Origin of the sequence: Klebsiella sp. KE9456 (genome assembly GCF_043832615.1) — a bacterium.
GTDB classification, from domain to species: domain Bacteria; phylum Pseudomonadota; class Gammaproteobacteria; order Enterobacterales; family Enterobacteriaceae; genus Klebsiella; species Klebsiella indica.
Map to the genome: position 1 here is coordinate 56871 of NZ_JBDYQK010000001.1, position 57671 is coordinate 114541.

At 54.7% G+C, this 57671-nt stretch carries 50 protein-coding genes and 1 other RNA gene (2 of these 51 cut by a window edge); 31 read left to right on the plus strand and 20 right to left on the minus strand.

Going from position 1 to position 57671, the window contains the following annotated elements:
• The 3 genes from yqgB to speB form a co-directional block, all read left to right on the plus strand.
• A protein-coding gene (gene yqgB / locus ABK821_RS00295) for an acid stress response protein YqgB (protein ID WP_138360842.1) crosses the window boundary here: on the plus strand, nt 1-105 show its 3' portion. It extends 27 nt beyond the left edge of the window; 105 of the gene's 132 nt are visible here — the last part of the coding sequence; the start codon falls outside the window, past its left edge; it ends in the stop codon at nt 103-105.
• An 8-nt stretch (nt 106-113) separates the two neighbouring features.
• On the plus strand, nt 114-2090 hold the full coding sequence (speA, locus tag ABK821_RS00300) for a biosynthetic arginine decarboxylase (protein WP_138360804.1): 1977 nt from the start codon (nt 114-116) through the stop codon (nt 2088-2090).
• Between the two features lie 230 nt (nt 2091-2320).
• Nucleotides 2321-3241 (plus strand): agmatinase, encoded by a 921-nt coding sequence (speB, locus tag ABK821_RS00305; RefSeq protein WP_138360803.1) that lies wholly within the window; start codon nt 2321-2323, stop codon nt 3239-3241.
• A gap of 111 nt (nt 3242-3352) precedes the next feature.
• Here speB and ABK821_RS00310 read toward each other — a convergent pair whose 3' ends face one another.
• Nucleotides 3353-4111 carry a M48 family metallopeptidase gene (locus ABK821_RS00310; RefSeq protein WP_138360802.1) on the minus strand — a complete coding sequence of 253 codons (759 nt, stop codon included), beginning with the start codon at nt 4109-4111 and terminating at the stop codon, nt 3353-3355.
• 277 nt (nt 4112-4388) lie between these two features.
• On the opposite strand from ABK821_RS00310, the gene tkt reads away from it, so the two are divergent.
• The 7 genes from tkt to ABK821_RS00345 all read left to right on the plus strand — a co-directional run bounded on the left by tkt (nt 4389) and on the right by ABK821_RS00345 (nt 12848).
• Nucleotides 4389-6380: a transketolase gene (tkt, locus tag ABK821_RS00315; protein ID WP_138360801.1), complete on the plus strand. Its 1992-nt coding sequence runs from the start codon at nt 4389-4391 to the stop codon at nt 6378-6380.
• Between the two features lie 326 nt (nt 6381-6706).
• Nucleotides 6707-7726 (plus strand): erythrose-4-phosphate dehydrogenase, encoded by a 1020-nt coding sequence (gene epd, locus ABK821_RS00320; protein WP_138360800.1) that lies wholly within the window; start codon nt 6707-6709, stop codon nt 7724-7726.
• A 51-nt stretch (nt 7727-7777) separates the two neighbouring features.
• Nucleotides 7778-8941 (plus strand): phosphoglycerate kinase, encoded by a 1164-nt coding sequence (pgk, locus tag ABK821_RS00325; RefSeq protein ID WP_138360799.1) that lies wholly within the window; start codon nt 7778-7780, stop codon nt 8939-8941.
• Nucleotides 8942-9038: 97 nt separating this feature from the next.
• The gene (fbaA, locus tag ABK821_RS00330) at nt 9039-10118 is read left to right on the plus strand and encodes a class II fructose-bisphosphate aldolase (protein ID WP_009654956.1); all 1080 of its coding nucleotides are present in this window, start codon (nt 9039-9041) and stop codon (nt 10116-10118) included.
• Nucleotides 10119-10306: 188 nt separating this feature from the next.
• The gene (gene mscS / locus ABK821_RS00335) at nt 10307-11164 is read left to right on the plus strand and encodes a small-conductance mechanosensitive channel MscS (protein ID WP_138360798.1); all 858 of its coding nucleotides are present in this window, start codon (nt 10307-10309) and stop codon (nt 11162-11164) included.
• A 189-nt stretch (nt 11165-11353) separates the two neighbouring features.
• Nucleotides 11354-11989 carry an arginine exporter ArgO gene (gene argO / locus ABK821_RS00340; RefSeq protein WP_138360797.1) on the plus strand — a complete coding sequence of 212 codons (636 nt, stop codon included), beginning with the start codon at nt 11354-11356 and terminating at the stop codon, nt 11987-11989.
• Between the two features lie 91 nt (nt 11990-12080).
• Entirely contained in the window at nt 12081-12848 is a 768-nt protein-coding gene (locus ABK821_RS00345) for an oxidative stress defense protein (protein ID WP_138360796.1), read from the plus strand.
• 187 nt (nt 12849-13035) lie between these two features.
• Here ABK821_RS00345 and argP read toward each other — a convergent pair whose 3' ends face one another.
• Complete coding sequence (gene argP, locus ABK821_RS00350) at nt 13036-13929, minus strand: DNA-binding transcriptional regulator ArgP (RefSeq protein WP_138360795.1); 894 nt, start codon at nt 13927-13929, stop codon at nt 13036-13038.
• A gap of 169 nt (nt 13930-14098) precedes the next feature.
• On the opposite strand from argP, the gene rpiA reads away from it, so the two are divergent.
• Nucleotides 14099-14758 carry a ribose-5-phosphate isomerase RpiA gene (gene rpiA, locus ABK821_RS00355; protein ID WP_138360794.1) on the plus strand — a complete coding sequence of 220 codons (660 nt, stop codon included), beginning with the start codon at nt 14099-14101 and terminating at the stop codon, nt 14756-14758.
• A 268-nt stretch (nt 14759-15026) separates the two neighbouring features.
• Complete coding sequence (serA, locus tag ABK821_RS00360) at nt 15027-16259, plus strand: phosphoglycerate dehydrogenase (protein WP_138360792.1); 1233 nt, start codon at nt 15027-15029, stop codon at nt 16257-16259.
• Nucleotides 16260-16372: 113 nt separating this feature from the next.
• On the opposite strand, the gene ABK821_RS00365 is transcribed toward serA, so the two are convergent.
• From ABK821_RS00365 to zapA, 3 genes are all read right to left on the minus strand, one after another.
• Nucleotides 16373-16969, minus strand: coding sequence for a 5-formyltetrahydrofolate cyclo-ligase (locus ABK821_RS00365; RefSeq protein WP_343178125.1), 597 nt, complete (start codon nt 16967-16969; stop codon nt 16373-16375).
• A gap of 113 nt (nt 16970-17082) precedes the next feature.
• Nucleotides 17083-17266: non-coding RNA, 6S RNA (gene ssrS, locus ABK821_RS00370), on the minus strand.
• Nucleotides 17267-17307: 41 nt separating this feature from the next.
• Nucleotides 17308-17637, minus strand: a complete 330-nt coding sequence (gene zapA / locus ABK821_RS00375; protein WP_004105598.1) for a cell division protein ZapA — start codon at nt 17635-17637, stop codon at nt 17308-17310.
• Between the two features lie 164 nt (nt 17638-17801).
• Here zapA and ABK821_RS00380 point away from each other — a divergent pair, with 164 nt between their 5' ends.
• The 8 genes from ABK821_RS00380 (at nt 17802) to ABK821_RS00415 (ending at nt 27939) form a co-directional block, all read left to right on the plus strand.
• Nucleotides 17802-18380: a YecA family protein gene (locus ABK821_RS00380; RefSeq protein WP_142502658.1), complete on the plus strand. Its 579-nt coding sequence runs from the start codon at nt 17802-17804 to the stop codon at nt 18378-18380.
• A 28-nt stretch (nt 18381-18408) separates the two neighbouring features.
• Nucleotides 18409-19725: a Xaa-Pro aminopeptidase gene (gene pepP / locus ABK821_RS00385; RefSeq protein ID WP_308560639.1), complete on the plus strand. Its 1317-nt coding sequence runs from the start codon at nt 18409-18411 to the stop codon at nt 19723-19725.
• Nucleotides 19722-20900, plus strand: coding sequence for a 2-octaprenyl-6-methoxyphenyl hydroxylase (ubiH, locus tag ABK821_RS00390; protein WP_343178124.1), 1179 nt, complete (start codon nt 19722-19724; stop codon nt 20898-20900). Before pepP ends, ubiH begins: the two co-directional genes overlap by 4 nt.
• 10 nt (nt 20901-20910) lie before the next feature.
• Entirely contained in the window at nt 20911-22113 is a 1203-nt protein-coding gene (gene ubiI, locus ABK821_RS00395; protein WP_343178123.1) for an FAD-dependent 2-octaprenylphenol hydroxylase, read from the plus strand.
• Nucleotides 22114-22533: 420 nt separating this feature from the next.
• On the plus strand, nt 22534-23628 hold the full coding sequence (gene gcvT / locus ABK821_RS00400) for a glycine cleavage system aminomethyltransferase GcvT (protein WP_308560642.1): 1095 nt from the start codon (nt 22534-22536) through the stop codon (nt 23626-23628).
• 23 nt (nt 23629-23651) lie between these two features.
• The gene (gene gcvH, locus ABK821_RS00405) at nt 23652-24041 is read left to right on the plus strand and encodes a glycine cleavage system protein GcvH (RefSeq protein WP_138360785.1); all 390 of its coding nucleotides are present in this window, start codon (nt 23652-23654) and stop codon (nt 24039-24041) included.
• Nucleotides 24042-24261: 220 nt separating this feature from the next.
• Nucleotides 24262-27135 (plus strand): aminomethyl-transferring glycine dehydrogenase, encoded by a 2874-nt coding sequence (gene gcvP, locus ABK821_RS00410; protein ID WP_142502654.1) that lies wholly within the window; start codon nt 24262-24264, stop codon nt 27133-27135.
• Nucleotides 27136-27195: 60 nt separating this feature from the next.
• A complete protein-coding gene (locus ABK821_RS00415) occupies nt 27196-27939 on the plus strand; it encodes an SDR family oxidoreductase (protein ID WP_138360783.1) in 744 nt (247 codons plus the stop codon).
• Nucleotides 27940-28019: 80 nt separating this feature from the next.
• Here the strand turns inward: ABK821_RS00415 and ABK821_RS00420 are convergent, their stop codons facing one another.
• Entirely contained in the window at nt 28020-29453 is a 1434-nt protein-coding gene (locus tag ABK821_RS00420) for a 6-phospho-beta-glucosidase (protein ID WP_142502653.1), read from the minus strand.
• Between the two features lie 120 nt (nt 29454-29573).
• Nucleotides 29574-30302 (minus strand): MurR/RpiR family transcriptional regulator, encoded by a 729-nt coding sequence (locus ABK821_RS00425; protein WP_138360841.1) that lies wholly within the window; start codon nt 30300-30302, stop codon nt 29574-29576.
• Nucleotides 30303-30351: 49 nt separating this feature from the next.
• On the opposite strand from ABK821_RS00425, the gene yqfB reads away from it, so the two are divergent.
• Together yqfB and ABK821_RS00435 are read left to right on the plus strand one after the other, a co-directional pair.
• Nucleotides 30352-30663, plus strand: coding sequence for a N(4)-acetylcytidine aminohydrolase (gene yqfB / locus ABK821_RS00430; protein ID WP_138360781.1), 312 nt, complete (start codon nt 30352-30354; stop codon nt 30661-30663).
• A gap of 161 nt (nt 30664-30824) precedes the next feature.
• The gene (locus ABK821_RS00435) at nt 30825-31478 is read left to right on the plus strand and encodes a hemolysin III family protein (protein ID WP_138360780.1); all 654 of its coding nucleotides are present in this window, start codon (nt 30825-30827) and stop codon (nt 31476-31478) included.
• A gap of 105 nt (nt 31479-31583) precedes the next feature.
• Here the strand turns inward: ABK821_RS00435 and ygfZ are convergent, their stop codons facing one another.
• Complete coding sequence (ygfZ, locus tag ABK821_RS00440) at nt 31584-32567, minus strand: tRNA-modifying protein YgfZ (protein WP_142502647.1); 984 nt, start codon at nt 32565-32567, stop codon at nt 31584-31586.
• A gap of 302 nt (nt 32568-32869) precedes the next feature.
• Between ygfZ and sdhE the strand changes: the two genes are divergently transcribed.
• Nucleotides 32870-33136, plus strand: a complete 267-nt coding sequence (gene sdhE, locus ABK821_RS00445; protein ID WP_138360778.1) for an FAD assembly factor SdhE — start codon at nt 32870-32872, stop codon at nt 33134-33136.
• Nucleotides 33117-33527 (plus strand): protein YgfX, encoded by a 411-nt coding sequence (locus ABK821_RS00450; RefSeq protein ID WP_138360777.1) that lies wholly within the window; start codon nt 33117-33119, stop codon nt 33525-33527. The genes sdhE and ABK821_RS00450 overlap by 20 nt, the downstream gene beginning before the upstream one ends.
• 210 nt (nt 33528-33737) lie before the next feature.
• Here ABK821_RS00450 and fldB read toward each other — a convergent pair whose 3' ends face one another.
• Nucleotides 33738-34259, minus strand: a complete 522-nt coding sequence (gene fldB, locus ABK821_RS00455; RefSeq protein WP_138360776.1) for a flavodoxin FldB — start codon at nt 34257-34259, stop codon at nt 33738-33740.
• A 120-nt stretch (nt 34260-34379) separates the two neighbouring features.
• Between fldB and xerD the strand changes: the two genes are divergently transcribed.
• The 5 genes from xerD to lysS all read left to right on the plus strand — a co-directional run bounded on the left by xerD (nt 34380) and on the right by lysS (nt 40461).
• Nucleotides 34380-35276, plus strand: coding sequence for a site-specific tyrosine recombinase XerD (gene xerD / locus ABK821_RS00460; protein ID WP_138360775.1), 897 nt, complete (start codon nt 34380-34382; stop codon nt 35274-35276).
• A 21-nt stretch (nt 35277-35297) separates the two neighbouring features.
• Nucleotides 35298-36011 carry a bifunctional protein-disulfide isomerase/oxidoreductase DsbC gene (dsbC, locus tag ABK821_RS00465; RefSeq protein ID WP_138360774.1) on the plus strand — a complete coding sequence of 238 codons (714 nt, stop codon included), beginning with the start codon at nt 35298-35300 and terminating at the stop codon, nt 36009-36011.
• Nucleotides 36012-36016: 5 nt separating this feature from the next.
• Nucleotides 36017-37750, plus strand: coding sequence for a single-stranded-DNA-specific exonuclease RecJ (recJ, locus tag ABK821_RS00470; protein WP_343178121.1), 1734 nt, complete (start codon nt 36017-36019; stop codon nt 37748-37750).
• A gap of 85 nt (nt 37751-37835) precedes the next feature.
• Nucleotides 37836-38934, plus strand: a protein-coding gene (prfB, locus tag ABK821_RS00475; RefSeq protein ID WP_138360772.1) for a peptide chain release factor 2 whose coding sequence is annotated in 2 segments (ribosomal slippage) — nt 37836-37910 and nt 37912-38934 — 1098 coding nt in all. Because the reading frame shifts where the segments join, the coding sequence is not laid out codon by codon here.
• Between the two features lie 9 nt (nt 38935-38943).
• Nucleotides 38944-40461: a lysine--tRNA ligase gene (gene lysS / locus ABK821_RS00480; RefSeq protein WP_343178120.1), complete on the plus strand. Its 1518-nt coding sequence runs from the start codon at nt 38944-38946 to the stop codon at nt 40459-40461.
• A 42-nt stretch (nt 40462-40503) separates the two neighbouring features.
• Here the strand turns inward: lysS and idi are convergent, their stop codons facing one another.
• The 11 genes from idi to ABK821_RS00535 form a co-directional block, all read right to left on the minus strand.
• Nucleotides 40504-41052 (minus strand): isopentenyl-diphosphate Delta-isomerase, encoded by a 549-nt coding sequence (idi, locus tag ABK821_RS00485; protein ID WP_138360770.1) that lies wholly within the window; start codon nt 41050-41052, stop codon nt 40504-40506.
• 130 nt (nt 41053-41182) lie between these two features.
• Nucleotides 41183-41305 carry a hypothetical protein gene (locus ABK821_RS00490; RefSeq protein WP_241675623.1) on the minus strand — a complete coding sequence of 41 codons (123 nt, stop codon included), beginning with the start codon at nt 41303-41305 and terminating at the stop codon, nt 41183-41185.
• A gap of 1 nt (nt 41306) precedes the next feature.
• Nucleotides 41307-42752 (minus strand): nucleobase:cation symporter-2 family protein, encoded by a 1446-nt coding sequence (locus ABK821_RS00495; RefSeq protein WP_138360769.1) that lies wholly within the window; start codon nt 42750-42752, stop codon nt 41307-41309.
• Nucleotides 42753-42837: 85 nt separating this feature from the next.
• Nucleotides 42838-44205: an NCS2 family permease gene (locus ABK821_RS00500; protein WP_343178119.1), complete on the minus strand. Its 1368-nt coding sequence runs from the start codon at nt 44203-44205 to the stop codon at nt 42838-42840.
• Nucleotides 44206-44237: 32 nt separating this feature from the next.
• The gene (gene guaD, locus ABK821_RS00505; RefSeq protein ID WP_138360767.1) at nt 44238-45554 is read right to left on the minus strand and encodes a guanine deaminase; all 1317 of its coding nucleotides are present in this window, start codon (nt 45552-45554) and stop codon (nt 44238-44240) included.
• A 15-nt stretch (nt 45555-45569) separates the two neighbouring features.
• Nucleotides 45570-46970 carry a nucleobase:cation symporter-2 family protein gene (locus ABK821_RS00510; RefSeq protein WP_142502643.1) on the minus strand — a complete coding sequence of 467 codons (1401 nt, stop codon included), beginning with the start codon at nt 46968-46970 and terminating at the stop codon, nt 45570-45572.
• A gap of 453 nt (nt 46971-47423) precedes the next feature.
• Nucleotides 47424-50294 carry a molybdopterin-dependent oxidoreductase Mo/Fe-S-binding subunit gene (locus ABK821_RS00515; protein ID WP_142502642.1) on the minus strand — a complete coding sequence of 957 codons (2871 nt, stop codon included), beginning with the start codon at nt 50292-50294 and terminating at the stop codon, nt 47424-47426.
• On the minus strand, nt 50291-51070 hold the full coding sequence (gene ygfM, locus ABK821_RS00520; protein ID WP_142502641.1) for a molybdopterin-dependent oxidoreductase FAD-binding subunit: 780 nt from the start codon (nt 51068-51070) through the stop codon (nt 50291-50293). Before ygfM ends, ABK821_RS00515 begins: the two co-directional genes overlap by 4 nt.
• A 45-nt stretch (nt 51071-51115) precedes the next feature.
• Nucleotides 51116-52444: a putative aminohydrolase SsnA gene (ssnA, locus tag ABK821_RS00525; protein WP_138360763.1), complete on the minus strand. Its 1329-nt coding sequence runs from the start codon at nt 52442-52444 to the stop codon at nt 51116-51118.
• Nucleotides 52445-52446: 2 nt separating this feature from the next.
• The gene (gene ygfK / locus ABK821_RS00530; RefSeq protein WP_343178118.1) at nt 52447-55551 is read right to left on the minus strand and encodes a putative selenate reductase subunit YgfK; all 3105 of its coding nucleotides are present in this window, start codon (nt 55549-55551) and stop codon (nt 52447-52449) included.
• Between the two features lie 323 nt (nt 55552-55874).
• On the minus strand, nt 55875-56438 hold the full coding sequence (locus ABK821_RS00535) for an NTP transferase domain-containing protein (protein WP_138360761.1): 564 nt from the start codon (nt 56436-56438) through the stop codon (nt 55875-55877).
• Between the two features lie 26 nt (nt 56439-56464).
• Between ABK821_RS00535 and yqeC the strand changes: the two genes are divergently transcribed.
• Nucleotides 56465-57244, plus strand: coding sequence for a selenium cofactor biosynthesis protein YqeC (gene yqeC / locus ABK821_RS00540; protein ID WP_343178117.1), 780 nt, complete (start codon nt 56465-56467; stop codon nt 57242-57244).
• A gap of 48 nt (nt 57245-57292) precedes the next feature.
• Nucleotides 57293-57671 carry the 5' portion of a selenium-dependent molybdenum cofactor biosynthesis protein YqeB gene (gene yqeB / locus ABK821_RS00545; RefSeq protein WP_142502637.1) on the plus strand. Its footprint extends 1247 nt past the window's final position, so 379 of the gene's 1626 nt are visible here — the first part of the coding sequence; the start codon lies at nt 57293-57295; the stop codon falls past the right edge of the window.

The window sequence follows — 57671 nt, forward strand, 5'->3', positions numbered from 1 at the left end:
CAGGTCCAGCACTATCCGCTGGGATCAGGGACTGTTTATGGGTTGTTATCGCGTCTTCGGATTGCGATAGTAGTCAACTGTTTTACACTTGTTAATAAAATTTGAGGTTCGCTATGTCTGACGACATGCCTTTGTTTTCGCCTTCGTCAGCAGGCGAGCACGGTGTACTACGTTCCATGCAGGAGGTTGCGATGAGCTCCCAGGAAGTCAGCAAGATGCTACGCACTTATAATATTGCCTGGTGGGGTAATAACTACTACGACGTTAACGAACTGGGCCATATCAGCGTCTGCCCTGACCCTGACGTCCCGCAAGCGCGCGTTGACCTCGCTGAGCTGGTAAAAGCGCGTGAAGCGCAGGGCCAGCGCCTGCCTGCGCTATTTTGTTTCCCGCAGATTCTGCAGCACCGCCTGCGCTCCATCAACGCGGCTTTTAAGCGCGCGCGGGAATCCTATGGCTACAACGGCGACTACTTTCTGGTTTATCCGATCAAGGTTAACCAGCATCGTCGGGTTATTGAATCGCTGATCCACTCCGGCGAACCGCTGGGGCTGGAAGCGGGCTCCAAGGCTGAACTGATGGCGGTGCTGGCGCATGCGGGCATGACCCGCAGCGTGATTGTGTGCAACGGTTATAAAGACCGTGAATATATCCGCCTGGCGCTGGTGGGTGAAAAGATGGGCCATAAGGTCTATCTGGTCATCGAAAAAATGTCGGAAATCGCCATCGTGCTGGAGGAGGCCGAGCGCCTGAACGTGGTGCCGCGGCTTGGCGTCCGCGCGCGTCTGGCTTCTCAGGGTTCCGGTAAATGGCAATCCTCCGGCGGCGAAAAATCAAAATTCGGCCTTGCGGCAACGCAGGTTCTGCAGTTGGTTGAGATCCTGCGCTCGGCAGGGCACCTGGAGAGTCTGCAACTGCTGCACTTCCACCTGGGGTCGCAGATGGCCAATATTCGCGATATCGCCACCGGCGTCCGCGAGTCCGCACGCTTTTATGTCGAACTGCATAAGCTGGGCGTCAATATTCAGTGCTTCGATGTTGGCGGCGGTCTTGGCGTTGATTATGAAGGCACCCGTTCGCAGTCTGACTGTTCGGTGAACTACGGTCTGAACGAATATGCCAACAATATTATCTGGGCGATTGGCGATGCCTGTGAAGAGAACGGCCTGCCGCATCCGACGGTGATTACTGAGTCCGGTCGCGCAGTCACCGCGCATCACACGGTGCTGGTCTCCAATATTATCGGCGTTGAGCGTAACGAATATACCGAGGCCACCCCGCCAGCGGAAGATGCCGCCCGTCCGCTGCAAAGTATGTGGGAAACCTGGCAGGAAATGCACGAAACCGGCAATCGCCGCTCGCTGCGGGAATGGCTGCACGATAGCCAGATGGATTTGCACGATATTCATATCGGCTACTCCTCCGGCACCTTTAATCTTCAGGAGCGCGCCTGGGCCGAACAGCTGTATCTGAATATGTGCCATGAAGTACAGAAACAGCTTGATCCGAGCAACCGCGCCCATCGCCCGATCATCGACGAACTGCAGGAACGAATGGCGGATAAAATTTACGTCAACTTCTCCCTGTTCCAGTCGATGCCGGACGCCTGGGGTATCGATCAACTGTTCCCGGTGATGCCGCTGGAAGGGCTGAACAAGGTGCCGGAACGTCGTGCGGTGCTGCTGGATATTACCTGCGATTCCGATGGCGCGATCGACCACTATGTGGATGGTGACGGTATTGCGACCACCATGCCGATGCCGGAATATGATCCAGACAACCCGCCGATGCTGGGCTTCTTTATGGTCGGCGCCTATCAGGAAATTCTCGGCAATATGCATAACCTGTTCGGCGATACGGAAGCCGTGGACGTGTTTGTCTTCCCTGATGGCAGCGTCGAAGTTGAATTGTCTGATGAAGGGGATACCGTGGCGGATATGCTGCAATACGTGCAGCTGGAGCCGAGCACGCTGCTGACTCAGTTCCGCGATCAGGTGAAAAATACCGATCTGGATGCGGATTTACAGCAACAGTTCCTTGAAGAGTTCGAAGCGGGTCTGTACGGGTATACTTACCTGGAAGATGAGTAGCCGTCGGTGCCCGGTGGCGCTGCGTTTACCGGGCCTGTGAATGCAGGCCGGATAAGGCGGCGGCGCCATCCGGCAGAGTGCTATACTCACTTGAACCCGCATGTATTACCGGCGATAATTCGCCCCAATAAGCGATTTACTAATTAATCCCTTCCTCGTCGGGTTTAACGACGCGGAGGGGATTTTTTTTCATCTGTTTTTAATGTATCGACTTTAAAAGAGGTCAGGACATGAGCACCTTAGGTCATCAATATGATAACTCGCTGGTATCTAACGCATTTGGCTTCCTGCGTCTGCCGCTGAATTTCCAGCCGTACGACAGCGATGCCGACTGGGTCATTACCGGCGTTCCGTTTGATATGGCGACTTCCGGGCGTGCGGGCGGCCGTCACGGACCGGCGGCGATCCGCCAGGTTTCGACCAACCTTGCGTGGGAGCACAACCGCTTCCCGTGGAACTTCGACATGCGTGAGCGCCTGAACGTAGTTGACTGCGGCGACCTGGTTTATGCTTTCGGCGATGCGCGTGAAATGAGCGAAAAGCTGCAGGCCCATGCGGAGAAATTGCTGGCGGCCGGGAAGCGTATGCTCTCCTTCGGCGGCGACCATTTCGTGACTCTGCCGTTGTTGCGCGCGCATGCTAAACACTTCGGCAAAATGGCGCTGGTACACTTTGATGCCCACACCGATACCTACGCGAACGGCTGCGAGTTTGACCACGGCACCATGTTTTATACCGCGCCGAACGAAGGTCTGATCGATCCTCATCATTCCGTGCAGATCGGTATCCGTACCGAGTTTGATAAAGATAACGGCTTCACGGTGCTGGACGCGGGCCAGGTCAACGATCGTACCGCGGACGACGTGATCGCGCAGGTGAAACAGATCGTTGGCGATATGCCGGTCTATCTGACGTTTGATATCGACTGTCTCGATCCCGCGTTCGCGCCGGGTACCGGTACGCCGGTGATTGGCGGCCTGACGTCGGATCGTGCGATCAAACTGGTGCGCGGCCTGAAGGATTTGAACATTGTGGGGATGGACGTAGTAGAAGTCGCGCCTGCCTACGATCAATCGGAGATCACCGCGCTGGCGGCAGCGACGCTAGCGCTGGAAATGCTATATATCCAGGCGGCGAAGAAAGGCGAGTAATCGGGTTATTTGGCTTGCCGGTTTGAGCAGGGGCGGCGTTCCGGCTGTAGGTCCGGAACCCATCTGACTTCCCCCATTCCGCCCAATAGCGTTGCGGAATGGGGGGAATCATTACTTAATTCCGTCCGCAGCCATGCGTTCGCGAATATGCTGAGCGCGCGCTTCAGACGCCGGGTGATCGTCAAACATTGAACTTTGGCGACCGGCTTCCAGTTTGGCCAGTTTCTCGAAGCTGGTGGCGAGCCCGGCAGGGCTAATCCCGCGCTTACGCAGCAAATCGTAAGAGTAATCGTCCGCTTCCGACTCCTGACGTTGAGAGAACTGAGAATTCACCAGCTTTTCACCAAGATCGCCTAGCTGGGACTGCGACAGGCTGCCGACAACGCCGCCAGCGGAAGCCGCCGCCGCGCGCAAGGCGTTAGTGCCTAATGCGACCTGCATTCCTTTCTTCACATGCCCAAGCGCGACGTGGCCCATTTCGTGGCCGATCACTGCTTCGACTTCGTTGTCGTTCATTAGATCCATCAGTCCGCTGTATACGCGGATGCAGCCGTTAGCCATGGCGAAGGCGTTAACGTCTTTGGTCTGGTACACCTTGTAGTTCACCGGCTGGCCGTTGATATTGTCCCCCAGCGCGGCGGCGATTTTAGTCAGCCGTTTACTGTATTGGCTCCCCGCAGGCGCGATGGTGGCTTTGGCATCCATCTCCTGACAGGCTTTATCGCTTAACGCTTTCACCTGCTCATCGCTGAGCGACCAGGCCTGATAGGCTCCCGCTCCTGAGCTGAGCAGGGCGCTGGAATCCATGTTCTGGCATCCGGTGAGGGCTGCGGCGATCCCAAGGGCAAAAATAGTTGAGTGAATTTTCATTTTTATCTTCCACAATCTTATGGTTATTTATTCGAAAAATGGCTATGGCTGACCTGCCATATCCTGCGCAAATTATAAATACTCTCTTGAGAGGCGGGCGAGAGGATTACCGCGTAGCACAACCTGTTCCGGAGATTTCTTAAGCGGCAAAAGGATGCTCCATGTACATGCTTTGCCGCTTAGGTTACATTGTTCACACTTTTTTCCGGCGTAGCCCAAAACGCGCGGTCGTCAAGCCGTTGCGGGCACGGCCTTCATTATCCGATCTGGAGTCAAAATGTCCTCACGTAAAGAGCTTGCTAACGCTATTCGTGCGCTGAGCATGGACGCAGTACAGAAAGCCAAATCCGGTCACCCGGGCGCCCCGATGGGGATGGCTGACATTGCCGAAGTCCTGTGGCGTGATTTCCTGAACCATAACCCGAACAATCCGTCCTGGGCCGACCGCGACCGTTTCGTACTGTCCAACGGCCACGGCTCGATGCTGATCTACAGCCTGCTGCACCTCACCGGTTATGACCTGCCGATTGAAGAGCTGAAAAACTTCCGTCAGTTGCACTCGAAAACGCCGGGCCACCCGGAAGTGGGCTACACAGCCGGTGTCGAAACCACCACCGGCCCGCTGGGGCAGGGCATTGCGAACGCGGTCGGGATGGCGATTGCCGAGAAGACCCTGGCGGCGCAGTTCAACCGTCCGGGCCACGATATTGTTGACCACTTCACATACGCGTTCATGGGCGACGGCTGCATGATGGAAGGTATCTCTCACGAGGTATGTTCCCTGGCCGGCACCCTGAAACTGGGCAAACTGGTGGCATTCTACGACGACAATGGTATCTCCATTGATGGTCACGTTGAAGGCTGGTTTACCGATGATACCGCGAAGCGTTTTGAAGCTTACGGCTGGCACGTGGTGCGCGGCGTGGATGGTCACGATGCTGAAGCGATTAAACGTGCGGTGGAAGAAGCGCGCGCGGTTACCGACAAACCGTCCCTGCTGATGTGCAAAACCATCATCGGTTTCGGTTCCCCGAACAAAGCCGGTACCCACGATTCCCACGGCGCGCCGCTGGGCGATGCGGAAATCGCGCTGACCCGTGAACAACTGGGCTGGAAATACGCGCCGTTCGAAATTCCGTCGGACATCTATGCGCAGTGGGATGCGAAAGAGGCCGGTCAGGCGAAAGAGTCTGCGTGGAACGAGAAGTTTGCCGCCTATGCCAAAGCCTTCCCGCAGGAAGCGGCTGAATTTACCCGTCGTATGAAAGGCGATATGCCGGCTGACTTCGACGCGAAAGCGAATGAATTTATCGCGAAGCTGCAGGCGAATCCGGCGAAAATCGCCAGCCGTAAAGCGTCGCAGAATGCCATTGAAGCATTTGGTCCGCTGCTGCCTGAGTTTCTCGGCGGCTCCGCTGACCTGGCGCCGTCTAACCTGACCCTGTGGTCCGGCTCTAAAGCGATCAACGAAGATACCGCCGGTAACTACATCCACTACGGCGTGCGCGAGTTCGGTATGACAGCCATTGCCAACGGCATCGCGCTGCACGGTGGTTTCCTGCCGTACACCTCCACCTTCCTGATGTTCGTGGAATATGCCCGTAACGCGGTGCGTATGGCGGCGCTGATGAAGCAGCGTCAGGTGATGGTCTACACCCACGACTCCATCGGTCTGGGGGAAGACGGCCCGACGCACCAGCCGGTAGAACAGGTGGCCTCCCTGCGCGTCACCCCGAACATGAGCACCTGGCGTCCGTGTGACCAGGTGGAATCTGCGGTGGCGTGGAAATACGGTGTGGAGCGTCAGGACGGCCCGACCGCGCTGATCCTCTCCCGTCAGAACCTGGCGCAGCAGGAGCGTAGCGAAGAGCAGCTGGCGAACATCGCCCGCGGTGGTTACGTACTGAAAGATTGTGCCGGTCAGCCGGAACTGATCTTCATTGCCACCGGTTCCGAAGTGGAGCTGGCGGTTGCGGCATACGAAAAACTGACCGCCGAAGGCGTGAAAGCGCGGGTGGTTTCCATGCCGTCCACCGACGCGTTCGACAAGCAGGATGCGGCCTATCGTGAAGCGGTATTGCCGAAAGCAGTCTCTGCGCGCGTGGCAATCGAAGCGGGTATCGCCGACTACTGGTTCAAATACGTGGGCCTGAACGGCGCGATCGTCGGCATGACCACCTTCGGTGAATCAGCCCCGGCGGAGCAACTGTTCGAAGAGTTCGGTTTTACCGTTGAGAACGTGGTTGCTAAGGCGAAAGCGCTGCTGTAGCAGATGCGTTTCCACACTAAGGCCGCGAGAGAGCGGCCTTTTTTCATTTATCTGGCTGAAAGCAATAAACGGTACCGCAGGAATGATGGTTTCCCAATAAACTATTCCTTTTAAAATGTGACGCAAGTCAGATAAATCGCTTATTGAGCTGGACAATCATTCCTTTTATTCCTTGTTTCGCTTATTCTAGCTGAAGCGTTTCAGTCGGCTAAATGTTCGACAATTAATCAATCAGTCGCAGTTTGCGACAGGTAAGGTTTCCCTCACGGCGTTGCTGGATTACTCTGTCAGCCACTTCAGATCAGGGAAAGCCTTGCAGGAGACCTATGACCATACGCATTGCGATTAATGGCTTCGGTCGCATCGGGCGTAACGTGGTTCGTGCTTTGTATGAATCCGGGCGCCGGGCGGAAATCACCGTAGTGGCAATTAACGAACTGGCGGATGCCGCGGGTATCGCGCATTTGTTGAAGTATGACACCAGCCATGGGCGCTTTGCCTGGGATGTGCGCCAGGAGAGAGAGCAACTGTTTGTTGGCGATGATGCGATTCGCCTGTTGCATGAGTCTTCCATTACGGCGTTACCCTGGCGGGAACTGGCGGTTGATGTCGTGCTTGACTGCACCGGCGTTTACGGTAGCCGTGAACATGGCGAAGCCCACCTTCAGGCCGGGGCAAAGAAGGTGCTCTTTTCACATCCTGGCGGCAACGATCTCGACGCAACGGTGGTTTTTGGCGTAAATCATGATGAGCTACGCGCCGGGCACCGTATCGTCTCCAACGCTTCTTGTACCACCAACTGCATTATTCCGGTCATTAAACTGCTGGATGATGCTTACGGCATTGAGTCAGGCACGGTAACGACGATCCACTCCGCGATGCACGATCAGCAGGTCATTGATGCCTACCATCCGGATCTGCGCCGTACGCGAGCAGCCAGTCAATCGATTATCCCGGTGGATACTAAACTGGCTGCGGGGATCGCGCGTATCTTTCCCCAGTTTAACGACCGTTTTGAGGCGATTGCGGTTCGCGTGCCGACCATTAATGTCACGGCAATTGACCTCAGCGTGACGGTGAAGAAACCAGTAAAAGCGAGTGAAGTCAACCAGTTGTTGCAAAAAGCAGCACAGGGTTCATTTCATGGTATAGTTGACTATACGGAATTACCGTTAGTCTCGATAGATTTTAACCATGACCCGCATAGCGCGATTGTTGATGGCACGCAGACGCGGGTGAGTGGCGCACATTTGATCAAAACGCTGGTCTGGTGTGATAACGAATGGGGCTTTGCTAACCGGATGCTTGACACCACGTTAGCGATGGCCGCACAAGGTTTCAGGTAAGGCGCTCAGGCGCTTGCAAAACTTTATTAAGAATCAACGAGAGGATTCACCATGTCTGTAATTAAGATGACCGATCTGGATCTGGCGGGTAAACGCGTTTTTATCCGCGCGGATCTGAACGTACCCGTTAAAGAAGGGAAAGTAACCAGCGATGCGCGCATCCGCGCCTCTCTGCCGACCATTGAACTGGCCCTGAAACAGGGTGCGAAAGTGATGGTCACTTCTCACCTGGGTCGTCCTACCGAAGGCGAGTACAACGAAGAATTCTCTCTGCTGCCGGTTGTTAACTACCTGAAAGACAAACTCTCCAATCCGGTTCGCCTGGTAAAAGATTACCTGGATGGCGTTGACGTGGCTGCCGGTGAACTGGTGGTGCTGGAAAACGTTCGCTTCAACAAAGGCGAAAAGAAAGACGACGAAGCGCTGTCTAAAAAATATGCTGCTCTGTGCGACGTGTTTGTGATGGACGCATTCGGTACTGCTCACCGCGCCCAGGCTTCTACTCACGGTATCGGTAAATTCGCCGACGTCGCTTGCGCAGGTCCGCTGCTGGCCGCTGAGCTGGACGCGCTGGGTAAAGCGTTGAAAGAACCGGCTCGCCCGATGGTGGCTATCGTTGGTGGTTCTAAAGTGTCTACCAAACTGACCGTTCTGGACTCCTTGTCCAAAATCGCTGACCAGCTGATCGTTGGCGGTGGTATTGCCAATACCTTCGTTGCCGCTCAGGGGCACAATGTGGGCAAATCCCTGTACGAGGCCGACCTGGTTGATGAAGCGAAACGCCTGCTCGGCACCTGCGATATCCCGGTTCCGACTGACGTCCGCGTGGCGACCGAGTTTTCTGAAACAGCAACCGCGACCCTGAAATCGGTTAGCGACATCAAAGATGACGAGCAGATTCTGGACCTCGGCGATGCCTCCGCAGAAAAACTGGCTGCAATCCTGAAAAATGCAAAAACCATTCTGTGGAACGGTCCGGTTGGCGTGTTCGAATTCCCGAACTTCCGTAAAGGTACTGAAATTGTTGCCAACGCGATCGCCGACAGCGAAGCGTTCTCCATCGCTGGCGGCGGTGACACTCTGGCGGCAATCGACCTGTTCGGCATTGCGGACAAAATCTCCTACATCTCCACTGGCGGCGGCGCATTCCTCGAATTCGTGGAAGGCAAAGTTCTGCCTGCAGTAGCTATGCTCGAAGAGCGCGCTAAGCAGTAATTCAGTTCAGGCGGGGAGACCCGCCTGTTTTTCAGCGCGTGTAAAAGCTCGCGAACCTCCTTCAACGGTCGAAGATACAGATACAGGACTACGTAACATGTCTAAAATTTTTGATTTCGTAAAACCGGGCGTCATCACTGGCGACGACGTTCAGAAAGTGTTCCAGGTTGCTAAAGAAAACAACTTTGCTCTGCCAGCGGTAAACTGCGTGGGTACTGATTCCATCAACGCCGTTCTGGAAGCCGCAGCAAAAGTTCGTTCTCCGGTTATCGTTCAGTTCTCTAACGGCGGCGCGGCGTTCATCGCCGGCAAAGGCGTGAAAACTGACGTGCCTCAGGGCGCGGCAATTCTGGGGGCGATCTCTGGCGCGCACCACGTTCATCAGATGGCTGAGCATTACGGTGTTCCGGTTATTCTGCACACCGACCACTGTGCGAAGAAACTGCTGCCGTGGATCGACGGTCTGCTGGATGCGGGTGAAAAACATTTCGCTGCTACCGGCAAACCGCTGTTCTCTTCTCACATGATTGACCTGTCTGAAGAATCGCTGCATGAAAACATTGAGATCTGTTCTAAATACCTGGCGCGTATGGCCAAAATGGACATGACGCTGGAAATCGAACTGGGTTGCACCGGTGGCGAAGAAGACGGCGTGGACAACAGCCACATGGATGCTTCCGCTCTGTACACCCAGCCGGAAGATGTTGATTACGCGTACACCGAGCTGAGCAAAATCAGCCCGCGTTTCACCATCGCTGCTTCCTTTGGTAACGTGCACGGCGTTTACAAACCGGGCAACGTGGTTCTGACCCCGACTATCCTGCGTGATTCTCAGGAATATGTTTCTAAGAAACATAACCTGCCGCACAACAGCCTGAACTTCGTCTTCCACGGCGGTTCCGGTTCTTCTGCTCAGGAAATCAAAGACTCCGTAAGCTACGGCGTTATCAAAATGAACATCGATACCGATACCCAATGGGCAACCTGGGACGGTATCCTGCAGTACTACAAAACGAACGAAGCTTACCTGCAGGGCCAGCTGGGCAACCCGAAAGGCGAAGACCAGCCGAACAAGAAATACTACGATCCGCGCGTATGGCTGCGCGCCGCTCAGACCTCAATGGTGACGCGTCTGGAGCAGGCATTTAAAGAGCTGAACGCGATCGACGTTCTGTAACAAAATTCTTTTTTTAGTCTGGAGCCCGCAGCGATGCGGGCTTTTTTTATTTTTCGGGCAAGGCAGAACGTCGCGAAAAAATGTGATCAATTTGGCAAAACATACGCTTATTGTTTACCCTTAAGCTACCTGCCATTAGCAGGCTTAGTTATTTTATTTCCCGTCCGGGTATCCATAAGGAATGTTAAATGGAAGAGTTGAACGTTGTCGGTAGCATAAATCACGCCGGTTCATGGCTGGTGCGTAATCAGCAACTATTACTGAGTTATGCCGTCAACATCGTCGCGGCCATCGCGATTATTATTGTTGGTCTGATCGTGGCGCGAATTGTGTCTAATACTCTGAATCGTCTGATGCAGGCGCGACACATTGATGCCACCGTCGCCGATTTTCTGTCCGCACTGGCGCGTTATGCGGTTATTGCTTTTACGCTGATTGCCGCACTGGGGCGTGTAGGCGTGCAGACAGCATCGGTTATCGCCGTTCTTGGCGCCGCAGGTCTGGCCGTTGGCCTGGCGCTGCAGGGATCGCTGGCTAACCTCGCGGCTGGCGTGCTGCTGGTTGTTTTCCGTCCGTTCCGCGCGGGGGAGTACGTTGATCTGGGCGGTACCGCGGGAACGGTACTTAACGTCCAGATTTTTTCCACCACGCTGCGTGCCGCGGATGGCAAAATCGTTATTGTGCCGAACAAAAAGGTTATTGACGGTAATATCACCAACTTCTCCCGTGAACCGGTTCGCCGTAATGAGTTTATCATTGGCGTTGGATATGACTCTGATACGGATCTGGTGAAAAAGCTGCTTACCGATATCATTACATCTGATGAGCGTATCCTGAAAGATCGGGAAATGACGGTTCGTCTCCATGAACTGGGGGCGTCATCGGTGAACTACGTGGTGCGCGTATGGAGCAAAAGTAGCGATCTGCAAAGCGTTTACTGGGATATTCTGGAGCGTATTAAGCGTGATTTTGACGCCAACGGAATTAGCTTCCCGTATCCGCAAATGGATGTGAACGTTAAGAAGGTGAAAGAACAGGCGGAATAATATTCGCTTCAGGTTTTAGCGAAAAGGGCTCGCGGTTGATGATCGCGGGCCCTTTTTGTTTGCGACGACAAGCGCCTGTAAAAATCTTTTATTAGCTTTACTTATTAATGATTAAAAATATAAATTTCATCTAATAATCGTGCCGCGCTATAGTCAGTCCGAATTTACGACTCTGGCGGAAAATCCCATATGTTATCTTATTATTTCCAGGGGCTTGCTCTGGGAGCGGCGATGATTTTGCCGCTCGGTCCCCAAAATGCTTTTGTGATGAATCAGGGTATTCGTCGCCAGTATCATCTGATGATTGCTCTGCTTTGCGCGATCAGCGATCTGCTGCTCATTTGTGCCGGCGTGTTTGGCGGCAGCGCGTTGCTGATGCAGTCGCCGTGGCTGTTGGCGATGGTGACCTGGGGCGGCGTCGCCTTTTTATTGTGGTACGGTTTTGGGGCGATGAAAACGGCTTTTAGCCGACATCTGGAACTGGCCAGCGCGGAAGCGATGAAGCAGGGGCGCTGGAGAATTATTGTCACCATGCTGGCGGTGACCTGGCTGAATCCACATGTTTATCTTGATACCTTTGTGGTGCTCGGCAGCCTTGGCGGACAACTGGCAGCAGAGCCAAAGCGCTGGTTTGCCTTAGGTACCATTAGCGCTTCGTTTTTATGGTTCTTTGGTCTGGCCCTGCTGGCCGCCTGGCTGGCACCGCGTTTGCGTACGGCAACGGCGCAAAGAGTCATCAATCTGCTGGTCGGCCTGGTAATGTGGATGATTGCGCTACAGTTAGCGAAAGATGGCCTTGCGCATGTGCAGGCGCTGCTTAACTAAGCCTTCTCTGATGGACTTTCCTCATCTACGCGCTAAGCTGGTTGGCATGCGTCCACCTTATGGACGACTCATGTAAGATGGAGAAACGACAGTGAAGTTAAAAGTCATGGCCCTGGCGGCAGCACTCGGATTTAGCGTAATGGCCACACAGGCAAATGAATTGCCAAATGGCCCACATATTGTCACGTCAGGGACCGCCAGCGTTGCCGCGGTTCCCGATATCGCCACCCTGGCGATTGAAGTTAACGTCTCCGCGAAAGACGCGGCATCGGCAAAGAAACAGGCTGACGAACGTGTTGCCCAGTATCTTTCTTTCCTGGAAAAGAGCGGTATTGGCAGGAAAGATATTAACTCAGCCAATCTGCGTACTCAGCCTGATTATGATTATCAGAATGGTAAAAGCATTCTTAAGGGCTACCGCGCGGTGCGTAGCGTTGAAGTCACGTTACGGCAACTGGATAAGCTCAACGGTCTGTTAGATGGCGCATTAAAAGCGGGTCTGAATGAGATCCGCTCAGTGTCTCTGGGGGTTGCGCAACCGGACGCGTATAAAGATAAAGCGCGCAAAGCGGCGATTGATAATGCTATTCACCAGGCACAGGAACTGGCAGCCGGTTTCCATAGTAAGCTGGGGCCGGTCTATAGCGTTCGTTATCATGTCTCCAATTACCAGCCCAGCCCGATGGTGCGGATGATGAAAGCGGATGCGGCGCCAGTTTCTGCTCAGGAAAGCTATGAACAGGCGACAATTCAGTTTGATGATCAGGTGGATGTGGTGTTTGAACTGCAACCTGCGCAGTCTGCCTCGGCTCCGTCCACGCCAGCAAAAGCTGCTGATGAGTCAAAAGCGGCGCAATAGACTATGTTGCCCGGCCTGCATGCCGGGCTTTTCCGATGGTCATTGCGTCAACATGATATCGGCGACACGCTGAATCGTTTAGCAAAGCCCGCCGTGAACCCTCGCCCAATGTGAACCGATTGCATAAAGTCAGATTACTGTAACTCGTCATTCACTGGCTGGATGGCTCCCACCCTGAAAGCCTGGCCTAATCTTGCCTTAATACTTTGTGCCCATAATTGATCAGCGCATCGGTCACCCGGCGCATCATGCGGCTCTCCGGCGCGAAACGGTGCCAGTAGAGCATCCGGCGCTGGAACAGGCCAGGGGTGAGGTCAATAAGCTCACCGCTGTTCAACTCTTTCTCAATCTGCAGATGCGGGATCATACAGCAGGTGGTTCCCTGACGAGCTAACTGCACAAAGGCTTCAGAAGAGTTCACGATATGGCAGGGGACGCTGCCCGGCGGTAAGTCGAAATTCTGCTGTAAGAAAGCCTGGTGCATATCGTCGAGATGATCGAACGCCACCACCGGCGCTTTGAGCAGCGCCGAACGGGTGACGCCGTTGGGAAAATAGCGTTGCGCAAACTCTTTAGAGGCGACGAACAGATAGTCGAGAGCCCCGAGCTGGTCGACCAGGCAACTGGGCAGTGCCTGCGGCTGAATACTGACTGCCCCGACGACTTCACCGCGGCGCAGACGTTCCTGGGTACGGGTTTCATCTTCCACCTGTAAATTGAGGCGAATAGGGGAGTCGGAGAGTACGCTGGAAAGCGCGGGCAGCAGCCAGGTTGCCAGACTGTCGGCGTTGACCGCCAGCGACAGCAGCAGCGGCGTGGAGCCGGTTTGCTCATCGCCCAGCCACTCCTCTTCCAGCAGCTCGACCTGACGCAGCAGGGCCAGCAATTTTTGCCCTTGCTCGGTAGGACGCGGCGGTACGGTGCGCACCAGCAGCGGTTGGCCAAACATATTTTCCAGTTGTTTAATGCGCTGTGAGACGGCGGACTGGGTGATACAAAGCTTCTGCGCGGCGCGCTCAAATCCTCGTTCCCTGATTACCGCGTCCAGCGCCTGTAGTGTTCTGTAGTCCGGTCGTTTCATTGCTCTGACGTACCCCTAATACTTTTCGTTAACTCGCACTATGACATAAATTTGCTTTTGATGAAGACGAAAAAATTGTCTGCTGCGTTGTGTGATCTTCGTCGCAGGGACAATAACACCCCTGATGTTCTATAATGCGCCACAGGCAATTACATTTCGGACCATAATCATGACGCAAGATGAACTGAAAAAAGCAGTAGGCTGGGCGGCATTGCAGTATGTACAGCCGGGCACCATCGTTGGGGTTGGTACGGGTTCCACGGCGGCACATTTTATTGACGCGCTGGGCACCATGAAAGGGCAGATTGAAGGGGCGGTTTCCAGCTCCGATGCCTCAACCGAAAAACTGAAAAGCCTCGGTATTACTGTTTTTGATCTTAACAGCGTTGATCGTCTGGGCATCTATGTCGACGGTGCTGACGAGATTAACGGCCATATGCAGATGATTAAAGGCGGCGGTGCGGCGCTGACGCGGGAGAAAATTATCGCCTCGGTTGCTGACAAGTTTATCTGTATCGCCGATGCTTCTAAGCAGGTCGATATTCTCGGTACATTTCCGCTGCCGGTTGAAGTGATTCCGATGGCCCGCAGCGCCGTGGCGCGTGCGCTGGTTAAGCTGGGCGGTCGTCCGGAGTATCGTCAGGGCGTGGTGACCGACAACGGTAACGTGATCCTCGACGTATATGGCCTGGAGATTCTTGACGCCGTGGCGCTGGAAAATGCCATCAACGGTATTCCCGGCGTGGTAACCGTCGGCCTGTTTGCGAATCGTGGCGCGGATATCGCGCTGATCGGCACCGCCGATGGAGTAAAAACCATCACGAAATAGTCTGACCGGGGGAGTGAACCTGCTCCCTCGCCAATATTTTTTTATCAGGTTCATTTTGGTGACTTATGTCACATTTATTCTCAAATCATGAGTAACAGTCTGTCTTTCTTTTTCTTTATGGTGTTTTGTTCTGTCATTTCCCGCTGAGTGATATTTCTTCAGGTTGTTGGCGCAAACGTTCATATTGCCGCGATAGTTTTTTTTGATATGTTGCTGAGAAGAACTTTCGTTCCGCACGACATCAGTTAAGACAAAACAGGACGGGGAAATGGCTAAGGTATCACTGGAAAAAGACAAGATTAAATTTCTGCTGGTTGAAGGTGTACATCAAAAAGCGGTGGATAATCTCCGCGCGGCGGGCTACACCAATATCGAGTTTCACAAAGGCGCGCTGGATAGCGAAGCGCTGAAAGCGTCGATCCGTGATGCTCATTTTATTGGCCTGCGTTCCCGTACTCATCTGACTGAAGAGATTTTCGCGGCGGCGGAAAAGCTGGTTGCCGTCGGCTGTTTCTGTATCGGTACCAATCAGGTTGATTTGAATGCGGCGGCAAAACGCGGTATTCCGGTGTTTAACGCGCCGTTCTCAAATACGCGCTCCGTTGCTGAACTGGTTATTGGCGAATTGTTGCTTATGCTGCGCGGCGTGCCGGCGGCAAACGCGAAAGCACATCGCGGCGTGTGGAACAAACTGGCGGTTGGCAGCTTCGAAGCGCGCGGCAAAAAGTTGGGCATTATTGGCTATGGTCATATCGGTACCCAACTGGGTATCCTGGCCGAATCGCTGGGGATGCACGTCTATTTCTATGATATTGAAAGCAAATTACCGTTAGGTAACGCCGTTCAGGTACAGCATCTCTCTGATTTGTTGAATATGAGCGATGTTGTGAGTCTGCATGTGCCGGAAAACATCTCCACTAAAAATATGATTGGCGCGGAAGAACTGGCGCTGATGAAGCCGGGCGCGCTGCTGATTAACGCCTCTCGCGGCACAGTCGTTGATATCCCGGCCCTGTGCGAGGTGCTGGCGAGCAAACATCTGGCGGGCGCGGCGATTGATGTATTTCCAACCGAACCTGCGACCAACAGCGATCCGTTTAACTCCCCGCTCTGCGAATTTGACAACGTTATCCTGACTCCGCACATTGGCGGTTCAACTCAGGAAGCGCAGGAAAATATCGGTCTGGAAGTCTCGGGCAAGCTGGTGAAATACTCTGATAACGGTTCGACGCTTTCTGCGGTTAACTTCCCTGAAGTGTCGTTGCCGCTGCACGGTGGCCGCCGTCTGCTGCACATCCACGAAAACCGTCCGGGCGTGCTGACCTCGATTAACCAGATCTTTGCGGCCCAGGGTATTAACATCGCGGCGCAGTATCTGCAGACCACGCCGCAGATGGGTTACGTGGTTATCGATATCGAAGCGGAAGAAGATGTGGCACAGACCGCATTGCAGGCGATGAAGGCCATTCCGGGCACTATTCGCGCTCGTCTGCTGTTCTAATCCCCTTTGTTGCCAGCGGGCAGGTCAGCAACCTGCCCCTTCTCTCGGCTTCATACCGCAATTCTGACGTTTCTCTCGCTCATACAAACGCGCTGCTGGCGATTAAAGCCGATTTACCAGATCCAGGTTTTTGACGGCGTGATGACCGCTGGCAGCGGGATATCCCACTGCTCTGCCGGTAGCGCTTCGACCTGCTGGCAATCGTGGGCGTAGCCGACCGGCTGAAGATGGTATTGCCGCCAGTTTTGCAGCGTCCGGTCGTAAAATCCGCCACCCATTCCCAGGCGTTGCCCGACGGCATCGAACGCCACCAGCGGGGTAATCAGCACATCCAGTTGGCTGAGGGGCAGCACATCGCGCACATCAAGTCTGGGTTCGTGGATTTTCAAACGATTGACGACCAGGTCACTGTGCGGGTGGTAGTGTAAAAATAACAGATTGCCCGGACTGAAAGGGTGAAGGACGGGGAGATAAACCCGCTTGCCCGCTCGCCAGAGTTGGTCAATGAGCGGCTGCGTATCCAGTTCGCCATCAAACGAAAGAAATACTGCGACCGTATGCGCAAGCAAAACAGGAGGATACACCATCATTCTGTCTGCTGCCTGCAGGGCAAACTGTGTTTGCTGCTCCGGTGTTAACGCGCGTCGGCGCTGGCGGATCTGCTGGCGAATGTGTTGCCTGGTGTACGGGATATCTGACAATAGCGTCATGCCTGAATCTCATTGGTGTACAAACAATGGTGAGCAAACAATACAAACAGGCATAGTGTAATACACGATGGCATAAGCCGGAAATGAAGTCGGGGGATGGAACGATAAAGAAGGGAATCTCCGAGATGCCGCCGCAGGCTGTAACCCTTGAACCCTTGGTTCAAGGTGAATGTGTCGTCACGGTTTTAAGGCTTCTCGGACGAACCGAGCATGCTCACCAACCATGGAGCGCCACATTCTTGTGGTATGAAATATCGGCTCAGGGGACTGGCCCGCTTGCAAACATCTCAGAGAAATTTTGTTCTTGCGATTACTCTAACACAGTTAAATGCAAAGTGTTATTCAAACTTCTGCCCGGGTCTTTCGCTTATGCGACCTTGCTCAAGCAACGCTTGTTCGATGGTCTGCTGAAGCATCCGAATACGCTGCTCCATACTGGCGGCGTAGTCGCGGGTTTTCGCTTTTTCCTGAGTCAACTCATAGCTGATGTTCAACGCGGCGATGAACACCAACTGCTCAGTATTTGTGACTCTAGTGCGTTCTTTTAAATCTTGCAACCGCTGATTCAGGTCATCAGCGGCCTGGTTTAAGGCATCCCTTTGTTCGGGCGGGCAATTCACGCGGAGTGAACGGCCAAAAATCTGGAGATCTACGGGTTGTGCAGACATGCCACCTTCCTGCTGATTAACTGCGCGGCCTTCGCGCCAAGGAGGCTCCGCGAAGGGGCGACACTATAGCTACCCTGGTTCGGAGATACAAGTCCTATTCTGGTTCACCAGGGTCCAAAGTGGTAGCATATCATGAATATTCCTCCCAACGATGACGAATGCGCATGTCTATACAGAACGAAATGCCTGGTTACAGTGATGTAGACCAGTTACTGAACCAACAAGGGGTGGGATTAACGCCTGCCGAAATGCACGGATTAATCTGTGGGATCCTGTGTGGCGGCAACAAGGACAGCAGCTGGCAGCCTCTGGTGCATGACCTGACTAACGAAGGACTGGCTTTTGGCCATGAACTGGCGCAGGCGCTGCGTCACATGCATTCCGCCACCAGTGATTCGCTGGAAGATGACGGCTTTTTGTTCCAGCTTTACTTGCCGGATGGCGAGGCGGTGAGCGTGTTCGATCGTGCCGATGCGCTGGCGGGCTGGGTGAACCATTTTCTGCTTGGGTTAGGCGTGACGCAGCCTAAGCTGGATAAAGTCAAAGACGAAGCGGGCGAAGCGATTGACGATCTGCGCAATATCGCCCAGCTCGGGTACGACGAAGACGAGGATCAGGAAGAGCTCGAAATGTCCCTTGAAGAGATTATCGAGTACGTCCGCGTTGCAGCGCTGTTGTGCCACGATACGTTTTCAATGCAAAAACCTACTGCGCCGGAAGTTCAGAAGCCGACACTACACTAATTATTCACTAAATTGTTCAGGGGGCGTCATGACTCAGCAGGAATTTCTCTCTCGTCGCCAGGCTCTGCTGGCGCAGATGCAGCCAGGCAGCGCGGCGTTGATTTTCGCCGCGCCGGAAGTCACGCGTAGCGCAGATTCGGAATATCCCTACCGGCAGAATAGCGATTTTTGGTATTTCACCGGCTTTAATGAGCCGGAAGCGCTGCTGGTGCTGATTAAAAGCGATGAAACGCACAACCACAGCGTATTGTTTAACCGCGTTCGCGATTTGACCGCTGAAATCTGGTTTGGCCGTCGTCTTGGGCAGGAGGCCGCGCCGGCGAAGCTGGGAGTCGATCGCGCGCTGGCGTTTAGTGAAATTAATCAGCAACTGTTTCAGTTGCTTAATGGCCTTGATGCTATTTATTTTGCCCAGGGCGAATATGCATACGCCGATGAACTGGTGTTTAACGCGCTGGAAAAACTGCGTAAAGGCGTGCGTCAGAATCTGCAGGCACCGAACTCGGTGATTGACTGGCGGCCAGTCGTGCATGAAATGCGCCTGTTTAAGTCGGCGGAAGAGCTGGACGTGATGCGACGCGCCGGTGAAATCTCCGCGCTGGCCCATACTCGCGCCATGGAAAAATGCCGCCCAGGGATGTTCGAATACCAGCTGGAAGGTGAGATCCTCCATGAGTTCAACCGCCACGGCGCGCGCTTCCCTTCTTATAACACCATCGTGGGCGGCGGTGAAAATGGCTGCATTTTGCACTACACCGAGAATGAGAGCGAACTGCGCGACGGTGATCTGGTGCTGATTGATGCCGGCTGTGAATACCGTGGCTATGCGGGCGATATTACCCGTACCTTCCCGGTTAACGGTAAATTCAGCCCGGCGCAGCGCGAGATTTACGATATCGTCCTTGAATCTCTGGAAACCTCGCTGAAGCTTTATCGCCCCGGCACCTCAATTAATGAGGTTAACCAGCAGGTGGTGCGGATTATGATTAGCGGCCTGGTACGTCTGGGAATACTGAAAGGGGATATTGACGAACTGATGGCTAATAACGCCCATCGTCCTTTCTTTATGCATGGTCTGAGCCACTGGCTGGGACTCGACGTACACGATGTGGGGAATTATGACGTCGACCGCTCGCGTATTCTTGAACCGGGAATGGTGCTGACCGTTGAGCCGGGTCTGTATATTGCGACGGATGCTGATGTTCCGGCGCAGTATCGGGGTATCGGCATTCGTATCGAAGATGACATTGTCATCACCGAAGACGGCAACGAGAACCTCACCGCGGGTGTGGTGAAAAACGCGGACGATATTGAGGCGCTGATGGCGGCGGCGCGCCAGCTATGAGCGTACTGATCGTTGGCGGTGGAATGACCGGTGCGACGCTGGCGCTGGCGATTTCTCGCCTGACCGGCGGTAATCTGCCGGTGCATCTGGTTGAAGCATCGGCGCCGGAATCCGCGAAGCATCCGGGCTTTGACGCGCGGGCGATCGCACTGGCGGCCGGAACCTGTCAGCAACTGGCCAGGATCGGTATCTGGCAGGAGATTGCCGACTGCGCGACGGCCATTCAGAGCGTCCACGTCAGCGATCGCGGGCATGCGGGATTTGTGACGCTTGACGCCCGGGATTACGCTCTGGCGGCACTAGGTCAGGTGGTTGAACTACACGATGTCGGCCAGCGCCTGTTTGCGCAACTGCGCAAGGCGCCTGGCATCACGCTGCACTGTCCGGCTAAAGTTGCGGAGGTTAGCCGCAGCGTGGGGGACGTAAGTCTTACTCTGGACAATGGTGAAACTCTTAACGGTAAACTGCTGGTGGCGGCCGATGGTTCGCGCTCCACTCTGGGGGCGCGCTGCGGGATAAGCTGGCAGCAGCAGCCCTATGAACAACTGGCGATTATCGCCAACGTCAGTACCGCTCGGCCGCATAACGGCCAGGCATTCGAACGCTTTACCCGACATGGCCCGCTGGCGATGCTGCCGATGTCGCAGGGGCGCGGTTCGCTGGTGTGGTGTCATCCGCAGTCGCGGCATGAAGAGGTGCTCGGCTGGTCAGATGAACGTTTCTGCGATGAACTGCAGCAGGCATTTGGCTGGCGGCTTGGCCAGATAACTCACGCCGGAAAGCGTAGCGCTTATCCGTTATCGCTGACTGCCGCTACCCGCACGGTTACGCATCGTCTGGCCCTGGTGGGTAATGCGGCGCAGACGCTGCATCCCATTGCCGGACAGGGGTTTAACCTCGGCCTGCGGGATGTGATGAGTCTGGCGGAAATGGTTGCGCAGGCGCATGCCGTTGGTCAGGATCCGGGCGACTATGCGCTTTTGAGCCGTTATCAGGCGCGACGCGCCGACGACAAAGCCGCCACGATTGGCGTGACCGACGGTCTGGTGCATCTGTTTGCCAATCGTTGGGCGCCGCTGGTCGTGGGGCGCAATGTCGGTCTGATGGCGATGGAATTATTTACCCCGGCGCGCGATGCGCTGGCGCAGCGTACCCTCGGTTGGGTCCCCCGTTAAGGAGTGAAACGTGCAAAGTGTAGATGTCGCCATTGTGGGCGGTGGAATGGTGGGGCTGGCGGTTGCCTGCGGATTGCAGGGTAGTGGGCTGCGCGTTGCGGTGCTGGAACAGGCTGAGCCTCAACCGCTGAACGCCGATGCGCCGCCGGCGCTGCGGGTGTCGGCGATTAACGCCGCCAGTGAAACGCTATTGAGCAAACTGGGCGTCTGGCAGGATATCATTGCCCGACGCGCCAGTTGCTATCACGGCATGGAAGTGTGGGATAAAGACAGTTTTGGTCGCATTCGCTTCGATGATCAAAGCATGGGCTTTAGCCACCTGGGGCATATTATTGAAAACGCGGTGATACACCATGCTCTGTGGCAAAAAGCGCAGCGTTGTTCCGACGTCACCTTGCTGGCTCCGGCCCAGTTGCAGCATGTCGCCTGGGGGGAAAATGAAGCCTTTCTTAGCCTGCAGGATGGCAGTATGTTAACCGCCCGGCTGGTGATTGGCGCTGACGGCGCCAATTCGTGGTTGCGCAACAATGCCGACATTCCGCTGACGTACTGGGATTATCAGCATCACGCGCTGGTCGCTACCATTCGCACTGAAGCGCCGCACGAAGCGATTGCTCGCCAGGCGTTCCACGGCGAAGGCATCCTGGCGTTTTTGCCGCTGAGCGATCCGCATCTCTGCTCTATCGTCTGGTCGCTGTCTCCCGAGGCAGCGAAACGGATGCAACAGGCAGAGGCACCCGCTTTCAACCAGGCGCTGAATATTGCTTTTGATAATCGTCTGGGGTTGTGCGCCGTTGAGAGCGAGCGTCTGGTCTTTCCGTTGACCGGCCGCTATGCCCGTCAGTTTGCCGCCCATCGCCTGGCGTTGGTTGGCGATGCCGCTCACACTATTCACCCGCTGGCCGGGCAGGGCGTTAACCTTGGTTTTATGGATGCCGCCGAGCTGATTGATGAACTGAAACGCCTGCATGCGCAGGGTAAGGATATCGGTCAGCATCTGTATCTGCGTCGCTACGAGCGCAGCCGTAAGCATAGCGCAGCGTTGATGCTGGCGGGGATGCAGGGATTTCGCGAGATGTTCTCCGGCAGCCATCCGGCGAAGAAGCTACTGCGCGACATCGGCCTCAAGCTGGCGGATACGTTACCCGGCGTGAAGCCACAGCTTATTCGTCAGGCGATGGGGTTAAACGACCTTCCTGCCTGGTTACGTTAAGTTCGTCACATTTATTTCCCCGGCCTCCGCGCCGGGCTACCCTCGCTCATTTGAAATAATCTAATTTCACCTCTTTTTTCGCATTAGTTTTATTAATGCCGTCTTATTTTCATCACCGATCTTAGGTTTTTAATTCAACATTAAATGTCATAATTTTCTGCTTCATTGGCGATTTTGTTTTATTTTGCGCGGAATAATAGGTGATTTTTTAGTTTAAAGTTCTGTTGGTTGTGCCGTGGATTTTTGTCATAAGCTAATGTGATGTCCTGATTTAGCTTATGGTTTAGTCCGGATTTCGGTGGTAAGTTCAGGCCAAAGAGAACGTTTGCGTCGGTGTTCGTCAGCGATGGCGGCGGCGCGTTTGCGGCGTAAAATCGCTAAAACCAGTGGCTGGTTTCCGTTTTATTCGATGAGGAAAAGATGGCTCAACAGACTCCGTTGTTTGAACAACACACGTTATGCGGCGCGCGCATGGTGGATTTCCATGGCTGGATGATGCCGCTGCATTACGGATCGCAGATCGATGAGCATCACACGGTGCGTCGTGATGCCGGGATGTTTGATGTGTCGCATATGACCATCGTGGACTTTCATGGTAGCCGTATCCGCGAATTTCTGCGCTATTTACTGGCGAATGACGTGGCGAAGCTTACCGTCCCGGGTAAAGCGCTCTATAGCGGAATGCTGACTGCCTCCGGCGGCGTCATTGATGACCTGATTGTTTATTTCCTTTCTGAAGATTATTTCCGCCTTGTTGTTAACTCCGCCACCCGTGAGAAAGATCTCGCCTGGATTGCTCAGCATTCTGAATCCTATGGCCTTGGGGTAACCGTGCGCGACGATCTTTCCCTGATTGCCGTACAGGGGCCGAAGGCGCAGGAGAGAGCGGCCACGCTGTTTACCGAGACCCAGCGCCAGGCCGTTGAAGGCATGAAGCCCTTTTTTGGCGTGCAGTCCGGCGACCTGTTTATCGCCACCACCGGCTATACCGGGGAAGCGGGCTATGAAATCGCGCTGCCGAACGAGCAGGCGGCAGGTTTCTGGCGTGGCCTGCTGGACGCAGGCGTTAAGCCGTGCGGCCTTGGCGCCCGGGATACGCTGCGCCTGGAGGCGGGGATGAATCTTTACGGCCAGGAGATGGATGAAAGCGTCTCTCCGCTGGCGGCGAATATGGGCTGGACCATCACCTGGGAGCCCGCTGATCGTGATTTTATCGGTCGCGAAGCGCTGGAACTGCAGCGTGAAAAAGGCACCGAGAAGCTGGTGGGGCTGGTAATGACTGAGAAAGGCGTCCTGCGCGGTGGCCTGCCGGTCCACTTTAGCGATGCCGATGGTAATCAGAAAGAAGGCATTATCACCAGCGGCACCTTCTCCCCCACACTGGGTTACAGCATTGCCTTAGCGCGTGTGCCGGCAGGCATTGGTGAAACCGCCGTGGTGCAGATCCGCAACCGCGAAATGCCGGTAAAAGTGACGAAACCCGTTTTTGTACGCAACGGCAAAGCCGTGGTGTGATTTCCCCTTTTGGAGATGAATTGATGAGCAACGTACCAGCAGAACTGAAATACAGCAAAGAACACGAATGGCTGCGCAAAGAAGCGGATGGCACCTATACCGTCGGCATCACTGAGCACGCGCAGGAGCTGCTTGGCGATATGGTTTTCGTTGACCTGCCGGAAGTGGGCGCGACCGTTGACGCGGGCGCTGACTGCGCCGTTGCCGAGTCGGTAAAAGCGGCTTCTGATATTTATGCGCCAGTTAGCGGTGAAATCGTTGCCGTCAATGAAGATCTGAACGATTCCCCGGAACTGGTCAACAGCGAGCCATATGCGGGCGGTTGGATCTTCAAAATCAAAGCCAGTGACGAAAGCGAAATCGATGCGCTGCTGGATGCAACCGCATACGAAGCATTGTTAGAAGACGAATAAATACGCGTCATCCTTCATGTTGCAGGTGTGTTGGCCTCCTCGCTTATCCCAGTCACTTACTTATGTAAGCTCCTGGGATTCTCTGCGTCGCCGCCGTCCTGCCATGTGAATGATTTTGCGTATTCGTTTTCGCACGCGTAGGCCCGGTAAGCATTAGCGCCACCGGGCAATTGAGCCAGAGACAACCACGATTCACCGCACGTTTCAGGAACCATCGCCCATGACACAGACGTTAAGCCAGCTTGAAAATAGCGGCGCTTTCATTACACGCCATATCGGACCGGATGCCGCGCAGCAGCAAGAGATGCTGAATGCTGTTGGCGCCGGGTCGCTAAACGCCCTAATCGGCCAGATTGTGCCGCAAGACATTCAGCTTGCCACGCCGCCGCAGGTAGGTGAAGCGGCGACGGAATACGCCGCGCTGGCAGAATTAAAAGCGATTGCCGGTCGCAACAAGCGCTTCACGTCTTACATTGGCATGGGTTATACCGCGGTGCAGCTGCCGCCGGTTATCCTGCGCAATATGCTGGAAAATCCGGGCTGGTACACTGCGTATACGCCTTATCAGCCGGAAGTTTCGCAGGGGCGTCTGGAAGCGCTGCTGAATTTCCAGCAGGTGACGCTGGATCTGACCGGGCTGGATATGGCCTCCGCTTCGTTGCTGGATGAAGCCACCGCCGCAGCGGAAGCGATGGCAATGGCAAAACGCATCAGCAAACTGAAAAACGCCAGCCGTTTCTTTGTCGCCTCTGACGTTCATCCGCAAACGCTGGACGTGGTGCGCACCCGGGCGAAAACCTTTGGTTTCGATGTTATTGTCGATGATGCGGAAAAAGCGCTGGATCACCAGGATGTGTTCGGCGTGCTGTTGCAGCAGGTTGGCACCACCGGTGAAGTTCACGACTACAGCGCGCTGATTAGCGAACTGAAGTCGCGTAAAGTTATCGTTAGCGTGGCCGCTGACTTTATGGCGCTGGTGCTGCTGACGGCGCCGGGCAAGCAGGGCGCGGACATTGTGTTCGGCTCTGCGCAACGCTTCGGCGTGCCGATGGGCTACGGCGGCCCACACGCGGCGTTCTTTGCCGCCAAAGATGAATTTAAACGTTCCATGCCGGGCCGTATTATCGGCGTATCGAAAGATGCGGCGGGAAATACCGCGCTGCGCATGGCGATGCAGACTCGCGAACAGCATATCCGTCGCGAAAAAGCCAACTCCAATATTTGTACTTCACAGGTGCTGCTGGCCAACATCGCCAGCCTGTATGCCGTTTATCACGGCCCGGTTGGGCTGAAGCGCATTGCTAATCGCATTCACCGCCTGACCGACATTCTGGCGGCGGGCGTACAGCAAAAAGGGCTGAAACTGCGTCACGCGCACTATTTTGACACCCTGTGTGTGGAAGTCGCGGATAAAGCCGCCGTTCTGGCGCGCGCGGAAGCGGCAGAGATCAACCTGCGCAGCGACATCCACAACGCCGTTGGCATCACGCTGGATGAAACGACAACCCGCGAAAATGTGCGGCAACTGTTCTCTGTCCTGCTGGGTGACGACCACGGCCTGAACATTGATACGCTGGATAAAGATGTGGCGCTTGATAGCCGCTCAATTCCGGCCTGCATGTTGCGTGATGACGCGATCCTGACGCATCCGGTATTTAACCGCTACCATAGCGAAACGGAGATGATGCGCTATATGCATGCGCTGGAGCGTAAGGATCTGGCGCTGAACCAGGCGATGATCCCGCTGGGTTCCTGTACTATGAAGCTCAATGCCGCCGCCGAGATGATCCCCATCACCTGGCCGGAATTTGCGGAACTGCATCCGTTTTGTCCGGCAGATCAGGCGGAAGGGTATCATCAGATGATCAGCCAGCTTTCTGACTGGCTGGTGAAACTGACGGGCTATGACGCCGTGTGTATGCAGCCGAACTCTGGCGCACAGGGCGAATACGCGGGTCTGCTGGCGATTCGTCATTACCACGAAAGCCGCAATGAAGGGCATCGTGATATCTGCCTGATCCCCGCTTCGGCTCACGGCACCAACCCGGCTTCAGCGCATATGGCAGGAATGCAGGTGGTGGTAGTGGCCTGCGATAAAAACGGCAATATCGACTTAGCGGATCTGCGGGCGAAAGCGGAGCAGCATGCGCAGAACCTCTCCTGCATCATGGTCACTTACCCATCCACCCACGGCGTGTACGAAGAAACCATTCGTGATGTGTGCGAGATAGTGCATCAGTTCGGCGGTCAGGTTTATCTTGATGGTGCCAATATGAACGCGCAGGTCGGCATTACCTCTCCGGGTTTTATCGGCGCAGACGTTTCGCACCTCAACCTGCATAAAACCTTCTGCATTCCGCACGGCGGCGGCGGCCCGGGTATGGGGCCGATCGGTGTGAAATCGCATCTGGCGCCGTTTGTTCCGGGTCACAGCGTGGTGCACATCGAAGGGATGCTGACCCGTCAGGGCGCGGTGTCTGCCGCCCCGTTCGGCAGCGCATCCATTCTGCCGATCAGCTGGATGTACATCCGCATGATGGGGGCGGAAGGGCTGAAGCAGGCAAGTCAGGTGGCGATTCTGAACGCCAACTATATCGCCAGCCGGCTGAAAGATGCATTTCCGGTGCTGTATACCGGTCGTGATGGCCGCGTGGCGCACGAGTGTATTCTCGACATCCGTCCGCTGAAAGAAGAGACCGGCATCAGCGAACTGGATATTGCCAAGCGTTTGATCGACTACGGCTTCCATGCGCCGACCATGTCGTTCCCGGTGGCGGGTACGCTGATGGTTGAACCGACGGAATCGGAAAGCAAGATGGAGCTGGATCGCTTTATCAATGCGATGCTGGCGATTCGCGCGGAAATCGATCGCGTGAAGGCCGGTGAGTGGCCGCTGGCGGATAACCCGCTGGTTAACGCGCCGCACACGCAGGGCGAACTGGTGAGCGAGTGGAACCATCCTTACAGTCGCGAGCTGGCGGTATTCCCGGCAGGGCTGAACAATAAATACTGGCCGACCGTGAAACGTCTGGATGATGTTTACGGCGATCGTAACCTGTTCTGTTCCTGCGTACCGATCGCTGAATATCAGTAATCGGCTGATTCGACTATCTTTTAAAGGCGCTTCGGCGCCTTTATTTTTAGGAGAAATGATATGGCAATAGCACTGGTTACCGGCGGTAGTCGTGGGATAGGACGGGCGACGGCTCTGCAACTGGCAGAAGAGGGCTATACCGTCGCGGTTAACTTTCATCACAATATTCGAGCGGCTACAGAGGTCGTGAATTCGATTATTGCCGCAGGCAGGAATGCCTTTGCTTTGCGTGCCGACATCAGCGATGAAAGCCAGGTTATGGCGATGTTCGAAGCCATCGATCGCGAAGCTGAGCCGCTGAGCGCGTTGGTGAATAACGCCGGGATTTTGTTTGAACAGAGCACGATAGAAAATTTAACCGCTGAACGGATTAATCGCGTACTGGCGACCAATGTGACAGGCTATTTCCTCTGTTGTCGGGAGGCGGTAAAGCGGATGTCCAGAAAGCACGGGGGGCAGGGTGGTGCGATTGTTAATGTTTCATCTGTGGCATCGCGGCTGGGAGCGCCTTTCGAATATGTTGACTATGCGGCGTCAAAAGGGGCCGTGGATACGCTCACTACCGGGCTGGCGCTGGAAGTAGCGGCCCAGGGGATTCGCGTGAACTGTGTGCGCCCTGGTCTTATCTATACCGAAATGCATGCTTCCGGCGGTGAGCCAGGGCGGGTTGATCGCGTTAAGTCGATGCTCCCTATGCAGCGCGGCGGCCAGCCGGAGGAGGTCGCGCAGGCCATTGTCTGGTTACTGAGTGAGAAAGCTTCGTATGTGACGGGGAGTTTTCTTGAATTAGCGGGTGGAAAATAAACGCCCGGTAGCGCTAATTGCTTACCGGGTCTATGGTTTTGTAGGGCGTTGCAAGCGTAGCGCCGCCCGGCGTGGCTGAGTTAGAGCGTTTCGCCGTTGCTGGCGATAACCTCTTTATACCAGGTAAAACTTTTCTTCCGCGAGCGTGACATATCGCCGCTGCCGTCGTCATGCTTGTTGACGTAGATAAAGCCGTAGCGCTTGCTGTATTGCCCGGTGGTGAATGAAACGCAGTCGATGCAGCCCCACGGCGTATAGCCCATCAGATCCACGCCATCATAGGTCACCGCTTTGATCATCTCTTTAACGTGCGCGCGCAGATAGTCGATACGGTAATCGTCGTTGATGCTGCCGTCTTCTTCCACTTTGTCGTAGGCGCCAAAGCCATTTTCGACGATAAACAGCGGCTTCTGATAGCGTTCATACAGCTCGCACAGGGAATAACGCAGGCCGACCGGGTCAATCTGCCAGCCCCAGTCGGAGGCTTTGACGTGCGGATTCGGCACGCTGCCCTCGAAGCCGGAAATGGCATCGCCGCTACCGCCTTCTGCTTTTACCGCGTTAGTCATGTAGTAGCTGAAGCCAAGATAATCGCAGGTGCCTTCACGCAGGATCTCCGCGTCGCCAGCGTCCATGCTGATGTTAAAGCCGCGACGTTCCCATTCGTTCAGCACATAAGACGGGTAGTAGCCGCGTAACTGAACGTCGGTAAACACATAGCGCTCACGCATGGATTCCTGCGCGAACATGACATCTTCCGGATTACAGGAAAAGGGATAGAGCGCAACCATCGCCAGCATACAGCCGACCTTCATCTCCGGGTTGATGCGGCGTGCCGCCTTCACCGCCAGCGCGCTGGCGACGAACTGGTGATGCAGCACCTGATACATGGTTTCTTCCGGGTTTTCATGTTCGGTATACACCACGCCGGAACAGCAGTAGCCAAACAGCGGCGCGCGCCAGTTGCGCTGGTTGTTGATCTCGTTGAAGGTCATCCAGTATTTGACTTTGTGCTTGTAGCGCTCAAATACCACCTCCGCGAAGTGGACGAAGAAATCCACTACTTTACGGTTGGTCCAGCCGCCGTATTGCTGTACCAGATGCAGCGGCATTTCAAAGTGGGAGAGGGTGATGACCGGTTCGATGTTGTATCTGAGCAACTCATCGAACATATCATCGTAGAATTTCAGCCCTTCTTCGTTCGGCTGCGTCTCGTCACCCTGCGGGAAAATGCGGGTCCAGGCGATGGAGGTGCGAAAGCATTTAAAACCCATCTCGGCGAACAGCTTAATATCGTCTTTATAGTGACCGTAAAAATCGACCGCTTCATGGTTTGGATAATATTTACCCGCTACGACTTGTTGGGTGATTTCACGCGGTACGCCATGCGCCCCGCCCGTCAGCACGTCGCAGATGCTTGGCCCTTTTCCGCCTTTGTTCCAGCCGCCTTCAACCTGATGAGCGGCAACGGCGCCGCCCCATAAGAAATCTTTTGCTAAGGTGAGTTTTTTCATTGTTGCTCAATCTCAAATTAATACAATCTGGTTTGAGTCTAACAAAGAGAATATAAATGTCACGATATAACAATTTACCCGGCGTGGGATTTGTTACATCGAAAAAACATCCTGTTATTTTCAGATGAGTTTGCGCGCTAATTTACGTCCCAGCGTTTCAAGAATATAAATCACCGGGATCTGCGTGGTAATATCATAACCGCCAGCAATACGCGTTTGCGGCACATGCCAGGAGAGATTGAAATCGGCCAGCTTTGCCAGCCGCGAGTGTTCGTGGCTGGTGATGGACATCACCTTGCAGCGATGCAGGCTGAACTGGCTGGCGAAGCGCAGGATCTCTTCGGTTTCACCGGAGACGGACAGCACAATTGCCAGCGCATGACGCGCCATATCACTGGTAACCGGAAAATAAGGATCGTCGATATGATTACTGAATTTTCCGACGTTAGAGAAAAAGCGTGCGCCATATTTTGCCAGCGCACCGGAGGTTCCGGCGCCGACGAAAATAATTCTCTCGGAAGCGAGAATAATATCGACCGCCTGGGCGAGTAGCTGGTCAAATTCATCGTTATTCACGCTTTTAAAAAAGCTTATTATTTCGCTGGCGCCAAAATTGGCCTGTTGCGGCTCATCCTGCTCTAAATATAATTTAAAGCGTACGCGAAACTCCGAGTAACCTTCGCACTGTAGCTTGCGGCAGAAGCGCAGGACGGTAGTCGTCGAGACCCCGGCGGCTTCCGCCAGTTCGCGGATGGTCATGTACATCACTTTGTCGCGATTTTTAATGACGTAGTGATAGACCATCATCTCAAGATTATTGAGACTGGCGATAGCGGCGTGGGAGAAGATACTCACAGGGCAAACTCACAATTCATAATGACCAGGACGGAATGATATCATGCAGCCAAATGACATCACTTTTTTTCAGCGTTTTCAGGAGGACATCCTCGCCGGGCGCAAGACCATTACCATCCGCGATGCGTCTGAATCGCACTTTAAAGCGGGCGATATTCTGCGCGTTGGCCGCTATGAAGATGATGGCTATTTCTGCGCCATTCGCGTACTGGCGACATCAACGGTGACTCTGGATACTCTGAGTGAATTGCAGGCTCAGCAGGAAAATATGACGCTGCCGCAGCTGAAAAAGGTAATTGCAGAGATCTATCCGCATGAAAAGCAGTTTTATGTGATTGAATTTGAAAAGCTTTAATTAAAAAGCGAACGACTGTTAGTTGAAATTTATCTGTAACTTTATGATTTTATATTGTTAATAAATATTCACCTTTTTATTTTAGCTAACAGGTGTTCACTGGAATCATTCTCAGTTAACCTAAGTGAGCATTGAAAGCGTACTTGTTTTCGGAGTCAACTATGGTTCGCAGACCATTAATCACCCAGGGATATTCTCTGGCAGAGGAAATTGCCAACAGCGTCAGTCATGGGGTCGGCCTGGTATTTGGCATTGTCGGTCTGGTGTTGTTGCTGGTTCAGGCGGTAGATGCGAATGCCAGTGCTACAGCCATTACCAGCTACAGCCTGTACGGCGGCAGTATGATTTTGCTGTTTCTTGCCTCCACGCTCTATCACGCGATTCCGCATCAGCGGGCCAAGCTCTGGCTGAAAAAGTTCGACCACTGCGCTATCTACCTGCTGATCGCCGGAACCTATACGCCATTCCTGCTGGTAGGGCTAAATTCGCCGCTATCCCGCGGGCTGATGATAGTGATCTGGAGTCTGGCGCTGCTGGGGATCTTGTTTAAGCTGACAATTGCGCATCGTTTCAAGATCCTCTCTTTGGTGACCTATCTGACAATGGGCTGGCTGTCGCTGATCGTCGTCTATCAACTGGCGATTAAACTCTCGGTGGGCGGTGTGACGCTGCTGGCGGTTGGCGGCGTGGTCTATTCGCTGGGCGTGATTTTCTACGTCTGCAAGCGCATTCCGTACAATCATGCGATCTGGCACGGCTTTGTGCTGGGCGGCAGCGTATGCCATTTCCTGGCGATTTATTTGTACGTGGGGTAGGTTTAATAAAGCGTCATCGGGAAACTCCCTCCGACCATGTTGTGCGCTCGACGTTTTAGAGCGCCGCCTCCGGGGAGACGGCTCTGCTAAGGCTATAATCGGGCCTTAACGCTCTTCCAGCGAATATGGCAGCGGCATGATGCTCAGGCTACCGGTGTCATCACGTACGCGGAAGACGCTGTCGGGCTCCATATCGTTATTCATCACCACTTGCACCAGCAGATGACCATCGTCTAACTGCACCGCGGCTAAAACGGTGCCGGTACGACGCCAGTTTTCACCCATTTTTAGCTCCAGGTCTTCCCCGGCTTCCGGTACGCGGCTGGCTTTCCCCGCCAGAGACCACAGGGCGCGCTTGTTGGCGCCCCGGAATTTAGCACGGGCAACCATTTCCTGACCGGTATAGCAGCCTTTCTTAAAACTGATACCGCCCAGCGCCTGTAGGTTGGTGGCTTGCGGAATAAACTGCGCGCTGTTGGCGCTATCAATAACCGGCAGACCGGCTTCAATATTCAGCGCCAGCCACTGCTGGCTGTTATTAAGCTGGGCTTCACCGCGCAGAGCGTTGGTGATGCGGGTAGCGGTTTCCACATCGGTCACCAGCAGGAAACGTTCAGCCGGATGCGCAAACCACAGCAGGCTAGTGGCGCCTTCGCTGACAACCTGTTTTTCGGCATGAGGCAATTCGCCAAACAGCGGCGCCAGCGCGGCGCGCGCCTGGAAACCGGCGACGCCTAACAGCACGAGGTCATCATTGGCGGCGATCGTCACTTTAGAAAATACTGCGTATTTTTTTAGCTCGGTCAGTTGCGCTTCACGCAGGCTGCGGCGTTCAATCCACGCAAACCCCTCGTTACGGCGGAAAACGCGCAGGTTGCTCCACATCTTGCCTTTGGCGTCACAATGCGCGGCAAGCAGATGCTGCTCGTCGGTCAGGTGACTGACGTCGGCAGTAATCTGCCCCTGCAGATATTTCTCGCCATCCGGGCCGGTAATCGTCGCCAGCGCCCAGTCATCCAGCGTCATCAGCGTTAACGGCAGGCGAGCGGAAGAGGAGGGCTGACGCGGAGGAAAAGGTGTAAAAGCCATAGTCATATCCTGAATAGCTTAACGCAGAGTGTGCGACTAATGGTAAAAGAGCTATTGCGCAATGCAAGCGCTTTCGCCAGGCCACGAGTGCCCTTAAACGCCAGAGCGAAGGCAAGGGAGAAGAATAAATATCCCCACAAGTCGGCATGGCGCCGGGCGCGTTAATCGTGGGGGAGGCATTCAGCAAAACCCGGGTATTTTTAGGGATTTCATGGAATAGCGTTCGCGAATCTTGATATTCCAGTGAAGTCGATAGCGAAAACGCGTTAAACTAAGCAATATCTCTGTGCAGGAATGACAACATGGACATTAACAATAAAGCTCGTATCCACTGGGCATGCCGTCGGGGTATGCGTGAACTTGATATTTCCATCATGCCGTTTTTCGAGCATGAATACGATTCGTTGAGCAATGGCGACAAACAGTTGTTTATCCGCCTGCTGGAAAACGACGATCCGGATTTATTCAACTGGTTAATGAATCATGGTGAGCCGGCTGATGCAGAACTGCAACGGATGGTAAAATTAATTCAGACACGGAATCGGGAACGTGGTCCTGTGGCAATCTGATTTACGCATCTCATGGCGAGCGCAGTGGTTCTCACTGTTGCTGCATGGCATCGTGGCGGCGCTGGTGCTGCTGATGCCCTGGCCGCTAAGTTATACCCCACTCTGGCTGATACTCTTGTCGCTGGTGGTGTTTGACTGCGTGCGTAGCCAGCGGCGGATCCACGCCCGACAGGGTGAAATAAAGCTGCTGATTGACTCTCGCTTACGCTGGCAAAAAACGGAGTGGGCGATTATCGGCACGCCGTGGGTGATCAGCAGCGGAATGTTGCTGCGGCTGCGGCATATGGAAGACCACCGGACGCAAAATTTGTGGGTTGCGGCGGATAGCATGGATGCGGGAGAGTGGCGCGATTTGTGTCGGCTGGTGTTACAGAAACCCACGCAAGATTAAGCGACTGGCCCATCAGAACTATTTTACTTGCTATTTTGCACCAGGGCAGTGCCCGGCAACATACCAACCTATTTTGAACACTCTTCCGGGCGGCCCGGAGAGCGAACGTCGCGAGTCAGTCCTTATAGACTCCATCTGCGTTTCGGTTGTTGTACGCTGTTGAGGCTGGCTGTGACAACAACGTCGGATAGGCCTGGCCTGTGCGCGGACTCAGGCAAACTGCTCGGCCATTTCGCCGAGAATTTGCTCGCACCAGCTCTGAATACGTTCATCGCTCAGGTCGTACTGGTTCGTTTCGTCGAGCGCCAGGCCAACGAACAGTTGACCATCGGCGATAACCGGTTTGGCGCTGGTGAATTCATAGCCCTCGGTTGGCCAGTAGCCGATAAACGTCACGCCTCTGGTCGCCAGCTTGTCGTGCAGCATACCGAGCGCATCAAGGAACCATTCGCCGTAGCCTAACTGGTCGCCCATACCGTACAACGCCACAATCTTACCCTGCAGATCCAGGGTATCGAGCTGCGACCAGACAGCCTCCCAGTCTTCCTGGATCTCGCCAAAATCCCAGGTCGGAATGCCGAGGATCAGCACATCATATTGCGTCATCAGGGCAGGGGAGTCATCTTTCAGGTTGTGTAGCGTCACCAGTTCAGGGCCGATGATATCGCGTATTTTTTCTGCCGCCATTTCCGTATAGCAGGTGCTGGAACCGTAAAAAAGACCTATGTTCATCGCGAAAACGTCTCAATTCTTGCTGTGACTTTGGCGTAGTGTACCAGAAAGGTCGCGCCAGCCTGCAACTCGAATTATTTAGGGTATAATGACGCCGTTTTAATAAGCAAAGAGGCCGGAGTGGAACAGGATCTCGGACAAATCGAGCAGTTTCTTGATGCTTTATGGCTGGAGCGTAATCTGGCGGAAAACACGCTAAGCGCCTATCGTCGGGACCTGACGATGGTGGTCGAATGGTTGCACCACCGCGGGCTGTCGCTTGCCAGCGTTAGCGGCGAAGATCTCCAGTCGCTGCTGGCGGAGCGGCAAACCGGCGGCTATAAAGCCACCAGCACCGCGCGCTTGCTAAGCGCCGTGCGCCGTTTCTTCCAGCACCTTTATCGGGAAAAAATCCGCCCGGACGATCCCAGCGCGCGGCTGGCATCGCCAAAGTTGCCGCAGAGGCTGCCGAAGGATCTGAGCGAGGCTCAGGTTGAGCGTCTGTTACAGGCACCTCTGGTTGAACAACCGCTTGAGCTGCGCGATAAAGCAATGCTGGAAGTGCTGTACGCCACCGGTCTGCGCGTGTCAGAGCTGGTTGGCCTGACCATGAGCGACATTAGCCTGCGTCAGGGCGTGTTGCGCGTGATCGGGAAAGGTAATAAAGAACGACTGGTGCCGTTAGGCGAAGAAGCGATACTGTGGGTTGAGAATTACCTTGAGTACGGGCGTCCCTGGCTGCTGAACGGCGCGGCATCCGATGTGCTTTTCCCGAGTCAGCGCGCGCAGCAGATGACGCGACAGACGTTCTGGCATCGAATTAAGCACTATGCCGTACTGGCGGGGATTGACAGCGAAAAGCTCTCTCCGCACGTGTTGCGCCATGCTTTTGCTACGCATTTGCTTAATCATGGCGCCGACTTACGCGTGGTGCAGATGCTGTTAGGACACAGCGATCTCTCCACGACGCAGATCTATACCCATGTGGCGACCGAGCGTCTGCGACAACTTCATCAACAGCATCACCCGCGTGCGTGAGTGCTGAAAAAAGGACTGAGTATGAAAAAAGGTTTACTGATGTTCACCCTACTGGCAACCACTTTGTCCGGCGCGGCACATGCCGATAGCGCGGCGATTAAACAGCTGTTGACCAGACTGGGGGTTCAGAGTTCGGACGTTCAACCTTCTCCGATCAAGGGTATCAGCACCGTGTTAACGGAAAGCGGCGTGCTGTATGTTACGGATGATGGTAAGCATATTATCCAGGGGCCGATGTATGACGTTAGCGGCGCGCAGCCGGTGAACGTCACTAATACGCTGTTGGCGAGTAAGCTGAAGGCGCTGGAAAAAGAGATGATTGTTTATAAAGCGCCGCAGGAAAAGCAGGTTATTACCGTTTTCACTGATATTACCTGCGGCTACTGCCATAAACTGCATGAACAGATGCGCGATTACAACGCATTGGGCATTACGGTGCGCTATCTCGCTTTCCCTCGACAAGGCCTGCAAAGCGAAGCCGAGCAGAATATGAAGGCTATCTGGTGTGCGAAAGATCGTAACAAAGCGCTGGATAATGCGATGAGCGGCAAAAGTGTTGAGCCCGCGAGCTGCGATATTGATATCGCTAAACACTACACGCTCGGCGTGCAGTTTGGCGTTAACGGTACTCCGGCGATGGTGCTGAGTGACGGCACGCTTATGCCAGGCTATCGGGATCCTAAGGATCTGAAAGCACTCCTTGATGAGTATCAAAAACAAACGAGCGGTAACTGATACGCGTGAAACAACAGATACAACTACGCCGCCGTGAGGCGGTTGATGGCGTCGATTTACCTGCCAGTCTCCCGCCTCTGCTGCAACGCTTGTACGCCAGTCGCGGCGTGCGCAGTGCGCAGGAGCTGGAGCGCGGCGTGAAAGGCATGCTGCCGTGGTCACAGCTGAGCGGGGTCGAAAAAGCGGTTGAGATGCTCTATGGCGCATTTAAACAGGCGCTGCACATTGTGGTGGTCGGCGATTTTGACGCCGACGGCGCCACCAGCACCGCGCTAAGCATACTGGCTCTGCGGTCGATGGGCTACGGTAATGTTTCCTATCTGGTGCCTAACCGCTTTGAAGATGGTTATGGCCTAAGCCCGGAGGTGGTCGCTCAGGCTCACGCTCGCGGTGCGCAGATGATTATGACCGTTGATAACGGTATTTCATCCCATACGGGCGTCGAATATGCTCACTCGCTGGGTATTCCGGTGCTGGTGACCGATCACCACCTGCCGGGAGATACGTTACCCCCGGCGGAAGCCATTATTAACCCTAACCTGGTCGACTGCGAATTCCCGTCGAAATCGCTGGCCGGGGTTGGCGTCGCTTTTTACCTGATGCTGGCGTTGCGCACTTTTTTGCGTGATAAAGGCTGGTTTGACGAGCACCGCATTGCGCCGCCGAATCTGGCGGATCTGCTCGACCTGGTCGCGCTCGGTACCGTGGCCGATGTGGTGCCGCTGGATGCCAATAATCGCATCCTGACCTGGCAGGGGCTGAGCCGTATCCGGGCGGGGAAATGCCGCCCTGGCATCAAGGCGTTGCTGGAAATTTCTAATCGCGATCCGCAAAAGCTGGCGGCCAGCGATCTGGGCTTTGCTCTCGGACCGCGTCTGAACGCGGCGGGGCGGCTGGACGATATGTCCGTCGGTGTCGCATTGTTGCTATGCGACAACATCGGCGAAGCACGGATGCTGGCTAATGAACTTGATGCGTTAAACCAGACGCGCAAAGAGATAGAGCAGGGCATGCAGGCGGAAGCGCTGGCCTTGTGCGAGACGCTGGAGCACGGCAGTGAGGCGCTGCCTGGCGGGCTGGCGATGTATCATCCGCAGTGGCACCAGGGCGTGGTCGGCATTCTGGCTTCGCGCATTAAAGAGCGCTTTCACCGTCCGGTTATCGCTTTTGCGCCTACCGGGGACGGAACGTTAAAAGGGTCCGGTCGGTCGATCCCGGGGCTGCATATGCGTGATGCGCTGGAACGCCTGGATACGCTCTACCCTGGTATGATCCTGAAGTTTGGCGGTCATGCTATGGCGGCGGGACTGTCGCTGGAAGAGGTGCGTTTTGCCGAATTTCAGCAACGGTTTGGCGAGCTGGTGACTGAGTGGCTCGATCCCGCGCTTTTGCAGGGGGAAGTCGTCTCCGACGGCCCGCTGGCGGCGGCGGAGATGAGCATGGAAGTCGCGCAAATGTTACGTGATGCCGGTCCCTGGGGGCAGATGTTCCCGGAGCCGCTGTTTGACGGGCGCTTTCGCCTGTTGCAACAGCGGCTGGTGGGCGAACGTCATCTGAAAGTGATGGTTGAGCCTGTTGGCGGCGGCCCGCTGCTGGACGGTATCGCGTTCAATGTCGATACTTCCATCTGGCCGGATAACGGCGTGCGCGAAGTGCAGCTTGCCTATAAGCTTGATATCAACGAGTTCCGCGGCAACCGTAGCCTGCAGCTGATTATCGACCACCTCTGGCCAAATTGACAACAGTATATTAATAAGAGCGCGAATCCGGTAGAATTCCGCTCTTATCACCGCATTTTGACGAATCCATTAAAAGAAACCGATCATGTTTGAAATAAATCCGGTAAAAAACCGCATTCAGGACCTTACGGAGCGCTCGGACGTTCTTAGGGGGTATCTTTGACTATGATGCCAAGAAAGAGCGTCTCGAAGAAGTAAACGCCGAGCTGGAGCAGCCGGACGTCTGGAATGAACCCGAGCGCGCCCAGGCGCTGGGTAAAGAGCGCTCCTCGCTGGAAGCCATCGTTGATACGCTGGATCAAATGTCTCAGGGGCTGGAAGATGTCTCTGGCCTGCTGGAGCTGGCCGTTGAAGCCGACGATGAAGAGACCTTTAACGAAGCCGTCGCTGAGCTTGACGGACTGGAAGAGAAGCTGGCGCAGCTGGAGTTCCGCCGTATGTTCTCCGGTGAATATGACAGCGCCGATTGCTACCTTGATATCCAGGCGGGTTCCGGCGGAACCGAAGCGCAGGACTGGGCCAGCATGCTGATGCGTATGTATCTGCGCTGGGCGGAAGCGCGCGGCTTTAAGACCGAGATTATCGAAGAGTCCGAAGGCGAAGTGGCGGGCATTAAGTCCGTGACCATCAAGATTATCGGCGACTACGCCTACGGCTGGCTGCGTACCGAAACCGGCGTTCATCGTCTGGTGCGTAAGAGCCCGTTCGATTCCGGCGGCCGACGCCACACCTCTTTCAGCTCCGCGTTCGTTTACCCGGAAGTGGATGACGATATTGATATCGAAATTAATCCGGCGGATCTGCGCATTGACGTTTACCGCGCGTCCGGCGCGGGCGGTCAGCACGTTAACCGGACGGAATCCGCGGTGCGTATCACCCATATCCCGACTGGCTTAGTGACTCAGTGTCAGAACGACCGTTCACAGCACAAGAACAAAGACCAGGCCATGAAGCAGATGAAAGCGAAGCTTTATGAGCTGGAGATGCAGAAGAAAAATGCTGAGAAGCAGGCGATGGAAGATACTAAATCCGACATCGGCTGGGGTAGCCAGATCCGCTCTTATGTGCTGGATGACTCCCGCATTAAAGATCTGCGTACCGGGGTGGAAACCCGTAACACTCAGGCGGTGCTGGACGGCAGCCTGGATCAATTTATCGAAGCAAGTTTGAAAGCAGGGCTATGAGGAACCAACATGTCTGAACAACAAGCACAGGGCGCTGACGCGGCAATTGACCTTAATAATGAACTGAAAGCCCGTCGTGAAAAGCTGGCTGCACTGCGTGAGAAGGGTATCCCGTTCCCGAATGATTTCCGTCGTGACCACACCTCTGACCAACTGCACGCTGAATTCGATGCCAAAGAAAACGAAGAGCTGGAAGCGCTGAACGTTGAAGTCGCCGTTGCTGGCCGTATGATGACCCGTCGCATTATGGGGAAAGCCTCCTTCGTTACGCTGCAGGACGTTGGCGGCCGCATTCAGCTGTATGTCGCCCGCGACGATCTGGCGGAAGGGGTCTACAACGAGCAGTTCAAAAAATGGGACCTCGGGGACATCATCGCGGCGCGCGGTAAGCTATTCAAAACCAAAACCGGTGAACTCTCCATCCATTGCAGCGAACTGCGTCTGCTGACCAAAGCCCTGCGCCCGCTGCCGGACAAATTCCACGGCCTGCAGGATCAGGAAGCGCGCTATCGTCAGCGCTACCTGGACCTGATCGCCAACGATGAATCCCGCAACACCTTTAAAGTGCGTTCGCAGATCCTGGCAGGCATTCGTCAGTTTATGGTCGGCCGCGGCTTTATGGAAGTGGAAACTCCGATGATGCAGGTGATCCCCGGTGGCGCTTCCGCCCGTCCGTTTATCACCCATCACAACGCGCTGGATCTGGACATGTACCTGCGCATCGCGCCGGAACTGTACCTGAAGCGTCTGGTAGTTGGCGGCTTCGAGCGCGTGTTCGAAATCAACCGTAACTTCCGTAACGAAGGTATCTCCGTTCGTCATAACCCAGAGTTCACCATGATGGAACTCTATATGGCCTATGCGGACTATAAAGACCTGATCGAGCTGACCGAATCCCTGTTCCGCACCCTGGCGCAGGACGTTCTCGGCCATACCGAAGTGCCTTACGGCGATCAGACCTTTGATTTCGGCAAGCCGTTTGAAAAAATGACCATGCGCGAAGCGATCAAGAAGTACCGTCCTGAAACAGATATGGCCGATCTGGATAACTTCGATTCTGCAAAAGCCATTGCGGAAAGCATCGGCATTCACGTTGAGAAGAGCTGGGGTCTGGGTCGCATCGTGACCGAGATCTTTGAAGAAGTGGCGGAAGCGCACCTGATTCAGCCGACCTTCATCACCGAATATCCGGCAGAAGTCTCTCCGCTGGCGCGCCGTAATGACGTGAACCCGGAAATTACCGACCGCTTTGAATTCTTTATCGGCGGGCGTGAAATCGGTAACGGCTTTAGCGAGCTGAACGATGCGGAAGACCAGGCGCAGCGATTCCAGGATCAGGTTAACGCGAAAGAAGCCGGTGACGACGAAGCGATGTTCTACGACGAAGACTATGTTACCGCGCTGGAGCACGGTCTGCCGCCAACGGCGGGGCTGGGCATTGGCATCGACCGTATGGTGATGCTGTTCACCAACAGTCACACTATCCGCGACGTGATCCTGTTCCCGGCGATGCGTCCGGTAAAATAAGCATAACGGCAATAAACGAGACCCCAGCGCTGCTGGGGTTTTTTACATCTGGCGGCTAAAGTTGATTAACGCGTTACGCGCATTATTATCAGCGGCCTGCATTGCCATCCACGGACTAAAAGCCCACGGCGTGGTGCGGATACCGCTTAGCACCGCTGTAAGATTGCTCCACTGGTAATCCATAACCTCATCGGGATTAACCTGTAGCGGGCTGGCTATTCGGGCAGCATATACCGGGCAGACTTCGTTTTCGACAATACCGTTTGGCGCGATGGCCCGATAGCGAAATGCAGGAAAGACCGGCGTGATGTCGGTAATATCAACACCAAGTTCAAAGCGGCAGCGGCGGGCAACCGCCTGCTCAAAGGTTTCGCCGGTCTGCGGATGCCCGCAAACAGAATTCGTCCAGACGCCGGGCCAGGCTTTTTTGCCCAGTGAACGCCGGGTGACCAGCAACTGACCATGTTCATTAAACAACCAGCAGGAAAACGCAAGATGCAAAGGAGTACTGCGGGTGTGGGCGGCATACTTCTCCAGCATACCTGAGGGCTTATCTTGCTCATCCAGCAAAATAACATGTTCCTGTCGCATAGTTTTCACCAAAAATCATAAGCACTGGCTATTATAAGCCCTGTTGCGACGGAATAATTAACACTTCGGACTATTTCACCTATAGATGACGGCCTCATCTTATCTGATGAGGCCGCCGAAGAAGGGAGACTCAGAAAAGCAGCATAAACTGAAACCGACTTTCAATGGCCAGCGCAATGCCCTCGGAAACCGCCGGGATCGCCAGTAGCACTAGCAGTAACAGGCTAATAATACAGCGCAGAGCGGCATTCATCTTACTCCTCCCGCTGGCTCTTCTTGAGCTTGCGCAGCAGTAGCCACATGCGTACCGTTCGGACTTTAACGCCCGAGGACGCGGTTTCTTGCGCCAGTTCGCTATGATGCCGATAGCCATTAAAGAACAGGTTAAGTAGTACAGCGCTAATGGTGGCCAGCATAATGCCGCTATGCAGCAGCGGCTGGAGGACCGCGGGCAATTTAGAGAAAAAATCATGCGACAGGGTGGGCGTCATGCCGATACCGAGACTGATTGCCACAATATAGAGGTTGTAACGATTAGTGGTGTAGTTACAGCGCGACAGAATGCGAATGCCCGTCGCCAGCACCATTCCGAACATGACCAGACCAGCGCCGCCCAGGACAAACTGTGGAATCGACGCAACCAGTACCGCCATTTTCGGTACCATGCCAAACAGAATCAAAATCATCCCGGAAGCGATGCATACCCAGCGGCTGTACACGCGGGTGACGCTGACCAGACCGACGTTTTGCGAAAATGAAGTATGGGGGAAGCTGTTGAACAGGCCGCCAATCAGCGAGCCCACACCATCCACGCGCAGCCCGCGGACAATATCCTGCGAGGAGAGTTTGCGGCCAACGATCTCTCCGAGAGCGAGGAACATTCCCATCGATTCAATAAAGACGATGATTAACACCGCCGTCATGGTCAGGATCGATACCGGATCAAAGACCGGCGTCCCGAAAGCCATTGGGGTGATGATAGCGAACCATGAGGCGTCCTGTAGGCCAGAAAGGTTAACCTCATTCATCATCCAGGACAGCGTAAAGCCAAAAATAATGCCTAATAAAACGGCGACGTTAGAGAGAAAGCCCTTTGCGAACCGTGTGATCAATAAGATAAAAATCAGTACCGCAAATGAAATGCCCAGATATACCGGATTGCCGTATTCCGGGTTACCTTTGCCCCCGGCAGCCCAGTCGACGCCAACCTGAATAATACTCAAACCAATAGAGGTGATGACCACGCCGGTCACCAGTGAAGGAAATAGCGGGATTAAGCGCCCGATAAGTGGCGCCAGCAATGTGGTAATGAGCCCGGCGACAAGGGTTGCGCCAAAAATCCCCAGCAGGCCAATATCCGGGTTGATCCCAATGGCGATCATCGGCGTTACGGCGGCAAACGTCACCGACATAATCACCGGCAGACGAATGCCCATAAAACGACCGATTCCAATGCATTGCAGCAGCGTGACTACGCCGCAGCAAAAAAGATCGGAGCTGATCAACAGGGCGATGGCGTCTTTATTCAGTCCGAGTCTGTCACCAATCATCAGCGGTACTGCTACCGCACCCGCGTACATAACCAGTACGTGCTGTAGCCCCAGAATGAGGAGCTTTCCCGGCGATAAGAGACGATCAACTTCGTCGATCGTATTGTCGGGATCTGCGGGGGGAGGAAGTTGAGAATCTATGGCGCTCATGCGTATTTCTCCTTAACCCGGTAAACGGCCAAATCGCTTACCGGGGATTAAAAATGACGAGCCTCGATACCCTGTCCGTGGGTACTTAAATGGCCCATCCTCCAGCATAAAATATCACCAGGGCGAGCGTGATAATTACGGTACCAATATTCAGTTTTTGCCATTCGCGGGCGAAAATGCGCCCGACAACCAGGGTGACAAAGCCGAGCATAATGCCAGTGACGATATTGCAAGTCAGGACGATAAACACCGCGCAGACCAGGCCCGACATCGCATCAATAAAGTCGTTGAAATCGAGTTTTGAGACATTACTTAGCATCAGCAACCCTACGTACATCAGTGCCGGTGCGGTGGCATAGCCAGGGATTAAATAAGACAGCGGAGATAAAAACAGGATCAGCAAAAACAGGCAGCCGACAATGGTCGCCGTCAGGCCGGTTTTCCCTCCGGCGGCGGTTCCTGCGGCGGATTCGATATAGACCGCCGCGGGGGCGGCGCCGACCAGGCCGGAGAATACGGAGCTCACGGAGTCGCTGGTTAGCGCTTTACCGCCGTTGATAATCTGGTTGTCCTTATCCAGCAGATTTGCCTGCCCGGCCACCGCGCGAATCGTACCTGTGGCATCAAAGACGGCGGTCATCACCAGCGCCAGTACGCTGGGCAGTACGGCTGGCTTCAGCGCACCCATGATATCGAGGCTAAAAATCAGCGACTTTCCGTCTTCGCCGCTCAGACTGGGCATCGCGACCAGGCCGTGATACTGGACGGCGGGATCGAAAATCAGGCCAATAATTGAGATAGCGATAATGACCAGCAGGATCCCCCCGGGAACGTGACATTTTTCCAGACCAAAAATGACCGCCAGGCCCAGCAAACTCGTGAGTACCGGAAAAGAAGTAAATGCGCCTAGCGCAACCGGTAGCCCTTCGAGCGGGTTTTTTATCACCATACCGACGCCGTTTGCCGCAATGAGCAGCAGGAACAACCCAATACCGATTCCGGTACCGTGGGCGATGCCCATTGGCAGATTACGCAAGATCCAGGTTCGTACTCCGGTGACTGAAATTGTGGTGAAAATGACCCCCATCAGAAATACCGCGCCGAGTGCGATGGGAATGCTGATCTGTTGTCCCAGCACGAGGCTAAAGGCGGTAAAGGCGGTCAGAGAAATGGCACAACCGATCGCCATGGGTAAATTGGCCCACAGCCCCATCAGTAGTGACCCGAATCCTGCGACCAGACAGGTTGCGACAAACACCGCGGCTGGCGGGAATCCCGCTTTTCCCAGCATACCGGGCACCACGATGACCGAATAGACCATCGCCAGAAAGGTGGTCAGCCCGGCCAGGATTTCCTGGCGAACTGAACTGCCGCGAGCCGTAATGTTGAAGTAAGCATCGAGCGCACCGCGGGGTTGTGATGCGTTAGGAGTTGGCAGAGTATCTCCAGACATAATCATGTCCTCAGTCGAATATAAGGGTTGCGTCAGGTGCGCTCATACACCAGGCGGCCGTCAATATAGGTACGATAAATAGAGCGATCGTCACCCAGCGTCATCATCACGAACAGTTTGTCGATCAAAGACACCGAGTTGTCGTAACGTAATTGCTGCAGCGGTGTTGCCGTTGGCTCCAGCACTACAAAATCCGCCTCTTTTCCCGGGGTGAAATTACCGATGAGAGGATCGAGCCCCAGCGCCTTCGCCCCGCCCAGCGTCGCGAGGTAAAATGCCTCATAGGCCGAGAGACGGTATCCCTGAAGCTGCATGACTTTGTAGGCCTCGTTTAGCGTTTGCAGCATATTGAAGGTGGTGCCCGCCCCGATATCGGTGCCCAGGCCAACGTTGATCTTTTTGCGCCAGGCTTTTTGCAAATTGAACAGGCCGCTGCCGAGATACAGGTTTGACGTGGGGCAAAAGGCGATGCTGGAACCTGTTTCGCTCAGGCGATCCCACTCTTTCTCGTCCAGATGCACGCAGTGAGCGAAGACGCAGTTCTTACCGGTCAATCCGTACTGGTGATAGACGTCAAGGTAGCCGTCATGGTCGGGGTAGAGTGTTTTCACCCAGTTAATTTCATCTTTGTTTTCACACAGATGCGTATGTAACCATGTGTCCGGGTACTCCTGGCGCAGGCGCTGCGCCATCGCAAGCTGTTGCGGCGTAGACGTTGGGGCGAAACGAGGGGTGATGGCATACAGCAAGCGACCCTTTTTATGCCAGCGTTCAATCAGCGCTTTACTTTGCTGGTAACTGCTTTCCGCATCATCCAACAGGTAAGCCGGGGCGTTGCGATCCATCATCACTTTGCCGGCGATCATGCGCATATTGATATGGCTGGCGGCTTCGAACAGGGCATCTACCGATTGGGGGTGTACGGTACCGAAGACCAGCGCAGTGGTGGTGCCATTACGCAGTAATTGCTTCAGGAAAAAAGAGGACATCTCGCGCGCATATTCCAGGTCCTGATAACGCCGCTCGGTGGGAAAGGTGTGTTTGTTCAGCCACTCCAGTAGCTGTTCGCCATAGGCGCCGACCATTTCGCTCTGCGGATAGTGGATATGGGTATCGACAAATCCGGGAGTCACCAGTTTTCCACGATAATCGCGGATGCGGGTAGCCTCCGGAACCTGATGTTTCCCTTGTTCCCATTCGCCAAACCACTCGATTTTCCCCTGATAAATCAAGAGCAACCCATCCTCGACAAACCGCAACGCCGATTCAAGCGCTTCGGGATTGTCGATGGTGTGCGTGATATCGAGAAAACTGCCGCGCACGGCTTTAAGCGTGTGTTCACCTGACATGTGATCCCCTTACAATTAATCCGTCTCTTCCACCGAGGTCGCTGCGGGCAAAACGTCCTCTTGCCGATAGCCGCCAGGGAGGATGATATTCAACAGGATCGCGGTCAGCCCGCCCGCGCAGATGGGGTTTTCCACCAGCACATAAATGGAGGCAGGCAATATTTTGAAAATTTCCGGGTCATAGGAAACGCCGAGCCCCAGACCGAGAGAGGTCGCGACGATAAGCGTTTCGCGGCGCTTCAGACCGTTTGAAATGATGATGCGGATCCCGGCGATAGCGATCATGGAGAACATCAGCGTCATCGCGCCGCCGAGTACCGCAGAGGGAATGGTCGTGAAGAAGCCGCCAATTGTGGGAAACAGACCGAGGATCACCAGCATCACGGCGATGGTGCGCCCGATATAGCGCGAGGCGACGCCGGTCATCTGGATAATGCCGTTATTTTGCGCAAAGGTAGTGAGCGGCAGGGAGCCGAGTGCGGAGGCAATGACCGAGACCAGTCCGTCAGCCAGCACGCCGCCTTTCAGGCGCGACTGATACTCATCGCCCTGGATTGGACGCCGCGAAACCATCGCCGTTGCCGTAATGTCGCCAACGGCCTCCAGCACGCTCAGCAGGTAAATGGTGCCGACCACCAGAAAATGATGCAGGCTGAAATGAAAACCATATTTAAACGGGACCGGTACGGTCACCAACGGCAGGTTTTTCATGCTGCTGAAATCGACCATGCCAAGACATAGCGATACGATATAGCCGACGCCTAATCCGATGGCGATCCCTCCCATGCGCAATAACGGGTTGCGGCAGCAGTTAAAACCGATCACGACTATCAGGACTAACAAGCCGACGCCGATATTTTGATAATCACCGTAGGTGCCGCTACTCTTTGCTGCAAAGCCGCCGCCAAAATCAATAATGCCGACTTTAATCAGGCTCAGGCCAATCATCAGCACCACAATGCCGCTGACCGTGGGCGTGATCACCCGGCGTAGATAGGGGAGGATAAACGAGGAACCTACGACCAGAAATGCGCCGACAAACGACACGCCGAGCAGTGATGACATAATCAACTGCTCATGAAAACCATCGCTTTTCATGCTGCTGCCGAGGGCTATCATCACGGTAACGAACGAGAAATTCACCGATTGTATTGACAGCAAACCCGAGCCGATAATGCCGTAGCGGTTAACCTGCAGCCAGGTGCCGATCCCGGAGGCGATCATCGCCATCGAGACCAGATACGCGGTGGTTTCCGCAGAGAGTTGTAGCGTTGCCCCGACAATCAGGGCAGGGGTGACCATGGGGACGAAAATAGCTAATAAATGGGTAATCGCTCCCACTATTGTCTCGCGAAAAGGAGGGCGATCCTCCAGTTCATAAATCAGGTCGGAACCTGCATGGGGTAGATCAGACATCCCTTTACTCCCTCTGTTTGGGTATAAGCAAATTTGATCATCTGATTCAGTAGATTAAAATTCTGTGGATGCTGAGCGCAGAACGCCCTGAGCCGCGAGGCGATCAACCCACAGACGGCATTTAATAATGATTGAATCACCTTGCGCCTGGCCCAGCAGAAGGCTTTCATTGGCCATGCCAACTACGCCTGTTGGGCCGGGCTCTTAGAGCCTATCCCATCAGGGCTATTTGGCTTGTCATTTTGAACCTGGGCAGTGCTCAGAATCCTCACGTACTACGTGTACGCTCCGGTTCTTCCGCGCTGGCCGTGTTCAAACTGTCTGCGCCAATAACGCCTGGTGGGATAGGCTCTTAATCTGGCCGTATTACTGGAATAAAAAAGCCCGCGTGGTTCTTTCCCTCTCCCGGGGGAGAGGGAATGCTTGTTGCCGGTACTGTCGCGGTTCTTCGCGTTACAGCCTTCCTAAGGCGCTCAGTATTTTCTCCGGTGTAAAATGCCATTCGCGCAGCCAGACGCCGCAGGCATCGTGAATGGCGGTGGCAATGGCCGGCGCCGCGCCGTTCACGCCAATTTCGGAGATAGATTTGGCACCAAATGGACCGACTTTATCGTCGCTGGGTACCAGCACCGCGCGAAAATCACGCGGAATATCACCGATTTTCGGTGCGCCATAGCTGCGCAAATCCCGGGTGAGCGGATGGCCTTGTGCGTCATAGATAATCTCTTCGCTCAGGCTGTGACCGATGGCGCGCATTGACGCCCCGTAAATTTGTCCCAGCGCCAGTTCGGGATTAACCGGCGTGCCACAGTCCAGCAACGCATAGAATTTATCGAGGCGAATCTCGCCGGTGCGGGTATTTACCGCCACTTCGGCGAAGTTCGCTCCATACGGGAACGCGAAATCGGCCGTGATATAGCTGGCGGTGGCGACCAGCGTCCCGAAACCGGTGCCAGTTTCGGCTTTGTGGCCGATGTCAGCGTAGCTCACTTCACCCTGCTTGCCGCGCACCACGCCAGGGGCTGCCAGCGCAACATCGCTCAGCGGCTCACCGAGCATTTCAGCTCCGTGAAAGAGGATTTTTTCCCGCAGATTTTCCGCCGCTTTGCGCGCCGCATTGCCGGAAAAGCAGGTGCCGGATGAGGCATAGGCGCCTTTGTCAAACAGGGCGTGGTCGGTATCGCCGGAAATAACGTATACATCCTGCGGTGGGCAATGCAGCACTTCCGCCGCCAGTTTGGTGATCACCGTATCCAGGCCGGTACCAATATCCGCCCCGCCGGAATGCACGATAAACGTGCCATCAGATTCGAGTTTAATCATGCAGTTGGCCTGATCGATATCGGGGATCCCGGACTTCTGCATAATGATGGCGACACCGCGGCCCACTCGCCAGTCACCGTCGTGCGGTTTGGGTGAGGACCATTGGATCATCTCGCGCCCCTGATGCAGAATCGCTTCCAGCGCACAGCTGGCCGCGGTCGGCACCGATGTTGGCGCTTTACCTTCGCCAATTGCGCCAAGAATTTTCAATGGTTGGCCTTCATGGACGCGATTACGCTCAATCATCTCCAGTTGATCAATCTGTAGCTGTTCGGCCAGTTCGGCCAGCGCCATGGTGATAGCGAAGTTGCCTTTCGGTGCGCCGTATCCCTGATAGGCGCCGGTCGGACAGATATTGCTGTAGTAGGTTGTTACGTTGAAATCGACGTTATCACAGGGATACAAAGGCAGTGACAGCGCTGGTCCGTTGGACGGCACGGTGAGAGAGTGGTTGCCGTAGGGGCCGGTATTCGCGCGGAAATCCATCTTCACCGCGGTCAGGCGACCATCTTTCTTCGCCCCAAGCTTTACGGTGACGTTGGCAACGTGGCGGGAGGTATTGGCAATAAATTCCTCTTCACGGGTGTAGCGGAAATAGACCGGGCGTCCGGTGACGCAGGTGGCCCAGGCGCAAACTTCTTCCAGCAGGATATCTTGCTTGGAACCAAATCCGCCGCCCACACGCTCTTTAATCACATGAACCTTGTGCTGTTTCATTCCGACGAGGCGAGCAACCTGGCGACGTAAGTGCCATGGAACCTGCGTTGACGCGTGAATAATCAGACGGTCACCGTCCATGTGGGTAAAGCAGATATGGGGTTCTGCCGGACACTGCTGGGCCTGGGTAGAGGAATAGGTACGCTCAATCACCACATCGGCTTCGGCGAAGCCTTTTTCCATATCGCCAATATGACCGTGAATACTGGCGGCAATATTTTTACGTGGACGCGCGCCAATGGGGAAATTGATGATCATATGTTCCCCGCGCTGGGTTGCATGGCGGTTATCTTCTTCCAGCGTATCCGGCGCCCCGGCCATATAGACAACCGGTTCATCGTGAATTACCGGCGCGTCATCGGCCATTGCGTCGTCAATCGACATGACCGGCTTGAGCACTTGATATTTGACGTCGATAAGCTTCAGCGCCGCCAGTGCTATCTGTTCGTTTTCTGCAACGACCGCCGCGACGCGATCGCCAACGTGACGCAGTTTTTGACTAAACATCCTTCGGTCGAGCGGCGACGGCTCCGGAGCGCTCTGGCCGCCGGGGGTGTAGTAGATGTCGGGGCAGTTAAGATAGGTGATAACGTGAACGACTCCCGGCAGCGCCTCGGCTTTGCTAACGTCAAGGTGGGTAATCAGCGCATGAGGATGCGGGCTGCGCAGCATCTTAATCACGCAGGCATCGGGTGTGATACGGTCTTCGACGTAGCAGGGTTTAGCCTGCACCATGGTTGCCGCATCGGTTTTCGGATACAGCTTGCCGACAATTGCCAGGTCGTCGCGGAAGGTTGGTGCGCTATCAAGGGTTATCTGCGGGTTGCTTTTACGTGCCACCGCCAGCGCTATCACCTGATAATACTGTTGCCAGCCAGCATCTCGACTAAATAAACCGGAGAGCGCGTCGTCGATCTCTTCACGCGTCGGATCCGCGATACGCTCGAGAAGATCGCTGATAATTAGCGCGGCAGCGGGGTCGTTATAGCCCGATTGCACCACCCCGACGTCGACCATTGCCTGCTGTACCAGGCTCAGTTGATTCCATTTGCCCAACGATTCGCTCGTGCGGATCGCTGCCTGCTCCAGTTGGGCGGCGATAAGCAGAGAGGCGTTGACGATGCGGCCATTAAACAGAATCGCGTCAGAACCGGCGAAACCAAAACCATCATCGCTGTTGCGCACCGAATGCATGCCAAGATCGAAAAGTAATGCCTGTACGTTAGCGCCAGGATTCACCTTCATCTCGCGCGCAGTGCCGTTTAAGGTAAAGTGAATAATCATACGACCTTCTCCCCTGTCTGCTGGCAGTCGGTATACAAATCCGCCACGACCACACCGGCGATATAGCGTTTATAAGCCACGCTGCCCCGTAGATCCTGCTGAGGGAAAATGGCGGCGGCGACGGCCTGCTCCAGCGCACGGCCTTCCAGGCGCTGTGATTCCACATCCCGCAAACGGACTGGCCTGTCCGCCACGCCGTCCAGCGCGATACGTATTTCATCCTGTTCCGGAATAGCCACCGCGGCGGTGACTACGGTTAACCCGGCTTGCGAGCGGCTGATTCTACGGGTTGCACAGGCGCAAAACGGATTGTTGATGACAATTTCCGTGATCAGGGGCGAGCCGGGCTGAGTGAGGTAATTCTCCAGCGACAGGCTCTTGCCGTCGGCAAATATCAGGTGCGCGTCCAGCGCCAGCAGAACAGGGAGCAAAACGGACTCTTCCTGACGGGCGGCGATCTCACCGCCAAGAGTCGACTGGTTACGCAGGTGGCGGGAGTAAACGAAACCCAGCGCGTCGTGCAGCGCGTCGGGAATATAGTGGGTATCGCGCAGAGTCTGCAGGCGCGTCATTGCGCCAATTCGCAGAGAGCCGTTATCCCAGTCAACCCACTCCAGTTCAAGGTTCTGTAGGGAAATGGCAATTTGCTTGTCAGGCTGCGTCGGCGTGGCATTGATCTTACTGCCCCCGGCAAACCAGACGGCATCATCCTGGTAGCGTGATTTGAGCTCCAGCGCTTGTTCTACGGAGTCCGGTTTGAAAAATTGCTCGATCATAATCTTTCCTCATCAATCTTTCTGTCGATACGAAAGAGGCGTGGGTTATGCCAGCGAGTCCATTCGACGCCACATATCCGCAGCAACTTTCCGTGCCTGGGCATAAATCGAATCGCAATCGAAAGCGAACTGGCGGTCTTCATAAACCATCGCGCCGTTGATCATCACGCTATGGACGCTGGCGGAACCGAGACCAAAGGCGATATGTCCGGCGATGTTGTCAGCCAGCAGCGGCGTGGGCGCAGCGTAATCACAAATGGTCAGATCGGCTTTATAACCCGCCTCCAGTCGACCGAAGCGTGCGCCGAAGTTGCGGTTCAGCAGCTCGTTGCCGTTAGTCAGGGCACGAGCGAAACCGTCAGGCCACAGCGGACCGCCGGCATCACGATGTTTAAAGAAGGCAAATTTCATCTCTTCCAGCATGTCGGAGCCGATACCGTCGGTGCCCAGCGCCAGATTGCGAATATCGGTAAGATGGTGGTTGTAGCCGACATGGTTGTTCATGTTGGAGCGGGCGTTGTGCACCAGAAACGCATCCTGTTCGTTCAGCAGGGCGATATCGTCTGCGGACAAATAAAGGCCGTGCGCGACCAGCGTTTTGCGATTGATAAGATCCCATTCCGCCAGCCGGATAAGCAAATCTTTGCCATACATATGGTGGCTGTGGGAAACATCATAGCGATCTTCCGCGGCGTGGATATGCAGCCCGCGACCGGTGGCGTTGAGCGCTTCACGCAGCATTTCCAGGCCAGCGTCCGGTACGGTAAAGGGGGCATGAGCGCCGATATGCGCTTCCACCAGATAGGGTTCTGTGCCCGCTTCCCTGGCCTGATCTATCTGGCGGGCGAAGCGGATATTTTCTTCCACACCGGCCTGTAGCTCATCGATCCCACCGTTGCGATCGGTCGTTTCAAAGCAGGTCATTCCGCGCAGGCCGATTTTCAGAAAAGCATTGCGCAACGTGGAGAGCGATCCATCGATGTACGCGGGAGAAGCGTGGTGATCGATGACCGCAGAGCATCCGCTCTTAATCGCTTCGATGGCGCAAATTAATCCGCTGTAGTAGAGCGACTCTTCGTCCAGCGCGCGATCCAGCCGCCACCACAGGTTTTTCAGCGTTGAAATAAAATCCGGGCTGGGCGCAATTTTCGCCATAATGCCGCGCGACAGGCCGGAGTAGAAATGGTTGTGTGCGCAAACCAGCCCGGGCATGACGAGGCGCCCATGCATCTCTTTCCAGTCCGCCTCTGGGTAGCGTCGGGTCAGCGCATCGCCGATCCCGATGATAACGTCATTGTCTATGGCGATATCAACACCCTCTTGCACTTTCGCAGGGTGAAGCTGTATGGCAGTGACATTTTTCAGAATTAACATGGTTATACCTCCACCCGGCCCAGCAGATAGTGATGTTGCTGGTGGACATGGCTGATGATGCGGCAGGTTTCATCCAGTCCCGGTGGGATGCTGGCGAACTGGCCGTCGTTATCAATATTCAGGACCCAACTTTGGTTATTGAGACGGATGCGTACGCGATCCTCTTCCACCAGGAAACCTGGATTGCTGCTGGCGTCAAAATCCTGCGCCAGGCTAAAGACGGTGATTTTGTCTTTGTAAGGTTTGCCCTGCCACGGGCAGAACTGGGCGCAGTTGCCGCATTCGTTGCAGTAAGCGTCCAGGTGCAGCGTCTGGAAGCGGTTCCTGAAGCCTGGTATCGCAATCGATACGTTGGCGCGGTTTGGGCAGACATCGACACACTTGCTGCATAAGTAGTTGCACTCAAGGCAGCGTTCGCCTTCCTGGGCAACGAAGGCATCGCGATCGTCTTTGTCGATGATGGCGACCGATATCTCCCCCTTACGCTGGTAGATTTCAGCAGGATTTACGTTATTCCAGCGTTTATCGGCGTGGTGAGAGCGGATATTTTCCCGGTAAAGGATCGTATCGGTTGCCCGCCGGGCAGAGCCGATAGCGGCGACGATAGAGGAAGGACCACGCTGAACATCGCCAATCATAAAGACGTTTGTCAGGCGGGTTTCACCGTTGGCGTTTACCTCCGGCCAGCCTTTATCGTTCAGCGGGACTCCCATGGCGCTCAGCGCATCGGTGTCCTGCTGTTCCCCAATGGCGGTGATCAGGCTGTCGGCATGCAGCGTAATGGTGTCATCTGTTTCTACCGGACGGCGGCGCCCTTTCTCATCAGGCTCGCCAAGAGACATCACGCGCAGGGTGAGCGTCCCGTCGGCAGCAAAACGTTGTGGATTCATCAGGAAGCGGAACTCAACGCCATCGTGCAATGCCTCTTCATACTCTTCACGCCAGGCGGGCATTTCCTGCAGTGAACGACGATAGACAATGGTTGCCTTTTCCACACCGGGCACGCGTAACGCCGCCCGGGCACAGTCCATCGCGGTATTCCCGGCACCAACAACAACCACGTGTTTACCCAGTTTCAGCGTGGAGCCCTGATTGTATTCACGCAGGAAGGGCAATGATTTCCAGACATGAGGATTATCGCCTTCCAGTTTCACGCCGCTGTTTTTGTCAGTACCGGTGGCGATCAGCACATATTGATAACCCTGGTTTTTCAACTGCTGGACCGTGAGATGGGCATCACAGCCATATTCGAATTTCACGCCGTGATCGGCAACAAAATCAATATCATGCTGGATTAACTCAGCAGGGATGCGGAACTGCGGGATAATGTTTTTGACGACGCCGCCAGCGTTAGCTTCCCGCTCGAAGAGGGTAACCGAATGTCCGGCTCGCGCCAGGAAATAACCTGCGGCAAGCCCCGCGGGGCCCGCGCCGATCACCGCTACCGGATGCCGGGAGCCGGAGCCTGCGGGTTTATGCCAGCGTTGTTTGTATTCATCCCAGCCTTTTTCCAGGGCGATTTTTTTCAGTTCGCGAATGTTCAGGGCGCTGTCGTAATCCAGGCGCGTACAGTTGTACTGACATTGATGATCGCAAATATGACCGGTAATGGCAGGCAGAGCGTTGCGTTGATAGATAAGCGCCAGCGCATCGGCGTAGCGCTGTTCTCCCATCAGGCGAATATATTCGGGGATATCCTGCTTAATAGCGCAGGCGGTAACGCACGGCGCGACGTAGCAATCGGTTAGCGGCAGGCTTTCCGCTACCTCAATACGATCTTCCGGTTTCCAGTGTTTCTGGGTATAGGCCATCGTCATGGCGTCTTCTGCCAGCCGATTTAATCGCTCCACGTCGATTTGGGTCATTCCCCAGGTATCCGATGCTTCCAGCTCACGCATGCAGGCGCTCAGACGCAGGTAGCCGCCGGGTTTCAATAGATCGGTCGCCATAGTAATAGGGCGGATCCCGGTATCGAAAATATCGCGAATTGTCAGTTGGCTGGCGCCACCGGAATATGAGATCGGTAATTTTCCGTCGAAGGCCCGGGACAGTTCCGCCGCCACGTTGATAGAAAGCGGGAACAGCGCCCGACCGGACATATACATCTCATCGCCGGGAAGCGCGCCTTTATTGTTGATGGTGCCAAGGGTGTTGGTGAGCTTGACGCCGAAGCCCAGCGATTTCTTTTTCGCCAGCGTCATCAGGCGTTTCAGCATTTCCAGCGCCTGAGGCAGTTTGAGATCGTGCTCGAACGACGCCTCTTTCAGTCCAATATAACTGAAGCCGCAGCTATCCAGAATCTGGCGAACGCGGGCATAGCCCAACAGGGTTGGATTCAGTTTTACGAAGGTGTTCAGCGCCTTTTCTTCCAGCATGTACTGGCAGATGGCCTCGATTTCATGTGGCGGACAGCCATGCATGGTAGAGAGGGTGACGCCGTGAACCAGGGTGGCAGGAATACGTTCGGGAAGCGCGCGCAGGGTTTCCCGCTGTTTATTCAGTCCGTGGCGTGCCAGAAAATCGTCGTCATGCAGCCAGCGGCTAAGTGTGTCGCGGTATTGCGTAAATTTCGGCTGCGCTGAAGCATCGATCATACTGTCGATAAACTGCTGCATCGGCGGTTGTTTGATGCCGTCCAGGTTGTAGCCGACGCTCATATTGAAGATAAATGATTTCCCGGCGCCAGCGCTGGCGGGCTGGAAAATCTGCTCTAACAGATGCAGGACGAACCAGGCCTTCAGGTATTCATCCCAGGCCTTTTGCAGAGTAAACTCGGTGGACCACTCAGTATTGAAACATTCGTCTTCCGCATCGATACAGGGTTTTTCCAGCTCCAGCCGGTCAAGTATTTGTACTGTTTTCAGTTCAATGAAGCGGCCGCCAGTCAGCCAGGAGGTGATGATATTTTGCGCCAGTTGGGTGTGCGGGCCAGCGGCAGGACCAACGGGGGTGGCACAGGTTTCACCAAAGACGTTGACTGACCTATCATTGGCGGGTGAGTAAAACTGTTGCTCAGGAATACCAAAGATAGAACCCTGTTGCAGGTATTCATCAAATATGCGCGTCAAAAGCTCCTCAAATGGCACGGGACGCATAATATCCCCCATAACCCTCTCCTTTTATCATGAATTAACCGGTGTGGATAAACCGGAGGTCTGGGGGGGTAGAGCAACATTCACACCATGATTACGGACACCGGGCATAAATATAATTTTTTGTGAAGTGCTTCTAAACTTGAGCCCGCTTTGTGAAATATCTCACATGTCGTAAATGAGAATTAAAATCAGTATGATCCATTTATCAAACGGTTGTTTCATGAACGCCTTTTATTTTCTCAAAAAGAAGGAATTTGTATCATTATGATAAGTGTGGAGGGTGTGGAACTTTTTTGTTTGAACGCAATCGTTTAACCTGGTCGTGATAATTTTTATTAACGCTGATGGAGGCGAATAAAATCCTCTGGCGTATCAACATCCGAAATGATTTCTATATGATCTATTTCCACCTTATTATGCGCGCCAGCCAGTAATGCCTGATGCATATTTTTTTGCGGGCCGGAGAGGGCCTGTAACAGGCAGCGTCGGGTGAGCAGAATCGGATGGCCTGGCGTGCCCTGATAGTACGGGATTAGCGCGCTGTCATTGCGTAATGACCATATTTTATTAAATATTTCAAACGTCAGGCAGGGCATGTCTCCGTGGGTGATGAAGCAGTATTCGCTTTTAACGGCGTTTGCGGCGACCTTCACAGAAGAGTACAGACCATCAGCATAGTCAGGGTTGTGCGTTATCAGTATATGACTTGCGCCGGCATAGCGATGGTACAGTTCATCGCCGCGATAGCCGGTAACTAAAATAACCTGGCTGCAAAATTGCAGGGCATTTTTGATACTTGCATCAAGAATTGTCCCGTCCTGCCAGGGTAGCATCATTTTCCATTTTCCCATTCGTGATGAAAGCCCCGCGGCGGTAATAATGCAGTCGATTGGCGGCATCGTCCATTCCTTATTTTAGGTGGCTGATGATTATTGATAAAAATATAAAGAGTCACGCCGGTTTATTCTTTGATTTAGGTGCGCAGAAACGTCCCTTGATTATTTCGCTTGTCGGGGCTGGCGGGAAAACGAGTACGCTTTTCTGGCTGGCGAGATTATTTCATGGCTACGGCAGGCGGGTCATCGTGACCACAACGACGCATATGTTTCTGCCCGATGCCACTTGCCCAACGATCTTCTGCCGGGAGCCTGCCGCTCTGCCTTCCCACTATCTTATGCGGCCCATCTGGGCCTGTTTTCGCGCATGGAAAGCGCAGGAAGGGAAAGCGAGAGGGTTTTCGCCGCAGGCCATTGATGCGCTGGCGGCCCGTGCGGAATGTGACGTTATTCTGGTAGAAGCGGATGGCGCTCACGGATTGCCGCTTAAAGCGCCGGATGAGCACGAACCTTGCATACCTGAAAGCAGTTGCTGCGTGATTGCCGTTATGGGCGGGCAGATGTTGGGGGAGAATACGGGCGCGGAGAATGTCCATCGCTGGCCGTTGTTTGCTGAGATCACTGGCCTGACGGCGGATGAGCCGCTGACCTTCGGGCACCTTCTTCGGCTAATTCGCCACCCACAGGGGGCGTTTAAAAACGTCCCGCCGGACAGCAGGCGTATCTGGTTTCTCAATCAATTTTCTCAATCTGAGAATAGCGCGACGGAATACGATCTGTTCCAGCTATTGCGCAATGGGAATGTGGATGCCATCTGGCTGGGGGCGGTACGGGAACAGCCACCGATTACGCGCAGACTTGTGAGATAGCGAGGCCGGGAAACCGGAACCACCATAGGGATATCCATTGAGGTTTTTATGAATATTTTCACAGAAGCGGCAAGACTCGAAGAACAAAACAGTCCATTTGCGTTGGCGCAAATTGTCGATAGCCGTGGCTCAACGCCGCGACATTCAGCTGAGATGTTGATTCATCAGGATGGAACGACCTTTGGCACGATTGGCGGAGGAATGGTGGAGCGCAAAGTGATCGATGAGGCGCAACAGGCTTTACGGGAAAGAAAGCCGCGTTTGTTTCATGGGCGGATGGCGCGTAATGGTGCGGATGCTGTCGGTTCTGATTGCGGTGGCGCGATGACGGTCTTCATCAGCGTACATGGGCTCCGTCCCCGTCTGGTGCTGATCGGCGCCGGGCATGTGAATCGGGCGATAGCACAGAGCGCCGCGCTGTTGGGTT

What these genes read in the sequence shown, in the direction of transcription:
- speA (WP_138360804.1), top strand. Translation starts at nt 114, where the DNA reads ATGTCTGACGACATGCCTTTGTTTTCGCCTTCGTCAGCAGGCGAGCAC.
- speB (WP_138360803.1), top strand. Translation starts at nt 2,321, where the DNA reads ATGAGCACCTTAGGTCATCAATATGATAACTCGCTGGTATCTAACGCA.
- ABK821_RS00310 (WP_138360802.1), bottom strand. Translation starts at nt 4,111, where the DNA reads ATGAAAATTCACTCAACTATTTTTGCCCTTGGGATCGCCGCAGCCCTC.
- tkt (WP_138360801.1), top strand. Translation starts at nt 4,389, where the DNA reads ATGTCCTCACGTAAAGAGCTTGCTAACGCTATTCGTGCGCTGAGCATG.
- epd (WP_138360800.1), top strand. Translation starts at nt 6,707, where the DNA reads ATGACCATACGCATTGCGATTAATGGCTTCGGTCGCATCGGGCGTAAC.
- pgk (WP_138360799.1), top strand. Translation starts at nt 7,778, where the DNA reads ATGTCTGTAATTAAGATGACCGATCTGGATCTGGCGGGTAAACGCGTT.
- fbaA (WP_009654956.1), top strand. Translation starts at nt 9,039, where the DNA reads ATGTCTAAAATTTTTGATTTCGTAAAACCGGGCGTCATCACTGGCGAC.
- mscS (WP_138360798.1), top strand. Translation starts at nt 10,307, where the DNA reads ATGGAAGAGTTGAACGTTGTCGGTAGCATAAATCACGCCGGTTCATGG.
- argO (WP_138360797.1), top strand. Translation starts at nt 11,354, where the DNA reads ATGTTATCTTATTATTTCCAGGGGCTTGCTCTGGGAGCGGCGATGATT.
- argP (WP_138360795.1), bottom strand. Translation starts at nt 13,929, where the DNA reads ATGAAACGACCGGACTACAGAACACTACAGGCGCTGGACGCGGTAATC.
- rpiA (WP_138360794.1), top strand. Translation starts at nt 14,099, where the DNA reads ATGACGCAAGATGAACTGAAAAAAGCAGTAGGCTGGGCGGCATTGCAG.
- serA (WP_138360792.1), top strand. Translation starts at nt 15,027, where the DNA reads ATGGCTAAGGTATCACTGGAAAAAGACAAGATTAAATTTCTGCTGGTT.
- ABK821_RS00365 (WP_343178125.1), bottom strand. Translation starts at nt 16,969, where the DNA reads ATGACGCTATTGTCAGATATCCCGTACACCAGGCAACACATTCGCCAG.
- zapA (WP_004105598.1), bottom strand. Translation starts at nt 17,637, where the DNA reads ATGTCTGCACAACCCGTAGATCTCCAGATTTTTGGCCGTTCACTCCGC.
- ABK821_RS00380 (WP_142502658.1), top strand. Translation starts at nt 17,802, where the DNA reads ATGTCTATACAGAACGAAATGCCTGGTTACAGTGATGTAGACCAGTTA.
- pepP (WP_308560639.1), top strand. Translation starts at nt 18,409, where the DNA reads ATGACTCAGCAGGAATTTCTCTCTCGTCGCCAGGCTCTGCTGGCGCAG.
- ubiH (WP_343178124.1), top strand. Translation starts at nt 19,722, where the DNA reads ATGAGCGTACTGATCGTTGGCGGTGGAATGACCGGTGCGACGCTGGCG.
- gcvT (WP_308560642.1), top strand. Translation starts at nt 22,534, where the DNA reads ATGGCTCAACAGACTCCGTTGTTTGAACAACACACGTTATGCGGCGCG.
- gcvH (WP_138360785.1), top strand. Translation starts at nt 23,652, where the DNA reads ATGAGCAACGTACCAGCAGAACTGAAATACAGCAAAGAACACGAATGG.
- gcvP (WP_142502654.1), top strand. Translation starts at nt 24,262, where the DNA reads ATGACACAGACGTTAAGCCAGCTTGAAAATAGCGGCGCTTTCATTACA.
- ABK821_RS00415 (WP_138360783.1), top strand. Translation starts at nt 27,196, where the DNA reads ATGGCAATAGCACTGGTTACCGGCGGTAGTCGTGGGATAGGACGGGCG.
- ABK821_RS00420 (WP_142502653.1), bottom strand. Translation starts at nt 29,453, where the DNA reads ATGAAAAAACTCACCTTAGCAAAAGATTTCTTATGGGGCGGCGCCGTT.
- yqfB (WP_138360781.1), top strand. Translation starts at nt 30,352, where the DNA reads ATGCAGCCAAATGACATCACTTTTTTTCAGCGTTTTCAGGAGGACATC.
- ABK821_RS00435 (WP_138360780.1), top strand. Translation starts at nt 30,825, where the DNA reads ATGGTTCGCAGACCATTAATCACCCAGGGATATTCTCTGGCAGAGGAA.
- ygfZ (WP_142502647.1), bottom strand. Translation starts at nt 32,567, where the DNA reads ATGGCTTTTACACCTTTTCCTCCGCGTCAGCCCTCCTCTTCCGCTCGC.
- sdhE (WP_138360778.1), top strand. Translation starts at nt 32,870, where the DNA reads ATGGACATTAACAATAAAGCTCGTATCCACTGGGCATGCCGTCGGGGT.
- fldB (WP_138360776.1), bottom strand. Translation starts at nt 34,259, where the DNA reads ATGAACATAGGTCTTTTTTACGGTTCCAGCACCTGCTATACGGAAATG.
- dsbC (WP_138360774.1), top strand. Translation starts at nt 35,298, where the DNA reads ATGAAAAAAGGTTTACTGATGTTCACCCTACTGGCAACCACTTTGTCC.
- lysS (WP_343178120.1), top strand. Translation starts at nt 38,944, where the DNA reads ATGTCTGAACAACAAGCACAGGGCGCTGACGCGGCAATTGACCTTAAT.
- idi (WP_138360770.1), bottom strand. Translation starts at nt 41,052, where the DNA reads ATGCGACAGGAACATGTTATTTTGCTGGATGAGCAAGATAAGCCCTCA.
- ABK821_RS00490 (WP_241675623.1), bottom strand. Translation starts at nt 41,305, where the DNA reads ATGAATGCCGCTCTGCGCTGTATTATTAGCCTGTTACTGCTAGTGCTA.
- ABK821_RS00495 (WP_138360769.1), bottom strand. Translation starts at nt 42,752, where the DNA reads ATGAGCGCCATAGATTCTCAACTTCCTCCCCCCGCAGATCCCGACAAT.
- ABK821_RS00500 (WP_343178119.1), bottom strand. Translation starts at nt 44,205, where the DNA reads ATGTCTGGAGATACTCTGCCAACTCCTAACGCATCACAACCCCGCGGT.
- guaD (WP_138360767.1), bottom strand. Translation starts at nt 45,554, where the DNA reads ATGTCAGGTGAACACACGCTTAAAGCCGTGCGCGGCAGTTTTCTCGAT.
- ABK821_RS00510 (WP_142502643.1), bottom strand. Translation starts at nt 46,970, where the DNA reads ATGTCTGATCTACCCCATGCAGGTTCCGACCTGATTTATGAACTGGAG.
- ABK821_RS00515 (WP_142502642.1), bottom strand. Translation starts at nt 50,294, where the DNA reads ATGATTATTCACTTTACCTTAAACGGCACTGCGCGCGAGATGAAGGTG.
- ygfM (WP_142502641.1), bottom strand. Translation starts at nt 51,070, where the DNA reads ATGATCGAGCAATTTTTCAAACCGGACTCCGTAGAACAAGCGCTGGAG.
- ssnA (WP_138360763.1), bottom strand. Translation starts at nt 52,444, where the DNA reads ATGTTAATTCTGAAAAATGTCACTGCCATACAGCTTCACCCTGCGAAA.
- ygfK (WP_343178118.1), bottom strand. Translation starts at nt 55,551, where the DNA reads ATGGGGGATATTATGCGTCCCGTGCCATTTGAGGAGCTTTTGACGCGC.
- ABK821_RS00535 (WP_138360761.1), bottom strand. Translation starts at nt 56,438, where the DNA reads ATGCCGCCAATCGACTGCATTATTACCGCCGCGGGGCTTTCATCACGA.
- yqeC (WP_343178117.1), top strand. Translation starts at nt 56,465, where the DNA reads ATGATTATTGATAAAAATATAAAGAGTCACGCCGGTTTATTCTTTGAT.